The 54449-nt window shown below is 63.8% G+C and carries 50 protein-coding genes and 1 tRNA gene (1 of these 51 cut by a window edge); 23 read left to right on the forward strand and 28 right to left on the reverse strand.

Annotated features, from left to right (window positions below):
* Window positions 1-146, forward strand: partial view of a hypothetical protein gene (locus UP09_RS11000; protein ID WP_044538174.1) — the final stretch only. It extends 481 nt beyond the left edge of the window; only the last 146 of its 627 coding nucleotides appear in the window; its start codon lies beyond the left edge, outside the window; its stop codon occupies window positions 144-146.
* A 70-nt stretch (window positions 147-216) separates the two neighbouring features.
* Here UP09_RS11000 and UP09_RS11005 read toward each other — a convergent pair whose 3' ends face one another.
* From UP09_RS11005 to UP09_RS11025, 5 genes are all read right to left on the reverse strand, one after another.
* Window positions 217-1521: an NAD(P)H-dependent oxidoreductase gene (locus UP09_RS11005; RefSeq protein ID WP_044538175.1), complete on the reverse strand. Its 1305-nt coding sequence runs from the start codon at window positions 1519-1521 to the stop codon at window positions 217-219.
* Window positions 1522-1656: 135 nt separating this feature from the next.
* On the reverse strand, window positions 1657-2457 hold the full coding sequence (locus UP09_RS11010; RefSeq protein WP_044538176.1) for a phytanoyl-CoA dioxygenase family protein: 801 nt from the start codon (window positions 2455-2457) through the stop codon (window positions 1657-1659).
* Window positions 2458-2614: 157 nt separating this feature from the next.
* Window positions 2615-3289, reverse strand: a complete 675-nt coding sequence (locus UP09_RS11015; protein WP_044538177.1) for a GntR family transcriptional regulator — start codon at window positions 3287-3289, stop codon at window positions 2615-2617.
* Window positions 3290-3422: 133 nt separating this feature from the next.
* Entirely contained in the window at window positions 3423-4676 is a 1254-nt protein-coding gene (locus tag UP09_RS11020) for a M20/M25/M40 family metallo-hydrolase (protein ID WP_044538234.1), read from the reverse strand.
* A gap of 65 nt (window positions 4677-4741) precedes the next feature.
* Window positions 4742-5608: a sigma-70 family RNA polymerase sigma factor gene (locus tag UP09_RS11025; protein ID WP_044538178.1), complete on the reverse strand. Its 867-nt coding sequence runs from the start codon at window positions 5606-5608 to the stop codon at window positions 4742-4744.
* A gap of 110 nt (window positions 5609-5718) precedes the next feature.
* Between UP09_RS11025 and UP09_RS11030 the strand changes: the two genes are divergently transcribed.
* The gene (locus UP09_RS11030; protein ID WP_044538235.1) at window positions 5719-6174 is read left to right on the forward strand and encodes a carboxymuconolactone decarboxylase family protein; all 456 of its coding nucleotides are present in this window, start codon (window positions 5719-5721) and stop codon (window positions 6172-6174) included.
* Between the two features lie 205 nt (window positions 6175-6379).
* On the opposite strand, the gene UP09_RS11035 is transcribed toward UP09_RS11030, so the two are convergent.
* Entirely contained in the window at window positions 6380-7189 is an 810-nt protein-coding gene (locus UP09_RS11035) for an alpha/beta fold hydrolase (RefSeq protein WP_044538179.1), read from the reverse strand.
* 168 nt (window positions 7190-7357) lie between these two features.
* On the opposite strand from UP09_RS11035, the gene UP09_RS11040 reads away from it, so the two are divergent.
* The gene (locus tag UP09_RS11040; protein WP_044538180.1) at window positions 7358-7900 is read left to right on the forward strand and encodes a methylated-DNA--[protein]-cysteine S-methyltransferase; all 543 of its coding nucleotides are present in this window, start codon (window positions 7358-7360) and stop codon (window positions 7898-7900) included.
* Between the two features lie 167 nt (window positions 7901-8067).
* On the opposite strand, the gene UP09_RS11045 is transcribed toward UP09_RS11040, so the two are convergent.
* The 9 genes from UP09_RS11045 to UP09_RS11085 all read right to left on the reverse strand — a co-directional run bounded on the left by UP09_RS11045 (window position 8068) and on the right by UP09_RS11085 (window position 17611).
* Window positions 8068-8937, reverse strand: a complete 870-nt coding sequence (locus UP09_RS11045; RefSeq protein WP_044538181.1) for an MBL fold metallo-hydrolase — start codon at window positions 8935-8937, stop codon at window positions 8068-8070.
* Window positions 8938-9111: 174 nt separating this feature from the next.
* The gene (locus UP09_RS11050; protein WP_044538182.1) at window positions 9112-9723 is read right to left on the reverse strand and encodes a glutathione S-transferase family protein; all 612 of its coding nucleotides are present in this window, start codon (window positions 9721-9723) and stop codon (window positions 9112-9114) included.
* 143 nt (window positions 9724-9866) lie between these two features.
* Window positions 9867-10709 carry a fumarylacetoacetate hydrolase family protein gene (locus UP09_RS11055; RefSeq protein ID WP_044538184.1) on the reverse strand — a complete coding sequence of 281 codons (843 nt, stop codon included), beginning with the start codon at window positions 10707-10709 and terminating at the stop codon, window positions 9867-9869.
* Between the two features lie 257 nt (window positions 10710-10966).
* The gene (locus tag UP09_RS11060; RefSeq protein ID WP_044538185.1) at window positions 10967-11815 is read right to left on the reverse strand and encodes an MBL fold metallo-hydrolase; all 849 of its coding nucleotides are present in this window, start codon (window positions 11813-11815) and stop codon (window positions 10967-10969) included.
* 19 nt (window positions 11816-11834) lie between these two features.
* On the reverse strand, window positions 11835-12824 hold the full coding sequence (locus UP09_RS11065) for an NADPH:quinone reductase (protein ID WP_044538186.1): 990 nt from the start codon (window positions 12822-12824) through the stop codon (window positions 11835-11837).
* Window positions 12821-13603 carry an SDR family oxidoreductase gene (locus UP09_RS11070; RefSeq protein WP_044538187.1) on the reverse strand — a complete coding sequence of 261 codons (783 nt, stop codon included), beginning with the start codon at window positions 13601-13603 and terminating at the stop codon, window positions 12821-12823. The genes UP09_RS11065 and UP09_RS11070 overlap by 4 nt, the downstream gene beginning before the upstream one ends.
* Before the next feature lie 135 nt (window positions 13604-13738).
* Window positions 13739-14254, reverse strand: a complete 516-nt coding sequence (locus UP09_RS11075; RefSeq protein WP_044538188.1) for a CvpA family protein — start codon at window positions 14252-14254, stop codon at window positions 13739-13741.
* A 166-nt stretch (window positions 14255-14420) separates the two neighbouring features.
* Entirely contained in the window at window positions 14421-16028 is a 1608-nt protein-coding gene (locus tag UP09_RS11080) for a GMC family oxidoreductase (protein WP_044538189.1), read from the reverse strand.
* A gap of 149 nt (window positions 16029-16177) precedes the next feature.
* On the reverse strand, window positions 16178-17611 hold the full coding sequence (locus UP09_RS11085) for a coniferyl aldehyde dehydrogenase (protein WP_044538190.1): 1434 nt from the start codon (window positions 17609-17611) through the stop codon (window positions 16178-16180).
* 312 nt (window positions 17612-17923) lie between these two features.
* Between UP09_RS11085 and UP09_RS11090 the strand changes: the two genes are divergently transcribed.
* Together UP09_RS11090 and UP09_RS11095 are read left to right on the forward strand one after the other, a co-directional pair.
* Window positions 17924-18000, forward strand: a tRNA-Met gene (locus UP09_RS11090).
* 252 nt (window positions 18001-18252) lie between these two features.
* A complete protein-coding gene (locus tag UP09_RS11095; protein WP_052833053.1) occupies window positions 18253-19053 on the forward strand; it encodes a hypothetical protein in 801 nt (266 codons plus the stop codon).
* A gap of 55 nt (window positions 19054-19108) precedes the next feature.
* Here the strand turns inward: UP09_RS11095 and UP09_RS11100 are convergent, their stop codons facing one another.
* Together UP09_RS11100 and UP09_RS11105 are read right to left on the reverse strand one after the other, a co-directional pair.
* Complete coding sequence (locus tag UP09_RS11100; protein WP_082070088.1) at window positions 19109-19837, reverse strand: putative serine hydrolase; 729 nt, start codon at window positions 19835-19837, stop codon at window positions 19109-19111.
* Entirely contained in the window at window positions 19788-20207 is a 420-nt protein-coding gene (locus tag UP09_RS11105; RefSeq protein ID WP_082070089.1) for a winged helix-turn-helix transcriptional regulator, read from the reverse strand. Before UP09_RS11105 ends, UP09_RS11100 begins: the two co-directional genes overlap by 50 nt.
* Before the next feature lie 272 nt (window positions 20208-20479).
* Here UP09_RS11105 and UP09_RS11110 point away from each other — a divergent pair, with 272 nt between their 5' ends.
* The gene (locus UP09_RS11110) at window positions 20480-21601 is read left to right on the forward strand and encodes an L-dopachrome tautomerase-related protein (protein WP_052833054.1); all 1122 of its coding nucleotides are present in this window, start codon (window positions 20480-20482) and stop codon (window positions 21599-21601) included.
* A gap of 90 nt (window positions 21602-21691) precedes the next feature.
* On the opposite strand, the gene UP09_RS36305 is transcribed toward UP09_RS11110, so the two are convergent.
* Both UP09_RS36305 and UP09_RS11120 read right to left on the reverse strand, forming a co-directional pair.
* Entirely contained in the window at window positions 21692-22258 is a 567-nt protein-coding gene (locus UP09_RS36305) for a TetR/AcrR family transcriptional regulator (RefSeq protein WP_052833055.1), read from the reverse strand.
* Window position 22259: 1 nt separating this feature from the next.
* Window positions 22260-23078, reverse strand: coding sequence for an SDR family oxidoreductase (locus UP09_RS11120; RefSeq protein ID WP_197082656.1), 819 nt, complete (start codon window positions 23076-23078; stop codon window positions 22260-22262).
* A 203-nt stretch (window positions 23079-23281) separates the two neighbouring features.
* Between UP09_RS11120 and UP09_RS11125 the strand changes: the two genes are divergently transcribed.
* Window positions 23282-24547, forward strand: a complete 1266-nt coding sequence (locus UP09_RS11125) for an adenylate/guanylate cyclase domain-containing protein (protein ID WP_052833056.1) — start codon at window positions 23282-23284, stop codon at window positions 24545-24547.
* A gap of 86 nt (window positions 24548-24633) precedes the next feature.
* On the opposite strand, the gene UP09_RS11130 is transcribed toward UP09_RS11125, so the two are convergent.
* A complete protein-coding gene (locus UP09_RS11130) occupies window positions 24634-25065 on the reverse strand; it encodes a winged helix-turn-helix transcriptional regulator (protein ID WP_052833057.1) in 432 nt (143 codons plus the stop codon).
* A gap of 147 nt (window positions 25066-25212) precedes the next feature.
* Here UP09_RS11130 and UP09_RS11135 point away from each other — a divergent pair, with 147 nt between their 5' ends.
* The gene (locus UP09_RS11135) at window positions 25213-25611 is read left to right on the forward strand and encodes a hypothetical protein (RefSeq protein WP_044538193.1); all 399 of its coding nucleotides are present in this window, start codon (window positions 25213-25215) and stop codon (window positions 25609-25611) included.
* Window positions 25612-25623: 12 nt separating this feature from the next.
* Complete coding sequence (locus UP09_RS11140) at window positions 25624-27288, forward strand: amidohydrolase (protein ID WP_052833058.1); 1665 nt, start codon at window positions 25624-25626, stop codon at window positions 27286-27288.
* Between the two features lie 3 nt (window positions 27289-27291).
* On the opposite strand, the gene UP09_RS11145 is transcribed toward UP09_RS11140, so the two are convergent.
* Entirely contained in the window at window positions 27292-28446 is a 1155-nt protein-coding gene (locus tag UP09_RS11145; protein WP_044538195.1) for an OpgC domain-containing protein, read from the reverse strand.
* 324 nt (window positions 28447-28770) lie between these two features.
* Between UP09_RS11145 and UP09_RS11150 the strand changes: the two genes are divergently transcribed.
* Window positions 28771-29865, forward strand: a complete 1095-nt coding sequence (locus UP09_RS11150; RefSeq protein ID WP_245301891.1) for an asparaginase — start codon at window positions 28771-28773, stop codon at window positions 29863-29865.
* A gap of 55 nt (window positions 29866-29920) precedes the next feature.
* On the opposite strand, the gene UP09_RS11155 is transcribed toward UP09_RS11150, so the two are convergent.
* Window positions 29921-31171: an ROK family transcriptional regulator gene (locus UP09_RS11155; protein WP_044538242.1), complete on the reverse strand. Its 1251-nt coding sequence runs from the start codon at window positions 31169-31171 to the stop codon at window positions 29921-29923.
* Window positions 31172-31452: 281 nt separating this feature from the next.
* Here UP09_RS11155 and xylB point away from each other — a divergent pair, with 281 nt between their 5' ends.
* The 4 genes from xylB to UP09_RS11175 all read left to right on the forward strand — a co-directional run bounded on the left by xylB (window position 31453) and on the right by UP09_RS11175 (window position 36508).
* A complete protein-coding gene (gene xylB, locus UP09_RS11160; RefSeq protein ID WP_044538197.1) occupies window positions 31453-32931 on the forward strand; it encodes a xylulokinase in 1479 nt (492 codons plus the stop codon).
* The gene (locus UP09_RS11165; protein ID WP_044538198.1) at window positions 32928-34466 is read left to right on the forward strand and encodes a sugar ABC transporter ATP-binding protein; all 1539 of its coding nucleotides are present in this window, start codon (window positions 32928-32930) and stop codon (window positions 34464-34466) included. The genes xylB and UP09_RS11165 overlap by 4 nt, the downstream gene beginning before the upstream one ends.
* On the forward strand, window positions 34456-35493 hold the full coding sequence (locus tag UP09_RS11170) for an ABC transporter permease subunit (RefSeq protein WP_044538199.1): 1038 nt from the start codon (window positions 34456-34458) through the stop codon (window positions 35491-35493). The genes UP09_RS11165 and UP09_RS11170 overlap by 11 nt, the downstream gene beginning before the upstream one ends.
* Before the next feature lie 67 nt (window positions 35494-35560).
* Entirely contained in the window at window positions 35561-36508 is a 948-nt protein-coding gene (locus UP09_RS11175) for an ABC transporter substrate-binding protein (protein WP_044538201.1), read from the forward strand.
* Window positions 36509-36664: 156 nt separating this feature from the next.
* On the opposite strand, the gene UP09_RS11180 is transcribed toward UP09_RS11175, so the two are convergent.
* Complete coding sequence (locus tag UP09_RS11180) at window positions 36665-37633, reverse strand: SDR family NAD(P)-dependent oxidoreductase (RefSeq protein WP_044538203.1); 969 nt, start codon at window positions 37631-37633, stop codon at window positions 36665-36667.
* Window positions 37634-37769: 136 nt separating this feature from the next.
* Here UP09_RS11180 and UP09_RS11185 point away from each other — a divergent pair, with 136 nt between their 5' ends.
* The 4 genes from UP09_RS11185 (at window position 37770) to htpG (ending at window position 42110) form a co-directional block, all read left to right on the forward strand.
* The gene (locus tag UP09_RS11185; RefSeq protein ID WP_044538205.1) at window positions 37770-38369 is read left to right on the forward strand and encodes a TetR/AcrR family transcriptional regulator; all 600 of its coding nucleotides are present in this window, start codon (window positions 37770-37772) and stop codon (window positions 38367-38369) included.
* Between the two features lie 84 nt (window positions 38370-38453).
* Complete coding sequence (locus UP09_RS11190; protein ID WP_044538208.1) at window positions 38454-39266, forward strand: MBL fold metallo-hydrolase; 813 nt, start codon at window positions 38454-38456, stop codon at window positions 39264-39266.
* A gap of 124 nt (window positions 39267-39390) precedes the next feature.
* Complete coding sequence (locus UP09_RS11195) at window positions 39391-40128, forward strand: transglutaminase-like cysteine peptidase (RefSeq protein WP_245301892.1); 738 nt, start codon at window positions 39391-39393, stop codon at window positions 40126-40128.
* Window positions 40129-40250: 122 nt separating this feature from the next.
* The gene (gene htpG, locus UP09_RS11200) at window positions 40251-42110 is read left to right on the forward strand and encodes a molecular chaperone HtpG (protein ID WP_044538210.1); all 1860 of its coding nucleotides are present in this window, start codon (window positions 40251-40253) and stop codon (window positions 42108-42110) included.
* A 94-nt stretch (window positions 42111-42204) separates the two neighbouring features.
* Here htpG and UP09_RS11205 read toward each other — a convergent pair whose 3' ends face one another.
* Window positions 42205-42870, reverse strand: a complete 666-nt coding sequence (locus UP09_RS11205) for a DUF2278 family protein (RefSeq protein WP_044538212.1) — start codon at window positions 42868-42870, stop codon at window positions 42205-42207.
* 198 nt (window positions 42871-43068) lie between these two features.
* Here UP09_RS11205 and UP09_RS11210 point away from each other — a divergent pair, with 198 nt between their 5' ends.
* Window positions 43069-44220: a DUF3095 domain-containing protein gene (locus UP09_RS11210; RefSeq protein WP_044538214.1), complete on the forward strand. Its 1152-nt coding sequence runs from the start codon at window positions 43069-43071 to the stop codon at window positions 44218-44220.
* A 186-nt stretch (window positions 44221-44406) separates the two neighbouring features.
* Here the strand turns inward: UP09_RS11210 and UP09_RS11215 are convergent, their stop codons facing one another.
* Together UP09_RS11215 and UP09_RS11220 are read right to left on the reverse strand one after the other, a co-directional pair.
* Window positions 44407-44850 (reverse strand): DUF2147 domain-containing protein, encoded by a 444-nt coding sequence (locus UP09_RS11215; protein ID WP_044538216.1) that lies wholly within the window; start codon window positions 44848-44850, stop codon window positions 44407-44409.
* Between the two features lie 104 nt (window positions 44851-44954).
* Window positions 44955-45497, reverse strand: a complete 543-nt coding sequence (locus UP09_RS11220) for a GNAT family N-acetyltransferase (RefSeq protein WP_044538218.1) — start codon at window positions 45495-45497, stop codon at window positions 44955-44957.
* Between the two features lie 147 nt (window positions 45498-45644).
* On the opposite strand from UP09_RS11220, the gene UP09_RS11225 reads away from it, so the two are divergent.
* Window positions 45645-47354, forward strand: coding sequence for a caspase family protein (locus UP09_RS11225; protein WP_052833060.1), 1710 nt, complete (start codon window positions 45645-45647; stop codon window positions 47352-47354).
* A 10-nt stretch (window positions 47355-47364) separates the two neighbouring features.
* Here the strand turns inward: UP09_RS11225 and UP09_RS11230 are convergent, their stop codons facing one another.
* Window positions 47365-47946 (reverse strand): hypothetical protein, encoded by a 582-nt coding sequence (locus UP09_RS11230; RefSeq protein ID WP_156164552.1) that lies wholly within the window; start codon window positions 47944-47946, stop codon window positions 47365-47367.
* Between the two features lie 108 nt (window positions 47947-48054).
* Between UP09_RS11230 and UP09_RS11235 the strand changes: the two genes are divergently transcribed.
* Both UP09_RS11235 and crcB read left to right on the forward strand, forming a co-directional pair.
* Window positions 48055-48654: a superoxide dismutase gene (locus tag UP09_RS11235; RefSeq protein ID WP_044538222.1), complete on the forward strand. Its 600-nt coding sequence runs from the start codon at window positions 48055-48057 to the stop codon at window positions 48652-48654.
* Window positions 48655-48840: 186 nt separating this feature from the next.
* Complete coding sequence (gene crcB, locus UP09_RS11240) at window positions 48841-49227, forward strand: fluoride efflux transporter CrcB (RefSeq protein WP_044538223.1); 387 nt, start codon at window positions 48841-48843, stop codon at window positions 49225-49227.
* A 22-nt stretch (window positions 49228-49249) separates the two neighbouring features.
* Here the strand turns inward: crcB and pdxR are convergent, their stop codons facing one another.
* Window positions 49250-51865: a MocR-like pyridoxine biosynthesis transcription factor PdxR gene (gene pdxR / locus UP09_RS36310; RefSeq protein WP_052833061.1), complete on the reverse strand. Its 2616-nt coding sequence runs from the start codon at window positions 51863-51865 to the stop codon at window positions 49250-49252.
* A 440-nt stretch (window positions 51866-52305) separates the two neighbouring features.
* Between pdxR and urtA the strand changes: the two genes are divergently transcribed.
* Window positions 52306-53583 (forward strand): urea ABC transporter substrate-binding protein, encoded by a 1278-nt coding sequence (gene urtA / locus UP09_RS11250; RefSeq protein WP_044538246.1) that lies wholly within the window; start codon window positions 52306-52308, stop codon window positions 53581-53583.
* Window positions 53584-54449: the final 866 nt, after the last annotated feature.

Here is a 54449-nt window from a genome sequence, read left to right on the forward strand (position 1 = left end):
CCAAGGACAAGAAGGACGCGCTCGCCGATCTTAACGAGGCCCTGAAGTCGCCGCCGCCCGCGGTCGAGAACAAGGGCAACATCGATCTGGTCACCAAGAACTACGACAAGCTGATGGAAGCGTTCGGCGGCAGCGACGAAAACTGAGCCTCCATTCGAAGCAAAGAAGCCCCGGAGGATTTCCTCCGGGGCTTTTTTTCGTTACGCCGTGTTTGATCTACGAGAACGCCGCCTCCATCGCCTTCCGCGTCCTGATCGTGTCGTTGCCTTCATCGACCTCGACATCGCTCCAGCGCACCACCGCGCCATGGGCGACGTCGTTCTTCAGCTTGACGCGATGCGCGAGCCCGATCGGCAGCGCGCCGGCGGCGAGGCTGGCGGAGGCCGGCATCAGTCTGCCCCACACCGTGTAGCCGCCTTCGCCGTCGAGCATTTCGCCGGCGCGTAAGTTGCGCTTGGCGACGGACGCGACATCGCCGCGGAAACCGCGCGGCTGCCCGGTCGGCTCGTTGCGCAGCACAGCCGACAGAACGGAGATGTTCAGCTCGAGCCCGATCAAATGATAGGGCTTGTACATCGCAGCATAGCGGCCCGACGAATCGGTCTTGAGGCCGTACTGCTTGAAGCAGTCGGCGGCATAATCGTTCGGCGCCTCCAGCACCACATAAACGCCCCAGCGCAGGTCCCGGAACACCGGGCGGCCGTCGCGCTCCAGCGACGATACCACTTCGACGATGCCGGACTTCTCCAGCACGCCGCCCTTATCGCGCGGCCGCATCACATGCGGCAGGTCGTCGACGCCGCAAGGCGGGAACTTGAGACCTTCCGAGGGCACGTCGAGCCCGCAGGCATTGGCAATCGCCGCCATCTCGATCGCGGATTTGGTGCCGTCGAGGAAGGAGTTGAACATTTGCGGGTTCATGCCGGCGGATTGCGCCTCGCCTGCGGTGAGCCCGTAATGCTGCCAGACGCCCTCCGGCGTCACGTCGTGATAGGCCGGCAGATACTTCGTGCCCTTGCCGGCCGCGACGACGTGGAAACCCGTGGCGCGCGCCCAATCGACCATCTCCGCCGTCAGCGCCGGCTGGTCGCCATAGGCCAGCGAATAGACCACGCCGGCCTTGCGGGCTTCTTCGGCGAGCAGCGGCCCCGCGAGCACGTCGGCCTCGACATTGACCATCACGACATGCTTGCCGGCGGCGATTGCCGCACGGGCATGGCGGATGCCGACGGCGGGATTTCCGGTCGCTTCCACCACCACATCGAAAGCACCGCCGGCGATGGCGCGCGCGCCGTCGTCGGTGAAGGCGGTTGCCTTGATCCGCGCCTCGTCCCAGCCGACCGTGCGGCAGGCCTCGCGCGCGCGATCACGGTCGAGATCGATGATGATGGGGACCTCCAGCCCCGGCGTATGCGGCACCTGCGACAGGAACATCGAGCCGAATTTGCCGGCGCCGATCAGCGCGACGCGAACGGGATTGCCGGCGGCGGCGCGGGTTTTCAGGAGGTGATGCAGGTTCATTGATATCTTCCAATCCAAAGCTGTCATTCCGGGGCTCGCGAAGCGAGGACCTCAGATGCGCAATTGCGCATCGGGGAATCTCGAGGTTCCGGGTTCGACGCTGCCGCGTCGCCCCGGAATGACGGTTAGTGGCGGCTACTCCGCCGCCTGCCGCGGCGCACGGGCTAGCCGCAGCAGCGCGCCGTCTTCCACGGTTTCGATCGGCGTGAAATCGCGGTGCGCGATGTAGTCGGGCCGCGTCGGGCTGCGGATGTAGTTCGAGACCGCGTTCAGCGTCAGATAGACGATCTTGCGCGGATAGGGCGTGATGTTGCCGCTCGATCCATGCACCAGATTGCCGTGAAACATCAGCATGCCGCCGGGCTTGCCGGTCGGCGCGACGATGCCGCCCTGCTTCACCAGCCGCGTCACGGTCTCCTCGTCCAGCGTCCACAGCGGGTACGACGTCGTCGCGAGATCATGCGAGGCCTTGAGGTCGCCGGCGGTCTGGCTCTGCGGCACCAGCATCAAGGGACCGTTGATCGGCATCACCTCGTCGAGGAAGATCGCGATGTTCATCGCGCGCGGCTCCAGCATGCCGTCGTCGCGCTTCCAGGTGCCGTAATCCTGGTGCCATTGCCAGACGTCGCCGGTGAAGGCGGCCTTTGCGTTGATCTTGAACTGATGCATGTAGACCTTCTCGCCGAACAGCTGCTCGATCGGATCAATCATGCGCGGATGCGCGCCGAGCAGGCCGAACGCCTCGTTGTAGAGATGCGCGGCAAACGCGGTCCGCGGCGCGCCGCTCTTCTCGCGCCACACCTCGGGCCGGTTGGCGTCATAGATGCCAACAGCCTCACGGGCGAGGAAGTCGACCTCTTCCTGGCTGAACAGCTCGGGCAGGAACAGCCAGCCTTCGCGATTGAAATGCTCGATCTGCTGTGGGCTCAGTTTCATGGTGCTTCCTCCTTGCTTATTGTTGTTGTCATTCCGGTGCGCGCGAAGCGTGAACCATGATGTGCAATTGCACATCAGAGAATCTCGAGGTTCCCCGATGCGCAATTGCGCATCTGTGGTTCGGTGCTTCGCACCGCCCCGGAACGACGGCGTCGAATCACGCAGCCACGTCGATGGCCCTCAGTTTCTCCTCGGTCATCCGTCCGGCCGTCTGCGCATGCGCCAGCGCCGCGGCTTCGGCCGCGGCGGCGTTGCCGGAAAAAATACGCGCGGCGATGGTCTCGTGTTCGGTCCAGGCGCTGTCGCGATAATCGAGTTCGGCCAGCACGGTCGCCATCGAGCGGCGCATATGCGGCCATTGCGGAGCGATCATCTCCTCGATCGCGGAATTGCCGGCGAGGCGATAGATCGCGCTGTGAAAGTCGACGTCGCGCGCGATCAGGCGCGCCAGCGGCATGGTGCCGTCGATCGCGCGGCCGGCCTCGAGCGCGCGCTCGAGCTGTGCGCGCCCGGCGGCATCGATCTGTACGCGCTGGGCCGCAAGCCGCGCCGCCAGCGCGTCGATCGCGCCCCGGACCTCATAGAGCTGGCGGATACGCTGGGGATCGAGCTGCGTCACCTCGAAGCCACGCTTGCCGCTTTCGGCGACGAGGCCCTGCCGGTGCAACAGATGCAGCGCGTGCGACACCGGCTGGCGCGAGACGCCGAGCTTTTCGGCGAGTTCGTTCTGGGTAATGCGCTGACCCGGCGGCAGCGTGCGGTCGATGATCGCCTCTGATATCCGCGCATAGACCTGGTCGATCAGGTTCGGAAGCGGGTCCAACGGGATCATGCTGGTGGTCCAGATTCGGGATACGGAATTCCGTATTCCGACGAACGCTACTGCGGATGCTACGGTTCGTCAAGGCCGACTCCGGCAGCTCTATAAGCGCCGGAAAGTGTCCACGATGTCCGCCACGTCCCCGCTACTTCGCCTTGCCCAACTCCACTAGCATCCGTGTCATCAGATACAGCCGCGGCACGATCGAGTTGGTGTCGATATATTCGTCGCGTGCGTGGTAGCCCCAGCCGGCCAGGCCAAAACTCTCGACCACGGTCGCCTTGCCGCTGCGGCCGGCGTAGCCGGCGTCGGTCGCGCCGCCGGTCATCTCGGCGATGTCGAGCGTGCGCCCGAGTTCGGCGTAGATCGCCTGTCCCTCCTTGGCGAGCGCGCGGCCGCGATCATTGGCCACGAAGGGCGGGCGGCCCGCGACGATCTTCACCGTTACTTCGGCGTCCGGGATCAATTTGTCCTTGATCTTCTCGTCGAGCGCGGCCTGCAGCTTCTGCACGCCGTCCGGAATCGTCAGGCGGATGTCGGCGCCGGCTGTGGCCTGATCCGGGATCTGGTTGCGCACCGTGCCGGCCTTCGCGGTGGTCCAGTTCAACTGCGTGCCCGGAATCGATTTCGCGACGTCCTGGGTCTGCAGCAATTGATGCGCGAGTTCGAGCAGCGCGTTGCGGCCGAGCTGCGGCGCCGCGCCGGCATGCGAGGCCTTGCCTTTCACCTCCAGCGTACCCGCGGCGGTGCCGCTCGCGCCGAGCAACAGGCTCTCGTTCTCGGCCACCGGTAGCGCCACCGTGGGCTCGCAGGACAGCACCACGTCGTGCTGGTCGGCAAGCTCGGCGATGAACTCGCCGGAGCCGATCGAGCCGACCTCTTCATCCGGATTGAACGACACCGTGAGTTTAGCGTAATCGCGCCAGCCGGCGTCGTTCAGGATCTTCAACGAGTGCAGGATGACGGCGATGCCGCCCTTATCGTCGGCGATGCCGGGCCCGTAGATCCTGTTGCCGTCGACCCTGTAGGGCTGCGAGGCCAGAATGCCGTGTTCATAGACCGTATCCATATGCGCGATCAGCATCAGCTTCTTCGTGCCGGTGCCTTCGAAAGTGCCGATCACCATGTCGGCGCCGGCGCCGCGCGTGGTCTTGCGCCGTTCGGTTTTGGCGCCGAGCGCCTTCAGCCGCGCTTCGGTGTAGTCGGCCATCTTCGTCAGGCCCTCGACGTCGCCGGAACCTGATTCGATCAGCACCATGTCGTGCAGGCTCTCGATCACGGCCGGCTGGGCCTGCTCGGCGGCCGCGCGCAATTTCTCGTCGGCCGCAGCAAAGGCGGAGGAGGCGAGGGTGAACGAAAACAGGCTGACCGACGCAAGCCGTTTGACGGATCGTTTCATGTTTGTGTCCTCCCAGATGAGCGCCAAGAGACACTAGCATTGCGATCCGCGCGCCTCCAGCCGCGTCAGTTGCGATCGAGCACCTCGACATCGAACGTCTCGATCTGCTGGCTATCTGCGACCGCGTCGATCGTCGCGATCCTGCCGCCGGCAATCGTGATCCGCAGCACGATGCGCAATCGGCCGCCGAGGATGACGGCAACGCCCATCTCGCCATCGACCAGCGCAGGCCTCGCCGCTTGCGCGCGTCCCTTGTAGACTTCGGCAACCGCTGCGGACCCGCGGATCTCCGCGAGCGAGCCGAGCCGTTGTGCAGCCTGGTCGGCACGAAACACCACGTCGGGATCGAGCACTGCGAGCAGCCCCTCGAAATCGCCGTTGCGGGACGCTGCAAGGAACGCCTCGACAATCCCGCGCTGCCGGCTGACATCGGCATCCGGCGCGGGCGGCGCGCCCTGCACGCGGCGCCGGGCACGGCTTGCGAGCTGCCGCGCGGCCGCCGGGGTGCGGCCGACGATCGGCGCGATCTCCTCGAACGGCACGGCGAACATGTCGTGCAGCACGAAGGCCAGCCGCTCCGCCGGCGCCAATGTCTCCAACACCACGAGCAGCGCGGCACCGACGGAATCCGCCATCTCGGACTCCCGCTCGGTGTGACTGTCCGCGACCGGTTCCGGCACATGCGGGCCGATCGGTTCCTCGCGGCGCGATTTGCGTGAGCGCAGCATGTCGAGGCAGATCCGCGCGGTCACTGTGGTCAACCATCCCGCCAGATTGTCGACCGCAGCGGTGTCAGAGCGGCTCAGCCGCAGCCAGGTTTCCTGCACGGCGTCGTCGACCTCGGCGGTCGAGCCCAGCATGCGATAGGCCACAGCCCGCAAATGGCTCCGGTTGGCCTCGAACTGCTCGGCCAGAAATTTTTTCTCGTCCATCGGTCACATTCCCTTGGTCCGCTCCGTCATGACCATGACGACCGAAACCCGGCCGATGTGACAGCAGATCGGCCCGGCCGCGTCAAAAAGCAACTCAGGAGAGTGATATGATGCATGCCCGTATGAACCACCCGGTGATGGTACTTCCCGACGCCATGAAGGCGCTGCAGGCGCTCAGTGAAACCACCAAGAAGGGCCTACCCGAAAAGCTGCTCGAACTGGTCCATTTGCGCGCCAGCCAGATCAACGGTTGCAGTGTCTGCGTCGACATGCACCCGAAACTCGCAAAGCGCGCCGGCGAGACCGAAGAGCGCCTGTTCTGTGTCGCTGCCTGGCGCGATACGCCCTACTTCACCGAAGCCGAGCGTGCCGCGCTGGCGCTGACCGAGGCGGTGACCCGGCTCAGCGACCGCGATGATCCGGTACCGGATGCGGTCTGGAACGAGGCCGACAAGCATTTCGACGAACACGAACTCGCCGCCCTGGTGCTGGCGATCGCGGCGATCAACGTCTGGAACCGGCTGAACGTCGCGGTGCGCCAGCCGGTCGGTGCGTGGAAGGTGTGATGATCTCCCCCTCCCCCTTTCTTCACGGGGAAAGAGGACATGCCACTTGCTCGCTGCACCTCTCCCCTTGTGGGAGAGGTCGGATCGCATCGTCAGATGCGATCCGGGTGAGGGGTTTGTCTCCGCGGAGAGAACCCCTCACCCGGCGCGATGCCGCTGCGCTCTATCGCGCCACCCTCTCCCACAAGGGGAGAGGGTGCACCTTCTATGCGGCCAAAAACTCCAGCACGATCTCGCAATAGCGCCGCGGTGCCTGCTCGAACATCGGATGCGTGGTGCCCGGGATCATCTCGGTGCGTGAGCCCGTCACATTGGCGGCGAGCGCGTGCAGTACCTTGGGCAGCGTGCCCTTGGTGTTCGCGCCGCCGATGAAGAGCGTCGGCGTCTTGATCGCTTCCGCATCCGCTTTCGAGAAAGGCGGGCGCTTGTCGCGGGTCTGGCCGATCAGCGTCACGGCGTTGTCGAGCAGCAACTGCTTCGGCGCGGCCGGCAGGCGCTTCCAGGCGCCGGGGCCTTCCAGCGCATCGATGAATATCTGCATGCCGCCATCGACGTCGCCTTTGGCGATCGCCTCGGCGGATGCCGCGATCCGTGCCGCCAGCGGCGAGGGGCCGGGCTTAAAATCAGGATCGAGCGTGCCGTCGAGCTCGCCGCCGGGCTCGGCCAGAATCAGTTTGCGCAGCAGGTCCGGCCGCCGCTGCGCGACCCGGAACGAGATGTGGCCGCCGCGGGAATGCCCCATCAGATCGACCGGCCTGGTATCGAACTTTTCAATGAAGGCAATCACGTCATCGACATGCTGGGCGATCGAATAGGTATCGCCGACGCCGTCCCATTGCGCCGGGAAAAAGTGCCGCAGGCTGACCGTGATCACGCGGTGTCTGCGCGCCAGCGGCCCCAGCACGGCAGACCAGATCCGAAAGTCGCACAATGAGCCGTGCACGCAGACCAGCGGCGGGCCCTGGCCGACGTCGAGATAGGGCATGTCGAAACCGTTGACGTGGACGCTTTGCATGGACAGCTCGCGGTAGCGGGAGGGGAAACTGTTGATTCAGGCCAAGTTCCCACAGGATTCGGGTGGATAGCAACATTCTCCAAGCCTACATTTCGGGTCAGCAACAGGCTCCGAAGCGTGAGCCAAGAAACATCTCAAAGACTATCTGGAGCGAGCCAGGAGCTATTCATGACCGGCCAGCATTTTGCAATCTTCGAGACCGCGATCGGCGCCTGCGGCATCGTCTGGGGCGAGCACGGCGTCACCGCCGTGCAACTGCCGATGGGCACTGAGGAGAAAACCCGCAAGCGGATCTTTCAGCGCAATGGCGATGTCGCCGAGGCGTCGCCGCCGGCCGAGGTTCAGCATGCGATCGATGGTATGGTCGAGCTGTTGGTTGGCAAGCCGAACAACCTTGCCGATATCGTGCTCGATCTTGACGGCGTTCCGGAGTTCAACCGCGGCGTCTACGACATCGCGCGGAAGATCCCGCCGGGCCAGACCCTGACCTATGGCGATATCGCCAAGCAGCTCGGCGGCGTCGAGCTGTCGCGCGACGTTGGCCAGGCGCTCGGCCGCAACCCGTGCCCGATCGTCGTGCCCTGCCACCGCGTGCTGGCGGCGGGCAAGAAGCCGGGCGGCTTCTCCGCCAATGGCGGCGTGGTGACCAAGCTGAAGATGCTGCAGATCGAAGGCGCGGTGGTGAACCACACGCCAAGTTTGTTTGATTGAAGGACGGTCTTTCCCTCTCCCCGTTCTTCACGGGGAGAGGGCAGGGTGAGGGGCTCTATCTGCGGGGCGGTGTTGGTTGTGAGATCTGTACCCCCTCACCCGGATTGCATCAGGCGATGCAATCCGACCTCTCCCCGCAAGCGGGGCGAGGTGAAGTCAGCAAGCGGCTAAAGAGTCTCACACACAAACCCGTTCCCCTTGCGCCGGATCTTGCCGGTCGATGGCGAGGGGAAATGCGCGGTGCAGCACAGCGTGTCGGTGTCGCAATAGCGCTCCAGGAAGCTGCGGCGAGTCTTCGCCGCCACCGCCTGGTCGACGTCGAATTTCGCCGACAGCTCCGGATAGCGGGTCTGGATCGGCGAGTGCATCAAGTCGCCTGAAAACACCGCGTCGTCCTTGCCGCGGCCGAAGGTGAAGGCGACATGGCCCGGCGTGTGGCCTGGGGTCGGCAGGATGCGCGTGTGATCGCCGATCGCGAAATCGTGGTGCACGATCTCGGCCTTGTTGGCTTCGACCACCGGCAGCACGCTGTCGACGAACGGCGCGACCTCCGTCTTCGCGTTGGTTTCGGTCCAGTAGTCGAACTCGGCCTTGTCGAACACATAGCGCGCGTTCGGGAAGGTCGGCACCCAGCGGCCGTTCTCCAGCCGCGTGTTCCAGCCGACGTGATCGACATGCAGATGCGTGCACATCACGTAGTCGATATCGCCGACGGAAAAACCCGCGGCGGCAAGTCCGCGCAGATAGGTGTCATCGGTCTTCATGTTCCAGGCTGGCCGCAGCGGCCGCGGCTTGTGATTGCCGATGCAGCTGTCGATCAGGATGGTGTGATGCGGCGTCTTCACGACATAGGACTGGAAAGCCAGGATCAGCGTATCGCTGTCGTCGAGCGCGCCGGCGGCCTTCATCCAGGCGCGATTTTCGGCGAGCAGTTCGGGCGTCAGCCCGGGCAACATGTCGAGCGCCGGCAGGAACGTGGTCTCCTGCTCGACGATCCGATGGATGGTGAGGTCGCCGACGGTGAATTTCAGGCTCATGGCATTCCTTAAGGAGATCAGCGCGCGTCGCGCACGGCGGGAATGACAATTTTGGCAAGGATATCCATCGCCGCAAGGCCTTCCTTTGGTTGGCCGTATCGGGCTGCCGTCGTCATCATCACAAGAGCGAGATCGGGAAGCTGTCGCGCATGCTCAACCTCCCATGCCCCCGCGTTACGCCGGCGGCGGCGCCGAGATCTTCACCGACGGCCGCTCCAGCGCCTTCTGGTAGAAGGCATCGAGCTTCGGATAGGCCTTGCGCCAGCCGCAATCGGCGAAGCGGAAGTCGGCGTAGCCGAGCACGCAAACCAGCCCGATCTGCGCGATATCGAACGATCCGTTCAGCACCTCCGGCTGATTCTCGAACCGCGCCATGCCGCTCCACGCCCGATTCCAGTGATCGTCATGCCAGGCCTGCCACAACGAGCCCTGCGGCCGCACCATTTTCTCGTAGCGGCACAGCAGCATGGAATCGAGCATGCCGTTGATCAGCGAGTGATCGGTCTTCACCTTCCAGCGCCGCGGGCCATAGCCCGGGATCAGCGCACCGCCGCCGATCTCGTTGAGATATTCGACGATGACGTAGGAATCGAGAATCACATCGCCATTGTTGAGGATCAGCACCGGCAGTTTCTTCAGCGGTGTGATCTTTGAATATTCGTCATTGGCCTGGCCCGGTGCGACGCTGGCCGGCACGAACTCGATCTTGTCGATCAAGCCCAACTCGATCGCCGCGATGCGCACCTTGCGGGCGAACGGGGAGGCGGGAGAGAAGGTGAGTTTCATTTTAGAGCCTCAAATGATCGCAGAGGGTTACGTCATTGCGAGGAGCGAAGCCACGAAGCAATCCATCTTTCCCGCGTTGCGGCATGGATTGCTTCGCTTCGCTCGCAATGACGGAGGAGGCGAGAGCGGGTGGCTGTCTCACCTCACGCCGCGATGATCTCCTGGCGCTGTTCGCCGAGACCCTCGATGCCGAGCGATACGACGTCGCCGACATTGAGGAAGGTCGGCGGCTTCATGCCGAGGCCGACGCCGGGCGGCGTGCCCGTGGTGATGATGTCGCCGGGCAGCAGCGTCATGAACTGCGAGACGTAGGAAATGCACTTCGCCATCGTAAAGATCATGGTCTTGGTCGTGCCGGTCTGGCGGCGCTGGCCGTTGACGTCGAGCCACATCGACAGGCTCTGCACGTCGGCGATTTCGTCCCTGGTGACGAGCCAGGGGCCGACCGGGCCGAAGGTGTCGTGCGACTTGCCCTTGGTCCACTGCCCCAGGCGCTCGGTCTGGAAATTGCGCTCCGAGACGTCGTTGCAGACGCAATAGCCGGCGACGTGGTTCAGCGCGTCGGCTTCCGAGATGTACTTGGCACGGGTGCCGATGATCGCAGCGATTTCGACTTCCCAGTCGAGCTTGGTCGAGCCACGCGGCTTTTCGACTGCGTCGTTCGGGCCGCTCAGGGACGTGTTCGCCTTCATGAAGATGATCGGTTCGGTCGGGATCGCTGCGCCGGTCTCCTTGGCGTGGTCGGAATAATTCAGGCCGATCGCCACGAACTTGGAGATGCCGGTGACGGGCGCGCCGAAGCGCGGCTTGCCGGAGACGGCGGGCAGGGAGCCGGGATCGAGGGCGCCCAGCTTCTTCAGCACATCAGGCGCGTAGGTCTCGCCGGTGAGGTCCTTGACATGGGCCGAAAGGTCGCGGAGCTGGCCGGATTTATCGATCAGGCCGGGCTTTTCCGCACCCTTTTCGCCATAACGAACAAGCTTCATGTTGATCTCTCCCTACGGTTTCTGACGATCGTTAGCTGGTATACCTCGGCAAGCTTCATGGAACAGCGCGGCGGGAAATTCAATGGCCCTGAGCGCGCTGCATTGCAGCCAAGCCTTATTTCAAGGAAGCCTTATTTCAAGGCCGTTTTGGCCTAGAGCTTCAGTTCTGATTGAATCAGAACCGAAGCTCTAGATTCTTGTTTTTGACGCGTTTTCTTCACGCGAACCGGTGTCCACTTTGCTCGAAAACGCTCTAGTCACGCCAGCGCGATGAATTTGAAGGCATCCCCATCGCGCTTGATATGGCCGGCACCAAAGTGCCCGCCGATCACCAGCGTCGGCGTGTCGGCAAAGCGCGCAAACAGCTGGCGCCGGGTCGCGGCCGACTGCTTCGGGTCGGAATCGACGGTTGCCGACCAGTCGAGGTGATACATCTGGCACGGGTGATGCGCAGCATCGCCGGTCAGCAGGGCTTGCTGTCCGCCGGAGGCGATGTGGAAGCTCATATGGCCCGGGCTGTGGCCCGGCGTCGGGATCAGCGTGATCTCGTCGGTCAGCCTGATGTCGCTCGGCACCAGCTTGGCCTTGCCGGCGTCGGCAATCGGTTTTACGGAATCGGCGAACACCGCAGCGTGCGCGGGATCATCGCTGTTGTCGCGCCAATACTCGTACTCGGTCCTGCCGAACACGTAAGCCGCGTTGTCGAAGGTCGGCACCCATTGGCCGTCGACAAGCCTTGTGTTCCAGCCGACATGGTCGACATGCAGATGCGTGCACAGCACGGTGTCGATGGTCTCGGGCGCAAAGCCGGCCGCGGTGAGCTTCTCCAGGAATGGCTCGTTGCGGTTGTTCCAGGTCGGCACGTTGCGGCCCTGCTTGTCGTTGCCGAGCCCGGTGTCGACAATGATGCGGTGCTCCGGCGTTTCGACGAGCAACGAATGGATCGACATTTTCAGGCGGCCGTCCTCATTGGCGAAATGCGGGATCAGCCAGGGCAGGTTTTGGATCTCCTCGCGGCCTGCGAGCGGCAGGATGAAGCGCGTGCTGCCGACCGTCTCCAGCTCGACGACCATGGTGATCCTGACCTTGCCGACCGTCCAATGCATGCGGCGTTTCCTTTGTTTGTTATCTTGCACAATCGACGATTACGGTACCGATCTTGTCGCCCTTCTCGACCGCGAGATGGGCCAGCGCGGTCTCGGCCAGCGCGAATTGTCCGGCGATATTGTGCACGCGGGTGCCCGAGGCGAGCCATTTGGTGATGTCCTCCTGCGCGGCCGCGAGCAAGGGCGGCGGTAGTGCGAACAGCACTAGCGACCGCACCGTGATGCATTTCTCCATCAGCTCGCGCATCGGCACCGTGGGCGTGCGATTGCCGTTGGTGGCGTAGACCGCGATCGTCGAGTTGAACGCCATCAGCTTCAGCGTGGTCGCGAGGTTGCCGCCGAAATCGACGTCGACCACGCGGTCGACGCCGCGGTTCTCGGTGAAGGCCATCACTTTGGCCGCCACGTCATCGGTGCGGTAGTTGACGACGAAGTCGGCGCCGGCGAGCCGCGCCTCGATGTCCTTGACCTCTGAACTGACGGTCGTGATCACCCGCGCGCCGCCCCATTTGGCGAGTTGCACTGCGTAGTGGCCGACTGCACCGGCACCTCCAGTGACCAGCACGGTTTGTCCCGCGATCGGGCCGTCCGCGAACAGCGCGCACCACGCGGTCATGCCGGGAATGCCGAGTGTCGCGCCTGCCGCAAAGGAGACATCCTCGGGCAGCGGCGTCACCAGATAGTCGGCGAGCGTGATGTATTCGGCGGCGGTACCGAAGGCGCGGCCGTTGCGCTGGCCGTTGAACAGCCAGACGCGGTCGCCGATGGCAAAGCGCGTCACGCCTTCGCCGACCTGGTCGACGATCCCAGCGCCATCGCTGTTCGGAGTTATCAGCGGAAATTCCATCGCACGATAGTTGCCGCTGCGGCGGCCGACATCGGCCGGATTGACGCCTGATGCTTCGAGACGGACGCGGACCTCGCCAGGGCTAGCCTCGGGCGTCGGCATCTCGCCGACGGTAAGCACTGTCGGCGCCGCGCCGGTCTGTTCGTACCAGACGGCCCTCACAAGGTGCCCGGGAAGGCGCCGCCATCGAGCAGGATGTTCTGCCCGGTGATGAATCCCGCCTTGGCGCCGCACAGGAAGGCGCAGGCGTCGCCGAACTCGTCGGGCTGGCCGAAGCGGCCGGCTGGGTTCAGCTTGGCGCGCTCGGCCAGGATCTGCTCGATCGGAACGCCGCGCTTCTCGGCCTCGGCCTTGCCGGTGCTGCGCAGACGATCGGTCTCGAACGGGCCCGGCAACAGGCCGTTGATAGTGACATTGTTGATCACGGTCTTGCGCGACAGGCCGGCGACGAAGCCGGTGAGGCCGGCGCGGGCGCCATTCGACAGGCCGAGGATCTCGATCGGCGCCTTCACCGCGGCCGAGGTGATGTTGACGATGCGGCCGAACTTGCGCGCCATCATGCCGTCGACGGTGGCCTTGATCAGCTCGATCGGGGTCAGCATGTTGGCGTCGATCGCCTTGATCCAGTCGTCGCGGGTCCAGTTGCGGAAATCGCCGGGCGGCGGGCCGCCGGCATTGTTGATCAGGATGTCCGGATCGGGGCAGGCCTTCAGCACGTCCGCGCGTCCCGCCGGTGTCGTGATGTCGCCGACGATCTCGGTGACGGTGACGCCGGGATGGGCCTTTCGAATTTCATCGGCGGTCTGCTTCAGCGCCTCGGCGCCGCGCGCGGTCAGCGTGACATGGACACCCTCATTGGCGAGCGCGATCGCGCAGGCGCGCCCCAGTCCCTTGCTCGATGCGCAGACGATGGCACGGCGGCCCTTGATTCCGAGATCCACGATTTCACTCCCTATGATGTCGGGTAGGTTTGTAAAGGTTCGATGGCGCCAGTCTAGCCAGACCCGGCGCTGCCGATAAGGGATGTGCAATGCATAAGTGCATGCCGGGCCGGAACAGCCGGCCGATGGCGGCGGCTAGATGCGCCGCTCCCGCCTCAGCCGCTCGATCGCCATGGTGGCTTCGGGCGGCAGCGACCGGATCCCGGTCTGGCCGACCGCCGAAAACAGCGGCCGCAATCGCGATCCGTTGAGGAATTGCGGCTGGTTGGCCAGCGGTATCAGTTGGTCGAAAATCAGCACGAGGGTGGTCACGACGAGGCCGGTCCTGACGGCCCCGAGCAGCGCGCCGCCGAGCCGGTCGCCGATCCCGACCTCGGAACCGATTGTGTCGTTGAGCATCGTCCGCGCCAAATGTCCGAGCACGACGCCGATCACGAGGAAGAGGCCGAACAACAACACGCCGTTGGAAGGAAAGGGCGACGTCGGCAAATCAGCGATGCGGGGCCCGATCATCGACATCACGGCAACCGCAATCGGCATGGCGACAAGATAGGCCAGGATGGTGACCGCACTGCGCAACAGGCCGGTGCTGAAGCCGGTCACGACCGCGAACAGCAAACCGAGGGAAATGACAGCGTCGAAAGTGTTCATGGAAACCTGCCCGAACCGCCGCGGTACTCTGGTTCATGAATCCATATTACATCAGTCGTAGGGTGGGCAAAGGCGCGTCTTCGCGCCGTGCCCACCATCGGCAACGCTGCTCTTGATGGTGGGCACGCTCCGCTTTGCCCACCCTACGCATCCCGATCGTCTTCGCTCACCCCGCCCGCATCTCCGCCTTGATCATATCCGCCGCCTTCTCGCCGATCATGATGGTCGGCGCATTGGTGTTGCCGCCGATCAGGGTCGGCATGATCGAGGCGTCGACCACGCGCAGCGCCTCGAGGCCATGCACGCGCAGCTTCGGATCGACCACGGCGAGGGGATCATCATTGCCCATCTTGCAGGTGCCGACCGGGTGATAGACGGTATCGACGCGGGCGCGCAGGATGTTGCGGATGTCGTCATCGGTGCGCACGTCTGCGGTGAACATGTCCTTCTGCTGCAGGGCGCGCAGCGATGGGGTTTCCATCAGCCGCCGCGTGGTCTTGTAGCCGGCGACCATCGCCTCGAGATCGGCCTCCTCGCCGAGGAAATTCGGATCGATCAGCGGCGCCTGCATCGGATCGCCGCTCGCGAGCGCGACGCTGCCGCGGCTCTTCGGCCTGAGCAGGCAGACATGGCAGGAGAAGCCGGTACCGCTATGGCGCTTGCGGCCGTGGTCGTCGACCATGGCCATGCCGAAATGCAGCTGGATGTCGGGAATATCGAGGTCCGGCTGCGTCTTCAGGAAGCCGCCGCATTCGGCGAAGTTCGAGGTAAGGGGACCGCGGCGCTCCCGTCGATATTGCAGGATGGCGCGGATCAGCCGCGGCATGCCCTTCAGCGAGATACCGGCGAAGTTCGGATTGTCGGACGCGTAACCGAAGATGAAGTCCGGATGGTCCTGCAGATTCCGTCCGACGCCGGGCAGATGGTGCACGCTGGCAACGCCGTGCTTACGAAGCGCGGCTGCATCGCCGACGCCCGACAGCATCAGGAGTTGCGGCGACTGGAATGCGCCGGCGCCGAGAATCACCTCGCGCCGTGCGCGGAGCTGCTTCAGTTCCTTGCCCTGACGATACTCCACGCCGACCGCGCGCTTGCCTTCGAACAGGATGCGCGTCGCCTGCGCGCCCGTTTCGACGCGCAGATTGGCACGCTTGTCGATATGCGGATGCACATAGGCGCGCGCCGCGCTCCAGCGTTCGCCGTTCTTCTGCGTCACCTGGTAGATGCCGAGGCCCTCATGGTCCTCGGCATTGAAATCCTCGCGGATGCGGAATTGCGCTTCCTGGGCGGCCTGCAGGAAGGTCTGCTGGATCGGATTGCCGGAGCGCAATTTGTTGACCGCGAGCGGGCCGCCCTTGCCGTGATACTCGCCGTCGAAATCGGCATTGTTCTCCGAGCGCTTGAAATAGGGCAGCACGTCGTCGAACGACCAGCCGGTGTTGCCGAGCGCGGCCCAATGGTCGTAGTCCCAGCGATGGCCGCGGATGTAGACCATGGCGTTGATTGCCGAGGAACCGCCGAGCCCCTTGCCGCGCGGCTGGTAACCGACGCGGCCGTTGAGGCCCTTCTGCGGCACGGTGTTGAAGGCCCAGTTGTTGACGGTGCCCGCGACCATCAGCACCAGCGCGCCCGGCGTGGTGACGACCCAATTGTCGTTCCTGCCGCCGGCATCGAGCAACGCGACCGACGTCGCCGCATCCTCCGACAATCGCCCCGCCACGGCGCAGCCGCCCGAGCCTGCGCCTACGACCACGAAATCGAATGTATCAGTCACGTTTCCCCCTGCTTATTATTGTTCGTCATTCCGGGGCGCGCGTAGCGCGAGCCCGGAATCCATTTATCCGCATCATCGTGGCGAAATGGATTCTCAGATGCGCAATTGCGCATCATAGCTCGATGCTACGCATCGCCCCGGAATGACGATTACGACAACAACCGCATCAGTTTCTCCAGCCGCGCGATCTTCTTACCGTATGGCGGATAAAGATCGGCCAGCCGGTTGAAGCGCGAGCGATAGAACACCGGCTTCAGCTTGGTCAGCGTCCGAAAGCCCCATTCGCCGTGATAGGCGCCGGTGCCGGAGGCGCCGACGCCGCCCATCGGCTGGTGGGCCTGCGCGAAGTGGAACAGGCAGTCGTTGACGGTGACGCCGCCCGACACCGTGCGCGCCAGCACCTCGTCGCGCGCGGCGTTGTCGGTGCCGAACCAGTACAGCGCGAGCGGGCGGTCGTGCCTGTTGATGTAGGCGATCGCATCAGGCGCATCGCGGTAGCCCATGATCGGCAACAGCGGTCCGAAGATCTCCTCCTGCATGACAGTCATGTCAGGCGTCGCATCGACGATGATGGTCGGCGGAAACTTGCGCTTGCTCTTCCATTCGGGATCGTTCGGCGCGGCCGGCTGCAGGATGGTCGCGCCCTTGGCGGCGGCGTCGGCCACCAGACCCTCAAGTCGCGCGTAATGGCGGTCCGAGACGACAGAAGTGTAGTCGGGATTGGCCGGATCAGTGCCGAACATGTGCTGGATGTGGCCATTCAGCCGCATCGCGAAGGGCTGCACGGAGGCTTCCGGCACCAGCGCGTAGTCGGGCGCGATGCAGGTCTGGCCGGCATTGAGCAGCTTGCCGTAGGCGATGCGTTGGGCCGCCTCGTCGATGTCGGCGGAGCGGTCGATGATCGCCGGTGACTTGCCGCCGAGTTCGAGCGTCACCGGCGTCAAATTGCGCCCGGCGGCTTCCGCGACCAGCCGGCCGACGCGGGTCGAGCCGGTGAAGATCAGATGATCGAACGGCAGCGCGGCAAACGCCTTGGCGATGTCGTCGTCGATGTCGGTCACCATCAGCTCGGTGGCGTCGAACTTCCTGGAGATCGCCTCGGCCAGCAGCTCGGAGAACCGCGGCACCAGCTCGCTCGGCTTGATGATCGCGCGGTTGCCGGCCGCGATCGCGGCCACCGCGGGCGCCAGCGTGAGCTGCAGCGGATAGTTCCAGGGGGCGATGATCCCGACCACCCCGAGCGGCTGCGGGATCAGGCGATTCCGCCCGGGTGCGAATTGCACCGTGGTCGCAATCTTCTGCGGGGTCATCCAGCGCTTGAGGTGCTTGGCGGCGTGCTTGATCTCGCCGAGCACCAGCATGGTCTCGGCGATCACGGTCTCGACGGTGCAGCGGTGGCCGAAATCGGCCGAGATCGCGGCCTCGAACCGCGTCTCGTTCTCGGTAACCGCGGCCCGCAGCCTTCTCAGCCGGTCGAGCCGCGCCTGCAATGTCGGCGCAGGCTCGCTTCGCGACAGCTCGATCTGGCGTTGGAAGGTATCTTCGAGCGCGTGCAGCCCGGGACTCTTCAATGGCCGGTCCATGGCATCTCCCCTCGGATCGCGTTTCTTGGGCGTTTTGTTGCGGCCAAGCTCCGCTTTTGCGCGGTTTCTGGCAAGGCCCGGTTCCCGGCGGCAATTATGACAGGAAAAGCGGAGATTTCCGCGTCACAAAAACCTCAAAAAGGCGCTCGCGGGGCTTTCCAAACCGACCTCGCGTTGGTACATACCCCTCGCACCCGATGGCTTCGGCCCGGGTCGCCTTCTCAGGAAGCCCTCCGGACGGATCGATCGGCGCAATTAGGCGCGTTGGCCGACCGCCTCAGGCCCTCTTCTGCAAGGCACGCAACGGTTTAACGCGGGGTGGAGCAGCCCGGTAGCTCGTCAGGCTCATAACCTGAAGGTCATAGGTTCAAATCCTATCCCCGCAACCAAGCTCGGACCTTACCGGTTCCGATGAGAAAATGGCCCGCCTCACGCGGGCCATTTTTCGTTTGGGGTGCGAGTCCCGACGTCACCGCGAGCCAGGCGGGCATGCCAATTGAATGCATCGTCATCGCAATTCGAAAATTTGTCTTGAGCGACGCTCATTTTCGGTCTATTCATATTTGAGCAACGCTCAAAATACGGAGCTGAAAATGCAACCCTCCTCCTGCCCGGACGTTTCGATCCGCCCCGGGCCTCCCATGAAGCCGTTGATCAAATATGTTCCGATGATCGTGACTGTCGGTGTCGCCGTGATACTGGCGGTGCACGGACGGATCGCGCAGCCGCTCCACTACAACGAATTCGCTGACGGGTCGGCCGTCTTCGGCATCCACCACGCAGCTGATGTCATTTCCAACACTGGCTTCGCTCTGGTCGCGATCTGGGGCTGGCTGACCCTCCGGCCGAGACGCGACAGCGATCAATTGCGCGCCGGATGGCCAGGCTACAGGCTGTTTCTGATCGGACTGTTCCTGACCGCGTTCGGATCCGGCTTCTACCACCTCGCTCCCGACAATGCCCGCCTGATCTGGGACCGCCTGCCGATCGCCCTGGCTTGCGCCGGCCTGCTCGTCGGCGTCCGCGGCGACACGCGGCCCGGATTGAAGACCGAAATCGAAGCGACCGTTCTCGGGCTTTTCGCCGTCGCTGGTGTCGCGTGGTGGGCCTACACCGCGAGAGGCGGCGCGGACGACCTGCGACCATACCTCTTGTTGCAAGGACTCCCGCTCGTCCTCATCCCGTTGTGGCAGGCGATCTATCGCGCGCCGCGCGCCGATCGCATCGCCTTCGCCGGCGCGATGGTGCTCTACGTCGTGGCCAAGGTCTGCGAGGTGTTTGACCACGGGATCGCTGATGCGCTCGGCTTCGTCAGCGGGCACACGTTGAAACATCTGATCGCCACGATGGCCACAGCCGCCGTCGTCTGGGGTTTGACCCGGCGATTCTCCGAACGCAGGGCTTGCATCGCGGTGTGTCCGGTGAAACTGGACCTGGGATAAGCTTGCGCAAGATGCCCGGTTCTGGGATTGAGCAAAGGCTGAAGCAAAGCGCGGATCATATCGCTCGTCCTGGGTTTCGATCCGCCAGGCCCGCCTCGCGCGCCCTTTCTTGCAGGAAAGCAATGAAGCCGCTTCGCACCTGCGGGTTGCCGGGGATGATGTGCCCGCCCGAATGGCGCAAGAACAGGGGAGTTTTGAAGACGCTCGCAAGCCGGTCGGAGCTGCTGCTTGGAACTATGACATCCGACTCGCCGATGATATGAGCCGAGGGCAAACCGTATTCTGGTTCCCGTCGATATAGGTTCGCATGGCTGCCGTCGTTGCTGACAAATCCGCTCACCATCACGGCAAAATCGAACGAGATGCGGTCTTCCGCTTCACCATGATTTCGCAAGCCGACCAGCAGGGATGTGAGCGCTGCTCCCTGGCTGAAGCCGAACACACCGTCGAACGGCGGACTTTGCTGGAACAGCGAAATCAGCCACGTCTTCGTTTCCGGCCAGCCTTTGTATCGCATCGCAGGGTGTTCCGGGTCGTCGACGTCGCTTGAAACGGCATGCCACCAGCCGAAGTCTCCCGTTGCCAGTGATGGCGCGTCGACGCATACGAACTCCGCAAGCTGCTCCAAACCTTGCGTCAATGGCCGCATTTGCCGCTGGAGTGCTTTTGCACTTCCGCGATATCCGTGGAGGCAGAGAATCCGAAGCTTGCGCATTTGCGTCCAGGGACGTCGGTTATCGTGCCGCCCGAACGGCGACAACAGGCCGATGCTGCGGTTCGACATCCTTGACGACACCTGGATTTGTGAACCCCTGGGTTCGCTGAGCGAGATGGGCGTCACCCCAAACCCACAGAGCGCGGATCACCGGCTCCAATGATTGTCCGTGGGGCGTCAGCGTGTATTCGACGCGGGGCGGGACTTCCGCAAAGATAGTTCGGCTGACGAGACCGACCTCTTCGAGCTCACGGAGCTGCCGGGTCAACATGCGCTGCGTGATTCTCGACAGGCGGCGTCTCAACTCATTGAAGCGCAGTGTCCCCTTCAGGAGATGATAGAGAATGATGGCTTTCCATTTGCCGTCGATCAGATCCAGGGTTGCTTCCACGGGACAGCCCGCTGCGCAGTCGTACTTCTTCGCGAACAGGTCTTGCATGGTTCACTCCGTGATACCTAGTGCCAACGCTGTGCGTACTTGCTTGATCTAACTCTAGCGCGCTATCTCAGTCATGCAAAGCAGACACTCTTTGCTGCGGCCTCGATCGGCATCACTCGCGCGCGGTCGACGATGTGTGAAATGCCCAGCGTTCGATAATCAGGCTCTCTGCCTTCTCGCTTATTAAAACCAAGCCCCCGACGGAGCGACGACCGCGGCGGGCATAAAATCAACTCGTCGAACGTGGAAACCCTTCAACGAGGAAAACCGTAATGCGTATCAACGTGCCCGCACTTATTGTCGCGCTGGCGGCGGCGACCCCCGCTTTTTCGCAGCAACAACCCAGCACCGTGACTGCCGAGATATTTGCCAGGTTACCGCAATCCGTCGGCAACGTCGCATTCACGCCCGACAATCAGGTGATTTTCAGTCATCACCCCTTTTACAGTCCCGACGTGCGCGTGGCGCGGCTGACGTCGGGAACGACCTTCGAGCCGTTCCCAAATGCGGATTGGAATACGCCACGAGAAGGCAATGATCAGTATCTGGACAACGTTTTGGGGTTGCGGTCCGACGAGAATGGCGTCGTCTGGATCATCGATATGGGCTTCCGCACCCACATCACGCCGAAACTCGTCGGTTGGAATACGCATGCGAACAGGCTTGAGCGCATTTACTATATGCCTCAGCCTGTGACGCTGTCCGGATCGCAGCCGCAAGACATCGTCATCGACCACAAGAACCACAAGTTCTACATCGCCGACGAAGATATCGGACCAGGCGGTGACGGTTCACAGGCCGCGATCATCGTGATCGACATGGACACCGGACGCGCCCGGCGCGTTCTCCAGGGCGACAAGTCGACTATTCCAGAGAACGTTCCGATCACCGTCGACGGCAGCGACCTGACGGTTCCCGGCAAGGACGGAAAGCCAGTGATCATCAAGGTCGGTTGTGACGGAATCACCATGGATGCAAAGGCCGAATGGCTTTACTACGCGCCGCTGAGCGGCCGCAGTCTCTATCGGATCCGGGTCGCCGATTTGAACGATGAAAGCCTTTCGAATACCCAACTGAGCGCAAAAGTGGAGCGTTACTCGGACAAGCCGAACAACGGAGGGCTGTCGATCGACTTCGCCGGAAATATCTATCTGACGGCGGTCGAGACCAAATCGATCGGTGTGATCACGCCGGATCGCAAATATCGCACGCTCACCAGCGACCCCGAAATGGTGTGGCCCGACGGCATTTCATATTCGCCGGACGGCTACATGTACGTATCGGCATCGCAGGTTTCCGCTGCCGCAATGTTCCACCGCGGAAAGGCCGAGAACAAGACGCCGTATTTGATCTATCGATTCAAACCATTGGCGGCGGGGATCGTCTCTCGCTGACGCCGACAGCATGTCGGGCGCGGCACGCATGGTTCTATCCTGCTGCCGCGCTGGAAACTTGCGTTGTGGAACAACGACGGCTGCGGCCAGTCAGCCTTTTGTGCCGCGGGTGAGGCCCGCCAGAACCGTGTCGACCATCATCGTGAGGCGTGCGCGATACGGCTGCTCCGCATCATCTCCGGTATAAAGCGTGCCCTTGCCGGCAGCGAGAAACATGTCGGCAGCCTCGTCCCGGGCTATTCCCGCCTCGCCGAGCAGGACGCCGAGCAATGAGCGGATGCGCAGGTCGAGCGCATCGAACGCGGCTGCGGAGAGGGCTTCCTTCGATGCCGTCAATTCGGCGATATGCGGCGATTGCGCGACGAGCCGATGGGTTGCTCCGATATAGCGATCGAGTATTCCAACCAGCCGGGTGGTCAGCGACGTCGTTTCAAGCGCGATGCGTTGGACATCCGCGAGCGTGCTTGCGCACAGCCGGTCGGCGATCGCCGCAAACAGCTCGGCCTTGGATTTGAAGGAAAGATAGACGGTCCCTTTGGCGATACCGGCCTCTCGCGCCACCTCATCGATGGAGGTTCGCTTGACGCCATAGCGCACGAACAGGCTTTGCGCGGCATCGAGAATCCGGTCGCGCTTGTCGGTCCCGTCGATCGCCACGTCAGGCTGCGGTTGGGAATGATTTGCGGGGACCGACGAGAATTTCGGAGACGCTGACATCATGGGGTTGTGTTACCGCGTAGAGAACCGCTCGGGCAATATCCATTGGCGAGGCGAAAATGGCCGACGCACGCGCTCTCAACTCCTCGAGTACGTCGTCCGCCAGGACGTCGCCGGCTTGGAACGCCGTGGAGATGCCGACCGATTTGAGCATGCCGCTGACGAATTCGGGCGAATGGTGCCGCCCGAAATTGGTAGCGACTGCTCCCGGCATGATGGTCACCGCGCGTATCGGCTCGTTCTCGAGTTCGGCGCGCAGGACCTTGCAGATGGAGTTGACGGCGGCCTTGGTCGCTCCGTAGACGTGATGGCCTTCACCCTGGCCGGCATAAGACGAGATCGTGACAACATGGCCGGTGCCTCCGGTTTCGCGCATGATGCGGATGGCGGCCTGACTGCCGACCAGTACGGCAATGACGTTGGTCTCGAACATGGCCCGCCAGTCCGCCAGTTTGCCATCGGCGATGGTGCCCGGATGGTGGACCCCCGCGGCGTTGACGATGATATCGAGCCGTCCGGTCTGTTGGGCTGCTTCTGCAACGAAGGTTTGCAGCGCGTCGTAGTCGTGCAGGTCGAATGCGCCAACGGTTGCCCGTCCGCCCCCGTCTTCGATAGACCGCGCCACTTCCTTGAGCCGCTCGATACTGCGTCCCGCGATGAAGACGTGGCTTCCTTCGTCGGCAAGGAGGCGCGCCGTTGCCTTGCCGATACCGGAAGAAGCGCCTGTAACGACGGCAGTTTTGCCTTGAAGCGCAGCCATGTAGGACTCCGTCATATCATAGAAATGACCAATACACCAATCCGGTCATTTGGTCAAATTATTCTCAAGCGTCCTTTCGCGGCATTTCCCTGTTTGGCGATGTCGGGGAAGCGTACGAGGTTATTTTGGGTCGATGCCCCGCAAATTCGACCATGCCGGCTGGCTTGCATAAGTTTTGATGTGTGGACCCCGAGGAGCGATATTTGAGCGAGGCCGTATCTTCTGCGCTGATCGTCGAGGGCCAGAATGTCGTGGTCGCCGAGATCGTCGAGTGCGCGATCGAGCAGCGGCCCGCTCACGACACGATCGGATCGATCCTCGAATGGCTCACTGGCGGCGCCCGGCGGAGCAGCTCTTTCGCAAGGACGATCGATGAATTGTCATGGCGGCTTGTAGCAGCGGGAATCCCCTTACTGCGCGTCAATCTGCGTGGCGGCACGTTGCATCCGCAATTTCTCGGCTCCGTCTACGTCTGGTGGCGTACCAGCGCGCAGACCCAGGAGATCATGATTACGCATGAGGTCGCCGACCTGATACCGCCTGCGCAGAACCCGGTCATGCGCGTGCGAAACGGCGAAATCCTACGGCGCCGGCTGGAGGGGCCGGAAGCGCGACTAGACTTTTCCATCCTGCACGATCTGAAGGCGCGCGGCGCCACTGATTATTTTGCGCTTCCCGTCGGCGGTGCGTTTGGACCACAAGCCTATATGGCGGTCTATGTCACCGACCGGCCCGGGGGATTCGTGGAGCAGGAAATCGCAGACCTGTCGGCGGTGTCGGACCGGCTGTCGATCGCAGCCGACATGAACAGCCAGAGGCAGATCGCGGAAAATGTCCTCAAGGCCTATCTGGGTCCGCAGACCGGACGGAAGGTACTGGCCGGTCAAATCCGGCGCGGCAGTGGGGAAGCAATCGCGGCCGTGCTTTGGTCGTCGGACCTGCGCCGCTTCACGCAGATGTCCGATCAACTCTCCGGCGAGAGCGTCATCGGCATGCTCAACGATCTCTTCGACTTGCAGGCGAAGGCGATCGTGCGGCATGGCGGAGAGATCCTGAAATTCATCGGCGACGGACTGCTTGCGATCTTTCCGGTGGTCAACCCGGGAGAAGCCGCCCGTACCGCCCGTAACGCGCTCGCGGCGGCGCAGGAGGCCCAGGCTGCGCTCGGCGTCCTGCGGTCGCAGGCGTCCGAGCGCGCTGAATCGCCGCTCGAAATCGTCATCGCGCTTCACTATGGCACCGTCATCTACGGCAATATCGGAGCGGCCGATCGCCTCGACTTCACGGTGATCGGCCCAGCCGTCAATCTGGTCAGCCGCATCGAAGCCATCGCCAAGTCGCTCGATCTGCCGCTGATCGTCAGCGATGATTTCGCAAGCGTCTATGGCGGAACACTAACGTCGCTCGGGTTTCATCAGCTGCGCGGCCTCGATCGGCAGCACGAACTCTTCGCACCGCCAGGCGCTTAGTTACGAACCAGCCCGCGCGCGCTCCGCTGATCGGCGTCGTCATGATCGACGTCAGTGCGTCCGATGATCAAACCCGTCCGACGCGATCAGCGCTGGACGGTCTGCGCGGACGGACGCCCCGTTGGCCGGTAGGCCTCGCCACCGCCGCCATTCCGGGCGCTTCGCTGCGGCTCCGGCGGCCGCCACGTCACGCCCTGTTCGGCGAGCAGATGGTTGCCCCATTCGGCCAGCGGCGTCAGCAGCACAACCAGCTCGCGCCCTTTGTCCGTCAGTGCGTAGATCGATCGCTCGGCCGACATCTTGCGGTATTGGACGGCGCCGTCGGCGATCAGGTCTCGCAGCAGGCTGGACAACACCTGTTGACGAACGCCGGCAATTGAATTGCGCAACTCGCCGAAGCTGAACTCGTCCAGCGACAGGAGATGGAGCACCCGAACCTTCCACTTGCCCGAGACGATCTTGAGCACCGTCTCGACCGGGCACGGATCCGGGGCAGGGCGCTTGCGCTGGTAGGCCATGGTTTTCCTCGGTCAGAAATTAATGTGTCTGGCTGGTCCACACTTGATGTGGGACCATGAAATATCAGGCGCGGCGGCAACAGCCCGCCAATGCTGATACGTGTGTCTTGCAAGGTCTTTCATGCAACGTCTGTCTTGGGTGCCTCGATGAGCGGTCGGATTCTCAACCTGCTTCTTTGGGCCGGCGTGGCCTATTTCTGCTGCATGGCCATCGCGCATTTCTTCGGAATCAAGCTGCCGATCCTCTTCGTCTATTACGATACACCCTATTACGCCTATCAGGACAAGATCATCGCGTTCGCGGTCGTGGCCTATATCTGCCTGTTTGCCTCTGCCGCGCGTTCGCCCGAGGCCGTGTTCGCCGCATTGGTCGCGATCTGGGTCACGGTCGCGGGCCTCTGCGCGGTCAATGTCTCGGATGCGCTGCAGGGCGTGCTCTCCGGCAAGTCGACGCTGGTCTATTGGCTGCAGACGGCCGCAATCGCGATCTATGCGCTGTGCCTGACTGTTTTCTGGCGGCAGTCGCGGTATTCTGTGTCGCACTGAGGACTGACAGCGATGACGCGACCGGAGCGTATCTTCCATAACGGAAACGTATTCACCGCGGATGCTGACCGCAGCCGAGCCCAGGCGATGGCGGTGGCCGATGGCACCTTCGTTGCCGTCGGTAGCGATCTCGACGTCAAGGCTCTCGCCGGTCCCGGCACCGAGTTGGTGGATCTGCGCGGCCGCATGCTGTTGCCCGGCATCGTCGACGTGCACAACCACCATCTCCGCGGCGGGCAGGCCGATCTCTACGAACTGAAGATATTGCCGACGATGTCGCTCGACGCGGTGCTCGATGCCGTTCGCGCGCGATGCGCGACGACGAAACCGGGCGAGTGGGTCTTTGGCGGCATTTGGGGAAGCCATCTGGTCGAGGCGATCGGCCAGGCAAGCGCCCTGGCTGCGCTCGATGCCGTCTCCGGCGCGCATCCGGTGATGCTGCGGGACGACAGCCAGCACAACCGCTGGGTCAATTCCCGCGCGCTGGAGCTGATCGGGATCAACGCCAACACGCGCGATCCGCAGGACGGTGAAATCCAGCGTGATGGCGCGACCAAGGCCGCGACCGGCCTGTTGCTGGAGCGGGCCTCGGGGCTCGCCGAACAGGCGGTCGAGCGATCCATTCCGGACCTTGCGGCGCGCAACAAGGCGTCGTGCCGCCGCGCGGTCGAAATTCTCAATGGCTACGGCGTCACCGCCTTTCAGGATGCGACCACGGTGCTTCCGTTCCTGGAGGCGCTGGCCGCGCTCGATCGCGCCAACGAACTCAATGGCTGGTGCGTCACCTCGCTGCCTGGACAGCGGACGCTGTCGGGCGCCGATCTCGTCGGTGACGAGTTGATCGCGCGTCGCGAGGCCTATCGCACGCGCCACGTCCGCCCCGATTTCATCAAGCTGTTCATGGACGGGGTGCCGACGACGCGCACTGCCGCCATGCTCACGCCCTACCGGGCCACGCGCCTGCAAGGCTGCTGCTTTTGCGGCGATCCTCTGATCTCGATCCCCGCTTTGGTGCGGTGGATCGCAAAGGCCGAGAAACATGGCATGCGGCTCAAGGTGCATTGCACCGGTGATGCCGCGGTTCGGGATACGCTCGACGCGATCGACGTGGTGCGCAGCTTCAACGGACCCGGCAACGGACCAGGACCGGTCCATCATATCGCGCATGCCGGCTTCGTCGCAGCAGCCGATATTCCCCGTTTTCGCGCGCTCAACGTTGCGGCGGACCTGTCGCCGATCATCTGGTATCCCGGTCCGATCCAGCAAGCGATCCGCGCGGCGTTGCCGGAGGATCGCGCCGACTTCTATTGGCCGCTTCGCGATCTTCACGAGGCCGGTGCGTTGATGGCGGCCGGATCGGACTGGCCGGTCGTCGCCAACCCCGATCCCTGGCTCGGCATCGAGGGCATGATCACCCGCCGTAACCCGCGCGGCGGATATGACGGCGCGCTGTGGCCTGAGCAGGCTCTCGATCTCGAAACGGTGCTGCGCATCTACACCGTCAACGCCGCGCTTGCGATGGGCCTCTCTGATCTCACCGGATCGGTCGAGGCTGGCAAGTCGGCAGATTTCATCGTGGTCGATCGCGACCTCTTTGCGACCGCGCCGGAGCAGCTGTCGCAGACCAAGGTGCTTTCGACATGGTTCGAGGGCCGGCAGGTTCACGAGGCGGCATGAGAGCTATCCCGCCGGCGCCGTACTCGCCGCCACTTTCGCGGGCGCCTTGTCGACCTTCTTCGACCATGAGCGGTAGTAGGCGAGCACGGTCATCAGCACGATGCCGACGGCGCTGACCAGGATCTGCATCCAGATGCTGTTGGAGACCTCGACGAGGACCAGATGCGCGATCACGGCGAGGAAGATGCCCGAGCAGAACACCTCGAGCGATTGCTGGCCGCACTTGATCACGGGGCGGAAGATCGGCCATTGCAGGCCGGCCCAGTCCTTCGGCAGGAAGCGCGTGACGAAAAAGGCGAGGACCACGAAGTGCAGGACGCGATAGGGTGCGAGGTTGGTCTTGTCGTTCGGATTGAACGCATCGTAGAGCCAGGGCGGCATCGCCTGGGCGAGTTCGGGGAATCGGCCCGCCAGCGTCATCACCATCGCGAACAACAGATAGGCCACGCCGAGCACCAGGAACGGACGCGAGCGGATCAGCGACATCGATTCGCCGGCGCCGCCGAGTGCAAACCAGCCGCCGAACACGAACAGGAACTGCCAGCAGAACGGATTGAAGTACCACGAGCCGCCCGGATAGGCCGGCAGGTTCCAGCCGAAATGCCGTGCCGCCAGATAAAGCAGGAATGATGCCGCCAGCGTCAGATTGAGCCGCCGCAACATCACCCAGAGCACGATCGGGTACACCAGCATCAGCGCGATATAGAGCGGCAGCACGTCCATGTTGACCGGCTTGAACGCCAGGATCAGGCCCTGATAAAGCGTCTCGGCCGGGTTCTGCATGAAGCCCGCGACATTGAACTCGTTCTGCAGGTTCGGGTCGTGATAGCGCTGGGAGAGATAGCCGATCTCGGCGATATAGATCACGAACAGCATGACGTGCGCGACATAGATCTGCCAGGAGCGTTTGATCAGCCGGGTGGCGCCGATCACGGTGCCGCGTTCGAGCATGATCCGCGCATAGACGAATGACGCCGTGTAGCCGGAAATGAAGATGAACAGGTCGGCGGCATCGCTGAAGCCATAATTCTTCTGCGTGATCCAGTTCACCGCATTGTTCGGGATGTGATCGAGATAGATCGCCCAGTTGGCGAACCCGCGCAGCAGATCCAGTCGATAGTCGCGCCCGCGCGGCGGAAGCACAGCCCTGACGTCCATCGGTTCGCTCCCTCGTCCCGACTCCCGGCGAAATCTCGGTTCGCAGGGAACACCCGACATCATACTAGAACATGATCCGGAAAACCGCGTAGCGGTTTTCTGAGAACGATCCTGCTCAAACGAGAAGCTATGTGACGAGATGATGATGCGTCCTTGGTGCAGACGTCCGGCATTTGGCTCCAAATGAAATCAAAACCGACGTCGTGCTGCTTCCCGGCAGCGGCTTCGGGGTTCGGCTTCTTTCCGGTCGCGCTTCGCTGGCCAATCTGAACGAATGCCAGTACGCTGCGATCGGGTCCGACGCAGACGAAAGGAAGACAGATGATGCCGCATTCGCTTCAATCGAACCGTTCTCTGCTGGCCACGATAGGCTTCGCCTTCGTCCTCATGATCGGGCTGCTTGCGCCGCCCGCCGCCGCGCAAAAGAGTGGGGATGCCTTGCCGCGCGTGCTTGTGCTCGGCACCGGCGGCACCATCGCCGGCCAGGCCAGCGCCCGTGCAGGCAACGCCTATGACTCGGCCAAGGTGAGTTCGGCTGATCTCATCGCCGCCGTTCCGGGCATGGACAAGCTCGCCCAGATCTCGGTCGAGCAGATCTCGTCGATCGGCTCCCAGGACATGAACGACAAGGTCTGGTTCGCGCTGGCCAAGCGCATCCGCACCGCGATCGACAATAAAGAGGTCGACGGCGTCGTGATCACGCACGGCACCGACACGATGGAGGAGACGGCGTTCTTCCTCCAGAACGTGTTCGATACCGACATTCCGATCGTGCTGGTTGGGTCGATGCGTCCCTCGACCGGGATCGGCGCCGATGGTCCGGCCAATTTGTACGAGGCGATGCGGGTCGCGTCAGCGCCGGAATCGCGCAGCCGCGGCGTGCTCGTGGTACTCAACGATACCATCCACGGCGCGCGTTGGGCGCAGAAGACCAACACCACGAGCGTCGACACATTCCGATCGCCCAATGCGGGGCCGGTCGGCTATGTCGATACGGGCTCGCTCCGCTATCTCGAGCCGGCCATTGCCGCCAAGGGGTCGAAGCTGAAGCTGCCGGACGCGGCGCCACTGCCGCGCGTCGACATCATCTACTCGCATGCCAACATGGACGGCGCGGAGATCGAGGATGCGGTCAAGCGCGGCGCGAAGGGCCTCGTGCTGGCGGGCGTCGGCGACGGCAATTCGTCCAAGGGCGCGATCGATGCGCTCGCGGCCGCGGCGAAGCAGGGCGTCGTCGTCGTGCGCTCGAGCCGTGTCGGGACAGGCATCGTCAACCGCAATGTCGAGGTCGAGGACGATACGCTCGGCTTCGCCGTCGCGCTGGACCTTAATCCGCAGAAGGCGCGCGTCCTGCTTGAGCTCCTGATCGCCGACGGCATCACCGACCCCAAGGCGGTGCAGCAGGCGTTCGCCTGGTAGTGATCGAGAGACGTGAGGTGAGCACGCAGGTCGGGCGTCGTGCGAGGGATTCTGCTCAGCTCTGGCCGGCCAGCGCTGAAAGCTTGCCCAACAGCTTTGTCCTGTCCTTGCCGATCATCAACACGCTGCTATCAGGTGCAAACAGCGCCGAGAACGGCAGCATGGCGGCCCCGATCGGCGAGGCGTCGGGGCCAAACTGGCCGGGCACGATCTCCGGCGCGACGATGCCGGTGGCGGTCACACGGCTGAATTGACTTTGCACCTTCGCCAATAGCTCCAGATGAATTGACCGCGGCAAGATGCTGTCGAGCACGATCGCTTCGATGTCGATGACCGAGGCGACGGCGATGATCGCCTCGACCAGCGCGTTGGCGCAATCCTCGATCCATTCGAGCAGCGGCTCCCGCGCACCTGAAGGTATCGGGTCGAGCTCCCGGACCCGCGTGATCTCGATGCCGCGCGACTTCAAATGATTGACCAGCACATAGATCGAGGCCCGGTGCAGCAGGCTCTGGTAGCGCCCCGGTCTGGCCGCCACCGAATCGAGGCTTGACGGGGAGACCGGTATCGGGCCGAGCGCGGCGCTGTTGCCGTGCGGGCCTGGCTGCACCTTGCCGTTTTGCACCAGGCCGCCGCCGACGAAGGTGTCGATCGAGATGTGCATGAAATCGCGGAAGCGCGCGCCGGCACCGTGTATGAGCTCGGCCAGCGCCGCAGATGTGGCGTCGTTCTCGATGAACACCGGCGCCTTCGCTGGTGTCGCGAACAGCGTCATGAGCTCGATCGCTTCCCAACGGTCGCCAAGGTCGGCTGGAAAGCCGAGTTCCTCGATCCAGCCGCCGAGGAAGAACGGCGAGGCGATGCCGACGCCGACGATGGAGGCGCCGTCGAGGCCGTTCACCAGCGCGTCGAAACTGGCGAGGGAGGCGTTGCCCGCCTTGCGTACCAGCTCCGGGTCCGGATAGCGGTATTCGTGCGACTCGCGAGCGCGTAGCTCGCCGGCAAAGTCGACCAGCACCGCCTCCAGCGCGCGACGGCCGATCTTGATGCCGACGCTGTAAATGCGGTCCGGCATCAGCCGGTAGAGCACGGACGGCGATCCGCGCTGCCCAAATCTTTTTCCGACTTGTTTTACGAATCCTGCCTGTTCGAGTCCGTCGACGATGCCGGCCACCGCGGCCGGCGTGAGGTGCGCTGCGCGCGCAAGGTCGGACTTGGACGCCTCCTTGAGACGGCGGATGGCGTCGAGCACGAAGCGTTCATTGTAGTGGCGAAGCTTGACTGAATTGCTGCCCTTTCCCGACAAGCGGTCATCTCCAATCAAGCCATCATCTTCAATCAAGCAATGGCGGCTGCTTCCGGCTCCTGTTGCGATGGCTTCCCGATCGCGATGGAACTCGGCACGGCATTTGGCGTCGCTCTTGTGGAAGCCAATTTTCCCGTTGCAGCAGGACTATAATATAGTAAATTAAAAAAATAAATGTCCGTTGAGGGAAAAAGGCGGGCAAGGGGAGGCAATTCCGGTCCTGTTGGCCACCAACGGCCTCGGCACGTGCGTGCCGAAATTGACAACCGGCAGGGAGCATCATGTTTCTCGGCATCGATCTCGGCACCTCGGCGGTCAAAACCGTCCTCGTCGATGACATGCAGCACGTCATCGCCAGCCGGAGCCACGCGCTGTCGACGGCCTCGCCGCGCCCGGGCTTCTCCGAGCAGGATCCGCGCCTTTGGATCGAGGCGACGTTCGCGACGCTGGACGCGCTGAAGGCGGATCACCCCCGTGAGCTGGCCGACGTCGCGGGCATCGGCCTCTCCGGCCAGATGCACGGTGCGACACTCCTCGACGCCGACCTCAGGCCTTTGCGCCCCTGCGTTCTCTGGAACGACGGTCGCTCCGCCGCCGAGTGTCGTGTGCTCGAACAGCGCTGGCCCGCCTTGCGTGCGACGACGGGCAACAAGGCGATGCCCGGCTTCACCGCGCCGAAGCTGCTTTGGGTCGCAAAGCACGAGCCGGAGATCTTTGCAGCGACAAAGCTCGTCCTGCTGCCAAAAGCCTATCTGCGCCTGATCCTGTCGGGCGAGGCGATCGAGGATGTCTCCGACGCCTCGGGATCGCTGTGGCTCGATGTTGTCAAGCGCGACTGGTCGGATGACGGCCTTGCCGCAACCGGCCTTTCGCGCACCCAGATGCCACGGCTCGTCGAGGGCTGTGCGCCCGCGGCGCGGTTGACACGCGAGCTCGCGCAGCGCTGGGGCATGGCCAAACAGCCGATGATCGCGGGTGGCGCGGGCGACAATCCGGCCGGTGCCATCGGCATCGGCGCGATCCGACCGGGAACCGCGTTCATTTCACTCGGCACGTCAGGCGCATTGTTCACTCCGACCGAGAAGATTGCAGCCAATCCCGATCGCGCCGTCCACATCTTCGCGCACGCAATCCCGGCGATGTGGCTTCAGGGCGGCGCGATCCTCTCGGCCGCGTCCTGCCTTGCCTGGATCGCGAGGCTGCTTGGCGCTCCGGAAGCTGAGTTGCTGGCGCCGCTTGGCGCGCGTCCGCATGCGCCATCGCCCGTCAGCTTCCTGCCGTATCTTGCCGGCGAGCGCACGCCGCATGACGACTCGGATGTGCGCGGCATGCTCGATGGCCTGAGCCATGGCACGGATCGCGCTGCGGTCGTGCAGGCCGTGCTCGAAGGCGTCGCCTTCGCACTTGCGGATTGCCGCGACGCGCTCGCGAGCGCCGGTGTTGTCGTGACTGAGGCCGATGTAATTGGCGGTGGGGCGCGATCAGGCTTCTGGCTCTCGGTGCTGGCGAACGTCCTCGACATTCCGATCAGCCGCCTTGCCGATAGCGACGTTGGTGCGGCATTCGGTGCGGCGAGATTGGGGCGCCTTGCTGTCACCGGCGAGCCGGTCGCGGCAGTCTGCACGCAGCCGCCGCGCGTCGAGACCTTCGAACCCGAGCGTGGTCTTGCCGATGCCTATGCCGCGCGGCTTCCGGCATGGCGCGAGCTGTATCGGCCGCGCCGCGGATCGGAAACGCCTCATGCGAGGGAGGCAAGATGAGCGCCCCGATCCTCGAGATGCGCCGGGTCTCCAAGTCGTTCTTCAGCATCAAGGCGCTGCGCGACGTCGACCTCACCGTCTATCCCGGCGAGATCCACGCCTTGATGGGCGAGAACGGCGCCGGCAAATCGACGCTGATGAAGATCTTGTCGGGCGCCTACCGGCCCGATCCGGGCGGCGAAATCCGCATCGAGGGCAAGCCCGTGAACATCAACGGCCCGGAGGGCGGCCGCGCGGCCGGCATCGCGATCATCTATCAGGAACTGTCGCTCGCCCCCAATCTCAGCGTCGCGCAGAACATCTATCTCGGCCGCGAAGTCTCGCGCTTTGGGATGTTGGCGCGCGAGGCGATGGAGACCCGCGTCGGCCCGATCCTCGCGCGGCTCGGTGCGGATTTCACGCCGTCGACGCTGGTGGCCGGCTTGTCGATGGGGCAGCGCCAGCTGGTCGAGATCGCCCGCGCGCTGCACGCCCGCTCGAAAATCCTGATCATGGACGAACCGACCACGGCGCTGTCGGCCGGCGAGAGCGAGCGGTTGTTCGTCCTGATCCGCCAGCTCCGCGCCGAAGGCCTCGCCATCATCTACATCTCGCATCGCATGGATGAGGTTTACGCGCTCGGCGACCGCGTCACGGTGCTGCGCGACGGCACGCTGGTTGGCTCGCTCGACAAGCCCGAGATCCGCGCCGACACCATCGTCCGCCTGATGGTGGGGCGCGACGTCTCGTCCTTCTACAAGAAGGATCACGATCCCACGGACGATGCCAAGGTGCGGCATGGCGGCCCCGTGCTCGCGGCCGTCGACATCGCCGACTCCAGGCGCGTCAAGGGTTGCTCCCTGACCGTGCATGCGGGCGAGGTCGTCGGCCTCGCCGGACTGGTTGGTGCCGGCCGCACCGAGCTCGCGCATCTGATCATCGGCGCCGCGCCGAAAACCTCAGGCCATGTCGAACTCGAAGGACGCAGGGTCGAGATCCGTAACCCCGGCCAGGCGCTCGAGGCGGGCATCGCCTATTTGACCGAGGACAGGAAGGCGCTCGGCCTGTTCCTCGACATGTCCTGCCTCGACAACATCAACCTCGCGGTGCTGGGCCGCGATGCCAGGCTAGGCGGCATCCTTGACCGGGACAAGGCGCGCGACCGGGCCAAAAAGGCATTCGCGGCATTGGGCATCCGCGCCGCGGATGTCGGCGTTGCGGCAGGTGGCCTCTCCGGTGGTAACCAGCAAAAGGTGCTGCTGTCGCGGCTCCTCGCGACGACACCGAAAGTCCTGATCCTCGACGAGCCGACGCGCGGCGTCGATGTCGGCGCCAAGTCCGAGATCTATTCGATCATCGACAACCTCGCGAAGTCGGGCACGGCGGTGCTGGTGATCTCGTCCGACCTGCCCGAGATCATCGGCATCTGCGACCGCGTCATCGTGATGCGCGCGGGACAGATTGCCGGCGAGGTCAAGCGAACGGCGACCGCGCCGCTCGGCCAGGAGGAGATCATGGCGCTCGCAACCGGAATGGAGCAGATCGATGCCCGATGAGGTTGTTTCCGCGAAAGCCGCAGCCGCGCCCGGCCTCGCAACCGCGCAAGAGAGCAGGCGCCAGCGCACGCGGCTTGTGATTCGCTCGGTCGGCATGCTGCCGGTGCTGGCGCTGTTGTGCGTCGGCTTTCATCTGTTCTCGGACGGCCGCTTCTTCACTGCGCAGAATCTCGGCATCGTGGTGCAGCAGTCCGCCGTCAACACCGTGCTGGCGGCCGGGATGACCTTTGTCATCCTCACCGGCGGCATTGATCTCTCGGTCGGCTCCATTCTGGCGGCATCGGCGATGGCCGGGCTGATCGTCTCCAAATTTCCCGATCTCGGAGCGTTGTGGTTGCCGGCCGCGGTGTTCACGGGCGCAGTCTTCGGCATCCTCAATGGCGGCTTGATTGCGCTGCTGCGCCTGCCGCCCTTCATCGTCACGCTGGGGTCGCTCACCGCCGTGCGCGGCGTGGCGCGCTTGCTGGGTGCCGACACCACGGTGTTCAATCCGTCGATGCCCTATGCTTTCATCGGCAACGGCTCACTGACGCTTATTCCCGGCGTGCTGTCGATGCCCTGGCTCTGGGTGATCGCGTTGCTCGTGATCCTCGCCTCCTGGCTGCTGCTGCGTCGTACCGTGCTCGGCGTGCATATCTACGCGGTCGGCGGCAATGAGAGCGCAGCCCGGCTCGCCGGCATCAAGGTCTGGGCGGTGCTTATCTTTGTCTATGGCGCGTCGGGCCTGCTCGCTGGTCTCGGCGGCGCCATGCAGGCGGCGCGGCTCTACGCCGCCAACGGCCTGCAGCTCGGCCAGTCCTACGAGCTCGACGCGATCACCGCCGTGATCCTCGGCGGCACCTCCTTCGTCGGCGGCATCGGCTCGATCTGGGGAACGCTGGTCGGCGCGCTGATCATCGCCGTGCTGTCGAACGGCCTGATCCTCACCGGCGTATCCGACGTCTGGCAATATGTGATCAAGGGCCTCGTCATCATCGGCGCGGTCGCGCTCGACCGCTACCGGTTGCAGGGCTCGGCCCGCACCTGAACCATAAAAGTCCGTCGCGATCACTGGTCGCCGTGCCGGAGTTTTGAACAGACCAGGGAGGAAGCCAATGTTGAAGACGATCTCGTTTGCTGGCGCCGCTATGGTGCTCGTCCTGAGCTCCGCCCCGTCCTTTGCCAAGGAGCTCAAGTCGATCGGTATCTCACTGGGCTCGCTAGGCAACCCTTTCTTCGTCGCTCTGTCGAAGGGCGCCGAGTTCGAGGCGAAGAAATCCAACCCCAGCGTCAAGATCACGACGGTCGGCTTCGAATACGACCTCGGCAAGCAGGTGACCCAGATCGACAATTTCATCGCCGCTGGCGTCGATTTGATCCTGCTCAACCCCGGCGATCCCAAGGCCATTGGGCCGGCGATCAAGAAGGCGCAGGCCGCCGGCATCATCGTCGTTGCCGTCGACACCGCAGCTGATGGCGCCGATGCCACGGTGACCACCAACAACGTCCAGGCCGGCGAGGTCTCCTGCCAGTACATCGTCGACAAATTGGGCGGCAAAGGCGACGTGATCATCGAGAACGGGCCGCAGGTCTCGGCGGTGATCGACCGCGTGGTCGGCTGCAAGAACGTGTTCGGCAAGAACCCCGGCATCAAGGTGCTGTCCAACGACCAGGACGCCAAGGGCTCGCGCGAAGGTGGCCTCACCGTGACGCAGGGCTATCTGACCCGCTTCGCCAAGATCGATGCCATTTTCGCCATCAATGACCCGCAGGCGATCGGGACCGACCTCGCAGCGCGCCAGCAGAGCCGCACTGGTATCGTCATCACCGCAGTCGACGGCGCGCCCGACATTGAGGCCGCACTCAAGGATCCTGGCGCGCTGCAAATCCAGGCCTCCGCCTCGCAGGATCCGTTCTTCATGGCGCGCCGCGCCGTGCAGCTCGGCGTCGGCCTGCTCAACGGCGAGAAGCCTGCCTCGACCGTCGAGCTGTTGCCGTCAAAACTCGTGACGCGCGACAATGTCGCCGAGTACAAGGGCTGGACGTCGGACCGGTCGCAATAGCGGCCTCTCTTATTTCCTTCGTTCGTTTCGGAGGAAGTTTCGGCGTGGCACCTGCCAAGATGCAGATGGAGTTTGGGTGCAAGCATTGAAGAGCTCTCGCCCGGGGGCTTCTACGGCCGATGAAGAGCACCGCTCTTCATCGGCCGGAGCGTGCGATCAGAAGCGTTCGCCGACCATCTCCTCGCTCTTGGTCCACAGCGCCTTGGCGCGTGCGGGATCGAGCGCGTACGACCTGACGCCGGGGCTGACCGGGCTGGTCGGCCCTTCGATGATCTCAGACACCTGGCAATTCTCGCCATAGCGCCCGCCGACATCCTCGACCGGAGCGACGAAGGCCGCCCAGACCGATGTTGCGGCCCCTTGCGGAATTGTCTTCCACCGGAAGGGTGGTCGGCCCTCGGCAGCAAGCTGCGCATTGATCTGCGCCACCAGATTGTCGAGCTCGTCGGGCGCCATATGGCGGCCGAGTTCGGTCCTGATCCCGCCCGGATGCACCGCCGTTGCTCGCACGCCGCGCGCCTTGTGGCGCCGGTCGAATTCCACGGCGAACAGGATGTTGGCGGTCTTGGACCGGCCATAGGAGATCATCGGGTCATACGGCGTGCGCGCGAAACCGGGATCGTCGAGGTCGACGTCCGAATAGCGGTGACCCGACGAGGCGACGTTGACCAGCCGTCCACCCGGGGCGATCAGATCGGCGATCCCGTTCACCAGCACGAAATGGCCGAGATGGTTGGTGCCGAATTGCGTTTCGAAACCATCGGCGGTGTGCCCGAACGGCGTTCTCATCACGCCGGCATTGGCGATCACGGCGTCGAAACGCCGCCCGTCGGCCACCAGCGCATCCGCGCAGGCGCGCACGCTTTTGAGCGAGGCGAGGTCGAGCTCCACCAGTGTGAGACTGCCGCCATTTGCGGCCTGCGCGCGGACTTCGCTCGTCGCCTGCTTCGCCTTGGCCAGATCGCGCGCCGCGCCGACCACTTGGGCGCCGTGCGCTACCAGCACACGCGCCGTCTCCACGCCGAGCCCGGCCGATACGCCGGTCACCAGCACGCGTTTCCCGCTGAGATTGGTCCCCGCCAGCACCTCGTCAGTGGTGGACGTCGCCCCGAAACTATCGCTCATAGCCAACTCCTTTGTCTCTGGCACAGCTCTCCCTTTGGCGGCAAACCCTTGTCTGCCAACCATTTTTCACGTAAGAGGAGACTGTCTCCGTTTTAAATACGGAGACACTCTCCGTTTATCAAGGGGTATCTTCACCGTGGGCGATGAGAAGGCCGCTGCCGCACGCAAGCCGCGCGCCGATGCGCAGCGCAATCGCATCCGCCTGCTCGAAACCGCAAAGGCCGCCTTCGCCGAAAAAGGGCCGGGGGCCAGCCTCGATGAGATCGCGCGGACTGCGGGTGTCGGGGCCGGGACGCTCTATCGTCACTTTCCGACCCGCGACACGTTGATCGAGGCGGTCTACCGCAACGAGACCGACCAGCTTGTCACCGCCGCGACACGGCTGGCGGAGACGCAGTCTCCGGTTGGCGCCTTGCGCGAATGGCTGCTGGTGTTCGTGGATTACATGGCCGCCAAGCAGGGGATGTATGCGGCGCTCAATTCGCTGGTCGGCGGCACGTCCGAACTGTACTCGGCATCGTCTGACCAAATGAAGCGCGCACTCGCAATGCTGTTCGATCGCGCTGTGGCGAGCGGCGACATCCGTCCGGATATTGAGCCGTTCGACCTGCTGCGCGCATTGGCTGGCGTGGCGAACATCGGCGCGGGAGCGGATGCCAAGCAGGCCGCCAAGCGCATGGTCGACATCCTGGTCGCGGGGATGCAGATCCGGAAAGCAACGTCTTCGATCGATTGAATCGGTGTTTCACCCGACATGACGCGCCCGCGATTTGGCGGGCCTTTTGTTTTGCGTTATCCCGTCATCGTGGAGGACCGTCCAATGCCCCTGTGGAGCTGCGAACAATGCGGCGCGCAATTTCCTGAAACTGCCGCGCCGCCGCCAGCCTGCCCGATCTGCGAGGACGAGCGGCAATATGTCAATTGGAAGGGGCAGGCCTGGCTGACGCGCGAGGAACTCATGCTGCGGCATCGTCTGGTGTGTCGCGATGATCTCGGCCTCGTTGGCATCGGCCTTGAGCCGTCGTTTGCGATCGGGCAGCGCGCCCTGCTGGTGCCCGATCGTGGCGGCTGCGTGATGTGGGATTGCGTGCCGCTGGCGACGCCAGAGGCGATCGCGCATGTCAGATCGCTCGGCGGGCTGACGGCGATCGCGATCTCGCATCCGCATTATTATGGCGCGGTCGCCGACTGGAGCGCGGCATTCGATAACGCGCCGGTCTATCTGCACGGCGACGACGCGCAATGGGTGACGCGGCAGCACTCCTCGATCGTGCCGTGGCGGGGCGACAGCCATCGCATCTCCGACGATATTCTGCTGGTGCGTCCCGGCGGGCATTTCACTGGGGCCACCGTGTTGCATTGGCGTGCTGGCGCGGAGGGCCGCGGCGCGCTCCTCACCGGCGATGTCGCAATGGTCGCGATGGACCGCCGCTCGGTGAGTTTTATGTACAGCTATCCGAACTACATTCCGCTGAACGCCGCCGCGGTCCGCACCATCGCGCGCGCCGTCGAGCCGCTCGCCTTCGATCGCATCTACGGCGCCTGGTGGGGCAAGAACATCGCCTCGGATGCGAAGGCGGCGTTCGATCGTTCGGTGCAGCGCTACATCGCCGCCATTTCCGAACGAAAATAAGGCGCGGACGGAGCCGCGCCACCGCTGAATCGCGGTGCAGATTGCGCGGCCTCGCGCCATAGCTCACGATGTGACGGACTCCCCGAACAATCGTTGCGCATCCTGCGCGTTTATTGTGTGTAAGTTGCTCGCCGACGCGCCACCTTCATTGCCGCGTCACCGCAGCGCCATCGAGGCTGCACGTTTTCGACGCGCGCAGCTGATTCATATTTGTGCTGCGCTGCCGCAACGTTTTCTTCGCTTTGCAACCTTGTGCGCGTATCGTCGTGTCGTGCAAGAGACGAGATCGGCGGTCATGCAGTTCGCTGTGCGATATGCCGTGCTGGGCATCCTGTGCGGCGTGTTCGCCCAGCCGGCTCGCTCGGAACCAACCATCCAGAACATTCTGCCGCCGTTCGGCCATACGGTGTTCTGCACGCGCTATCCGCAGGATTGTGCGTCCACGCCCGAGCGAAGCCTGTCGAGTGTGGAGGTGTCGATGCGATGGCGCGAACTGACCGTCGTTCAGGCCTGGGTCAACGCGGCGATCTCACCCAGGAACGTGCGGCCGGGCCAGTTCGATGCCTGGTTGCTGTTCCCGCCTGAGGGCAACTGCAACGACTACGCCGTCACCAAACGTCATCTGCTTCTCGATGCCGGTTGGCCGGCATCCGCGCTGCTGCTCGCGGAAGTTCAGCTCGTTGCGACCGGAGAACATCATCTCGTGCTGGTCGTGCGCAGCGGCACCGGCGATTGGGTGCTCGACAATCTCAGGCCGCTGGTGGTCCGGCTCGAGGAGACGCGCAACTATTACCGGCTGCAACGGATCGAATCTGCCGAGAACCCGATGTCCTGGACCAGGATTCTGGCGCGGCGAGACTAAGCGGCGCGGTGGGCGAGTGTTTCTTGTCTTGAGGACGGGCTCGCCGTCCCCGAAAATCTTGCCACTTGCCGCGGCTTCGCTATATCAGGGCTTTCCCGCCACTCTGGATTGCCCGAGTTCCCATGACCACCACTGTTTCAGCCGAATCCCAGCCGTTCCAGGCCGAGGTTGCCCAACTGCTGCACCTGATGGTGCATTCGGTCTATTCCGAGACCGACATCTTCCTGCGCGAACTGATCTCGAACGCCTCCGACGCCTGCGACAAGCTGCGTTACGAGGCGATCGCCAACCCCGATCTGATCGCCGACGGCGCGCCGCCGGAGATCAGGATCGCGCCGGACAAGAAGGCCAACACGCTTTCCGTGGTCGATACCGGCATCGGCATGGACCGCCAGGAGCTGATCGACAATCTCGGCACCATCGCGCGCTCGGGAACAAAATCGTTCCTCTCGAAGCTGACTGAAGCCAAGGACGGCGCCAACCTGATCGGCCAGTTCGGCGTCGGCTTCTATGCCGCCTTCATGGTCGCCGAGAAGATCGTCGTCACCAGCCGCCGCGCCGGCTCCGACGAAGTGTGGGTGTGGACGTCGGAAGGCGGCAGCGGGTTTGAGATCGCGCCGGGCGGCGAGGACGATGCCAGGCGGGTCGCGCGCGGCACCGAGATCGTGCTGCACCTGAAGCAGGACGCGGCGAAATATCTCGAAGCTTACGAGATCGAGCGCATCGTCCGCGCATATTCCGACAACATCCAGTTCCCGATTCTCTTGGTGCCGGAGGAGGGCGAGCCGCGCCAGATCAATTCGGCGAGCGCGCTGTGGCAACGCTCGAAATCCGAGCTGACGGCGGACGATTACAAGCAGGCCTATCAGCAGATCGCCGGCGCCTTCGACGAGCCGGCGATGACGCTGCATTACCGCGCCGAGGGCCGGCAATCCTACGCCGTGCTGCTGTTTGCACCGTCGACCAAGCCGTTCGACCTGTTCCAGGCCGAGCGCAAGGGCAAGGTCAAGCTCTACGTCCGCCGCGTCTTCATCGCCGATGACGCCGAGCTGTTGCCGGCCTATTTGCGCTTCATCCAGGGCGTGATCGACAGCGAGGATCTGCCGCTCAATATCTCGCGCGAGATGCTGCAGAACAATCCGCAGCTGGCGCAGATCCGCAAGGCCGTCACGACCCGCGTCGTCGGCGAGCTGGAGACGCTCGGCGAGAAGGAGCCGGAGGCGTTCACAAAAATCTGGGACGCCTTCGGCCCGGTGATCAAGGAAGGCCTGTATGAGGATTTCGAGCGCCGCGACAAGCTGCTGGCGCTGGCGCGCTTCACCACGACAGCAGGCGAGACGCGCTCGCTGAAGCAATATGTCGACGATCTCAAACCGAACCAGACCGAGATCTATTATCTGGTCGGCGACAGCCTCGATCGGCTGAAGGCGAACCCGAAGCTGGAATCGGCGCGCGCCCGCGGCATCGAGGTGCTGCTGCTCACCGACCCCGTCGATGCGTTCTGGACCTCGGCGCCGCTCGAATTCGGCGGCAAGCCGCTGAAGTCGCTGAGCCAGGGCGACATCGATTTCGGCCTGATTCCGCTTCTCGACGACAAGGCCGTGCCCAAGGCGGAGGAAGCCGACGCGGCGACGACGATTGCCGTGATCAAGGATGCGCTCGGCGAGCGCGTCTCCGACGTCCGCGCCTCGCAGCGGCTGACCTCGAGCGCGTCCTGCCTGGTCGCCGGCGGCGATGCGCGCGACCGCGCGCTGGAGCGCATGCTCGCGCAGCAGAACCGCGGCGAGATCACAAAACCGATCCTCGAGATCAATCTGCGTCACCCGCTGGTCGCAGCGCTTGCGACCGACACGGCGCAGGCCAAGGACCTGTCCTTCCTGTTGTTCGAACAGGCGCAGATCCTCGACGGTGAAATGCCCGATGATCCCGCCGCCTTCGCCGCCAGGCTCAACCAACTCGTGCTGCGCGGAGTGGTGAAGTAGGGATTCGTAGCCCGGATGGAGCGAAGCGAAATCCGGGGACTTCCTCGGAGGATGGAGCGTCCCGGATTGCGCTTCGCTTCATCCGGGCTACCGGCTACGAAATCGTCGCCGCGTCGGGCAGCGGATTGCCGAGGTCGTCGGTCGGCACCAGCTGCTGGTTGAAGGCCGAGACATAGGCCGCCCATTCCGGCTCGCCGAGATCGACCATCACGGCGCCGTCCTGCCAGACATCATTGTGGTCGTTGGAATCATCGCCCGGGCGATGGATGAAGCCCTTGCTCGAGCCCTGGTTGAGATGGACGTCGTGCAGGCCGTCGCCCTGTTCGAAAAAGCGGCCGAAGATGTAGACGTCGCGGCTCTCCTGGTGCGCGCGCGACAACAGCCGCTTCAGCGACGCCGCCGGCTCGACGTCATCGGAGCCGTCCATCACATCGCTGTCGCGCCACTTGCCGGTGTTGGCGAGCAGATCGCTGCGCAGGAAATCGAGCGCGGGCAGCGCCTTCTGTCCGGTCAGCGCCTGCGAGCCGCTATTGGCCGCCGCAAGCGTCTGGATGATCGGATGGCGGAAGTCGAAGACCAGCTTGTATTTCAGCAGATCGTCCGCGTCATTGGTGCCGACATTGATGGCGACGTCCCACTTCGCGCCATCGACGTCGAGATTGCAGTGCAGGTGAAACTGCGTCTCGTGTCCGCGATGCGACGGCTTCATCTTGGGCTCGGAGGTCACCTTGGTCTTGACGAATCCGTAGACGAGGGTCACGGCGCGATCCTTTCGGGTTCCGGCGGGTGTCTGTCGGACCATACAACCTGAGATGAGACGCGCGTGTGAAACAGGACACAGTTTTGCCTGCTCTGAAGACGGCAGGTAGCCGTATTCGCGCTAGGCTTCAAAACCGGATTCCAAACCGCCGCGTATCTGCTAATGAGTTTCTCAGGGGCGGAACGGCGCGGCGGTGCGATGGACGGCGGCAGCGAGATCTTCTACGGCGGCATTCCGGTGTTTCGCAGCTTCGCGCGCCTGATGGATCCCGCGATGTATTCGCCGCTGCCCGACGACTGGTCGGTCGGCGTCGCCGACATCGTGGAATCGACCAAGGCGATCGCAGCGCAGCGCTATAAGGCGGTCAACACCGCCGGCGCCGCTGTCATCGCCGCCGTCACCAATGCGCTTGACGGTCGCGAATTTCCCTTCGTGTTCGGCGGCGATGGCGCGAGCTTTGCGGTCGCGCCCGCCGATCTCGACAAGGCGCGCGAGGCGTTGGCGGCGACCGCGAGCTGGGTGCGCGACGATCTCGACCTCGTGCTGCGGGTCGCGCTGGTGCCGGTCGCGGCGATCCGCGCTGTTGGTGCCGACGTCCGGGTCGCGCGGTTCGGGCCGTCGGCCAATCTGTCCTATGCGATGTTCTCCGGCGGCGGGCTCGCTTTTGCCGATGCCGCGATGAAGCGCGGCGAATTCGCCCTCGATCCCGCCCCGCCGGGCACGCAGCCCGATCTGTCGGGCCTGTCCTGCCGCTTCGAGGAGATGCCGTCGATGCGCGGCGTCATCCTGTCGGTGCTGGTGATGCCGATGCAAGGCGTCGATCCGGCGTCGTTCCGCAAGGTGATCGAGGATATCATCGCCCGCGTCGAGACCAGCCCCGATGCCGGACGGCCGGTGCCGTCTGCCGGTCCGCCGCTACGCTGGCCGCCGCAGGGCATCGACTACGAGGCGCGCGCCACGCGCCGCGGCGGCTCGCTGGCAAAGCAGCGCGTCGTCGTGCTGGGCTTCACGCTGTGGGCCTATCTCTTGATGCGCTTCGGCATCACGGTCGGCAATTTCGTGCCGAAGACCTATGTGCGGCAGCTCGTGGAGAATTCCGACTTCCGCAAATATGACGACGGCCTGCGCATGATCCTGGACTGCACGCCGGCGCTTGCGGCCGAACTCGAGCAGCGGCTTGCGGCGGCGGCTGCACAGGGCATCGTGCGCTACGGCCTGCATCGGCAGGATGCCGCGATGATGACCTGCTTCACACCGTCGGTGATGCGCCCCGACCACGTCCATTTCATCGACGGCGCCCGCGGCGGCTACGCTTCGGCGGCGTCTGCGCTGAAGGCGAGTGCGGCGTAGTGGCGGGCGCTTTCTTACCTCGCCCCGCTCGCGGGGAGAGGTCGCATTCAAGCGCAGCTTGAATGCGGGTGAGGGGGTACAGGTCTCAACGATCGGCTCGCTCGCGGATAGAGCCCCTCACCCCAACCCTCTAAGAGCGAGCTTCGCTCGTCTCGACCCCGCAAGAGCGGGGCGAGGGAGAAGATCCTACCGTCCCACCCGGGTCCAGGTCTCGCCGCCGCACAGCGCGCCGACGCAGCCTTCGACCCGCAGCGTGCTGTCGCCCGTTACCGTGATGCTGCTGGCATAGGTGCCGCCGTCGTCGGCATTGTAGATCTGGCCGGACCATTTGCCCTCGGCGGATGGGCGCATGCCGGAAAACAGCGGCATCCCGATGATCGGCCGGTTGGCCAGCGACGGGTTGGGATTCTTGTTGTCCACCTGCGGCTTGCCGGTCATCGGATCGATCGGGTCGCGCAGGCTCACGACCACGCCGCAGATGCCGCCGCCGCATTTGCTGACCTTGACCCGGGCATCGCCGGCCTGGGTCTGCCAGACGCCGACCGGCTCAGGCGCGCTTTGCGCATACGCGGCAGGCGCGGCGAGCATCGCCACAATGATTGCGGCAACATGTCCAAATCTGCAGGCCATGATTCATTCCCCAAAGGCGGGCCTGCATAACAAGTCGGAAGATTTCTGCAATGTAATATTTGCGCGATCACCGAAGCATGATGGCCACCCCTGCCGGTGCATGATCACCACGGCAGGCCGCACAGGTCGATCTTGCCGTCGCGCGGGGCGCGGACGATGTCGTAGACGAACGGCGCCATCGCCTCGAAGCGGATTTGGCCCGAGGGCTGCGCGCAGTAAACCTCGCCGGTGAAAGGATGCCAGCCGCGCGCCTGGTAGAAGGCGAAATTATGCGGCTCACAGACCAGCAGCGCGAATTTCACTGCTTCATTGGCGCGGATAGTGTGCACGGCGGCATCGATCGCAAGGCTCGCATAGCCGCGCCGCCGGCAGTCTTCGCGGGTCGCGACCCCGCCGATGCCGCCGATATGCACCTTGTGGCGATTCCAGGTCACGGTCCGGAAGGTGATACCGACATGGCAGGCAAGCCCGCTGTCGTCGGGCGCGTCGATCAGCACGCGCAAATCCGCATTGGCCCACTCGATATCCGCCCAGGGCAACCTTTTGGAAGGCGGTGCCGTGACATGGCGGCCCCACACCGCGCGGTGCAAGGGCTCGGCCCGCTGCCACGACGCATCGCCGTTGAGGATGTCGATTTCGATGCCCATGACGATGGTCCCATGCAGCTTGGCGGGGTTGACCGCCTTCGGTCGGAAATCCGCGGAATTTAGTGATCGGGATCACAAACCCGCGGCGCTGCTTGCTGTCATATCGTCAAATGATATGATTCAAAGAGCGAAAATGCAGGATTAGCGATGCGCTGGGTGCGGGCCATGATCGTTGCCGTGCTGGCCATATGCGCCAGCGCACCGGCATTTGCCGACAAGCGCGTCGCGCTCGTGATCGGCAACTCGAACTATCAGAGCGTCGCAGCGCTGCCAAATCCGTCGAATGACGCAGCGGCGGTCACCGAGATGTTTCGCAAGGCTGCCTTTGAAGTCGTCGAATCGCGCCGTGACCTGAAATATCTGGAGATGCGCCGCGCCCTGCGTGACTTCACCGACAAGGCGCGTGGCGCCGATATCGCAGTGATCTATTTCGCCGGTCATGGCCTCGAGGTCGATGGCACCAATTATCTCGTGCCCGTGGATGCCGCCCTCGAGCGGGATATCGACGTCGACGACGAGGCGGTTTCGCTGAATCGCATCTTGCTTGCCGCCGAGCCCGCCACGAAGTTGCGCCTCGTCATCCTCGATGCCTGCCGTGACAATCCGTTTGCCAAGAAGATGAAGCGGGCCATCGCATCGCGCGGAGTCGCGCGCGGTCTGGTTGGGATCGAGGCCAGCAAACCGAATACGTTCATCGCATTCGCGGCCAAGGAAGGTTCGACGGCGTCCGACGGCGACGGAACAAACAGTCCGTTCTCGGCGGCACTGATCAAATATCTGACGCGGCCCGGTCTCGATATTCGCAAGGCGTTCGGATTCGTCCGCGACGATGTCCTGAATGCGACCGGCAATCAGCAGGAGCCGTACACGACGAACTCTCTCGGCGGCAACGACGTGTCGCTGGTCCCGGCGCTGGCAGCGCCGCCGGTCGACCCCAGTGCCGAAATCCGGCGGGATTACGAACTCGCCGAACGCGTCGGCACCAGGGAGGCGTGGGATTCCTTCGTTGCCACTCATCCGTCTGGCTTCTATGCCGATCTGGCCAGGGCTCAGCGCAACAAGCTCGCGGCCGAGGCGACCAGGATCGCGGCAACCGAGCAGGCGCGGGCGGCAGTGGACGAGAAGGCAAGGCTTGCAGCCGAAGGTGCCAAGGCGGCCGAGCAGGCCAAGGCGGCCGAAAAGGCCCGCGTTGCGGAAGAGGGCCGCCTGGCTGCCGAGAGGCAGAAGCTGGCCGAGGAGGCCAAGGTCGCTGCGGCCGACCAGGCTCGCCGCGACGCAGACAGGAAGAAGCAGGAGGCGGCCGAGCGTCAGAAGCCGGCTGCGGATATTCCGCAAAGGTCTGATACGTCCCAGGTCGCGCTTGCGGCCCCGTCGAAGGACGATCAGCCGGCGCCGGCAAAGCCGGCCGATGCGGCGGTCGCGGCGATTCCACCGGCGGAAAAGGCCGACCGCCCGTCGCCGGCGGATCTGCCGCGGCTGCTGCAGGCCGAGCTCAAACGAGTCGGTTGCAAGAGCGGCGAGGTCGGCGGCGCGTGGGATGCAACCGCCCAGCGGGCGCTGTCATCATTCAATGACAAGGCCGGGACGAAGTTCGACACCCGGCTCGCCAGCATCGACGCGCTGGATGCCGTGCGCGCCAAATCCGATCGCGTCTGTCCACTGGAATGCGAGCGCGGCTCTCACCCCAGCGGCGACCGGTGCATCAAGATCACCTGCGACGACGGCTACGTGCTGAGGGCGGGCGGCAGCTGCCAGAAGCGTCCCGAAATTCGTGCCCAGCGGGAGCGCCGCGCGCCGGTATCGGGACGGCGCGGCGGCAAATGCTTCGTCTACAATGGTTCTTCGTTCTGCGAGTAAACGATCGCTCTCAATAGCCCTCGCACGACGTGCGCGTGATGGTGGGCCTGGAGCAATAGGACAGGCCCGAGCCGTTATAGAAGGTGTATTGCCGCTTTCCCGGCTTGAGCCGCTGGTCGATCGTCATGCTGCAGCGGCTGCCGACGACGGTCAGATTGATAATGATCAGATTGTTGGGATACTCTCGGGTCGCGCGCAGGGTATGCCGGCCGGCGACCCGAAGCGAAGCCGATCCTTCGGGTGCCGCCATCGGTGCGCCTCCCAGTTTCGCGGTGTACTGGACCCGTCCTTCGACGGTGCTGGTCATATCAAGTGTCGCGCTACGGTCGGCGGACAGCACGCCTGTCCCTTCACCGTGGATCGGGAAATTCTGCACCGGCGGATTCTGGCATGTCGCGATCCCGTCGAAGCTGAACTTCGCGCGCAACGAGGCCCCCGCGGCGGTCGCCTGCCCGCCTGAGATCGATGCTGTGCAGAGCGCAAGGGCGGCGGCAAAGACGAAATTTCTGATTGTCATGGACTTCGTTCCTAATCGTTTCATTCCGAGCAAATATTTGGGATTTAATGCCATGCGACGACGTTTTGCAATCAACGCCCTGTCGCATGCGGCCGGTCGGAAAATGCGGTGTCTCTCCGCGATGGAACCTTCTATAAGGGGTCTCGTTAAGTGTAGTCTCCCACCACTGTTGGACATTCCCCCATGACCTTCACGCTTCCCGATCTGCCCTACGCCCATGACGCCCTTGCGCCCTACATGTCCAAGGAAACGCTGGAATTTCACCACGACAAGCATCATCAGGCTTACGTCACCAACGGCAACAACGCGATCAAGGGGACCGAATACGAAGGCAAGTCCCTCGAGGAGATCGTCAAGACCTCGTTCGGCAAGAACGCCCCGGTCTTCAACAATGCCGGCCAGCACTACAATCACCTCCATTTCTGGAAGTGGATGAAGCCGAATGGCGGCGGCAGCAAGCTGCCTGGCCGTTTGGAAAAGAAGATCAACGAGGATCTCGGCGGCTTCGAGAAGTTCAAGACCGATTTCGCCGCCGCCGGCGTCGGCCAGTTCGGTTCCGGCTGGGCCTGGCTGCAGGTCAAGGGCGGCAAGCTCGAGATCGCCAAGACGCCGAATGGCGAGAACCCGCTGGTCCATGGCGCGACCCCGATCCTCGGCGTCGACGTCTGGGAGCACTCCTACTACATCGACTATCGCAACCGCCGTCCGGATTATTTGAAGGCGTTCGTCGACAACCTGGTCAACTGGGACTATGTCGACGAGCTGTTCGGCAAGGCCGGCTGATCGCGGATACAAATGTCATTCCGGGATGGTGCGAAGCACCAGACCCGGAATCTCGAGATTCCGGGTTCAGCCCTGCGGGCTGCCCCGGAATAACGACGGTGAGATTTGGAAGGGCGACAGCTTCGGCTGCCGCCCTTTTCATTTGTGGTCCTTGCGAGAGCTGCGGTCTTGCGGCACAAAACCCGTATGGGACAGGCAACAAGCTTTCTTCTCGTCTTCTTCGGCGGCGGGCTCGGCGCATCGCTGCGCCATCTGATCAACCTCACTTGCGCCCGCTGCATCGGCACCGCATTTCCCTGGGGCACCTTCATCATCAACATCACAGGCTCGACCGTGATGGGCCTGATCGCGGGTTATCTCGCCTTCAAGGGCGAGGCCTCGCAGCCCTGGCGGCTGTTCCTGATGACGGGGATCCTCGGCGGCTACACCACCTTCTCCGCCTTCTCGCTGGATAGCGCACTGCTTTACGAGCGCGGTGAACTCGCGCTCGCAGCCTTCTACGTGTTAGGCTCGGTGACCCTGTCGATCGCCGGCCTGTTCGCAGGACTCGCGATTGTCAGGCATCTGACGTAACGCCCTAGCCGGCTACTGTTGATCAGCTCACATAGGGACGAAGCTTGCCCTTGTCGGTGCCGCAATCCGGGCAACGCCAGCTCTCCGGCAATTGCTGGCAGGGGGTGCCGGGTGCGATGCCGTCGGCCGGGAGTCCGGCGTCCTCGGAATAGATGTAGTAGCAGCCGCGGCAGATGAAGCGCCGGCCGGCGACGCCGTTCAGCTTCGCGGCGAGACCAGGCGTCGCCGCCGCGGCGAAAGGCCGCGTCAGGCGGTTGTCGACCGCGATCGTTCCGCCCGTCTCGACCGTCAGATAGACGCCGAGATCCTTGTGGCCGAAGCTCGCGCGCAGCGAGCCCGGAATGTCCATGTCGCGCACGCCGGAGGCCGGGTTGACATTGGTGGCGCCGCAGCGGCCGTTACGGCGATCGACACGGAAGACGACATCGCCGAGCCGGATCTGCTGGTCGACCCAGTCGAACTCCTCCCAGGCGCGCTCCGTATCGACATAGAGATTGGCGCGGAAGCGTAGTGGATCGATCTCGGTGCCCCACTGCTGTTCGAGACTGCGCAGGGTCGCCAGGTTGATCAGCGAGATCACGTTGTCCGGCTTGTCCATGAAGTGGCCGTCGTTCGAGCGGACCAGGGTGGGCGGCGCCGGCAGCGACGGCACCAACTGGTGGAAATAGTCCTCGATCGCGGCTCTGGCGCCATCGTCGTGCAGATTGATCGAGAGGATGGTCTGGTTGCCCGATCGGATGTCGAACTGCAGCGTCTCGGGGTCGAGATGGGTCTTCACCTTGGCCAGGGCCTCTTCGAGCATCAGCATCACGAACAGGCCCTTTTTGGCCCAGCGCGGATTGTCGGCCTGGAGCGGAACGCCGGGATGCGCAAGCGCGAACTGGCGGTCGTGCGGGAACGGCTTGCCCCTGGTCAGGGTGACACTGGTGAGCGGTTGGCCGCTCAGTCCCTTGATCGGATAGTGGTAGATGTTCTTCAGCAGCGGCATAACAGACCCGAGTTCGAATCCCGCGATGGCGGTGTAGTCTGGTCTGCTCTCGCGCCGCGCCGTTAGGGCCGGTTGATGTTTTTTTGCTGAGGCCGCCATGCCGCGGATTCGTGCGGTTGGGATCGGCGGCCGGTCGGGCGGCAGGTCGACGAGAAGCTGGTCGATCTCGGTCACATGATCGTCGAGCGCGTCGTCGACGATATCGGACAGTTTGGCGATGCCCTTCTCGATCTGGCGTTCGCTGAGCGCGCCGAAGCCGAGCAGGATGCAGCGCGTCGCCATGGTGCTGCTCTCGTGCACGTGAACCGGCGCGGCCTCCAGGCTGTAGACCCCGATTCGCCCGCGCCGTGCCTGATGCTCGAAGATCCGCGCCTGCGGCACGCCCGGCGGCAATTGCCAGAACAATTGCAGCCCCGCATTGCCGCCGCCGAGCGTCACGTCACCGAAGGAGTGCTTCAGCGCGGAGACCAGTGTGTTGCGGGCCGCACGATAGTGCGCGCGAACCCGTAGCAAATGGGACGCGTACTTGCCATCAGACAGAAACTCCGCCAGCACCGACTGCTCGAGCCAGGACGGACCTCCGTTCAGCATCGCCTTGGTCAGCCGCGCCGTCTCGGCATAGCGTTGCGGCACGATGAGATAGCCGAGCCGCAGGCCGCTTCCGAGCGATGAGGCGAAGTCGCCGAGATGGAGCGTGCTGTCTGGCGACAGCAGCGAGAGCGGCTGAAGCTGGGTGCCTTCATCGTGAAACTCGTCGCCGAAACCATCCTCGACGATCAGGCTTCCGTTGCGCCGCGCCCATGCCACCAGCGACAGGCGGCGCTGTGCGGACGTCAGCGCGCCGGTGGGATACTGATGCGCGGGCGTGACGTGGACCATCGCGCAGCCACGTTCGGGCAGCAGCTCGGTCATCAGTCCGTTCTCGTCGACCGGACAGGCGATAATGCGTGCGCCCGTCGATCTGAACGACAGATAGGCGCCAAGATAGCAGGGGTCCTCCATCACCACGCGGGCGTCGTAGGACAGAAACATCCGCGCGATCAGGTTCAGGCTCTCGGTGCGGCCGCTGGTGATGATGATCTGTGCCGCGTCCACCGCGAGGCCACGCGCGGCGCCATGGTGGTGGGCGATTGCGGCGCGCAATTCCGCCGAGCCGGCAGGATCGCTCGCGATCGCGAATTGCGATGTCGCGCCATGCGACAGATGGTTCTGCACGAGCCGGCGCCAGGTCTTGAGCGGAAACACCGCCGGGCTGGTCTGATCGAGCGCAAAGTCGACCGCCATCCGGCGCTCGCGTCGCACTGCGAGGCGCTTCAGATCGAGATCGACGGTCGGCGAGGCCGGTGCCGCCGACGGCCGTTCGGGCGCAGGACCTGGTGGTGCGCCGAGGTCTGCAGGCATCTGGGTCTGCCCGGCCACGAAAATTCCGGAGGCGGGCCGCGCCTCGACGTGGCCCTCGAGGATCAGGGTTTCATAGGCGCGGACCACGGTGTTGCGGGATATCCCGAGCTGGTCGGCGAGATTGCGCGACGAAGGCAGCCGCGCGCCGCGCGCGATGCGGCCCCTGGCGATCGCCTGACGGATCTGCTCGACGACCTGGTCGGTGAGGGACTCACGTCTGGTCCGGTCCAGCAGGATGAGAAGCTGCATCGAAGTCGCCGCGATGGTTGGCAGAGGTTGGCCTGTGGCATCCAATGCAAGGCGAAGGCCACACCTCCGGTGGGTCCAGTTTCAGTCGATTTGACCGATCCTATCCGAATTTCGCCGTGGGGCGCCCGGCTGGATGGGTCCAGCCTGCAACTGGACCTCTACCGACCGGAAAATCTGGACCCATCCCGCAGTGTGTTTCCCAACCATGCCTGAAGGGTACGCAAATCCCTGCCGCGGAATCGGCCGTTCGCTGTTCCCGTGTCCAGTTTCTGTTCAGTCCCGGCGTCTGGACCTCGCCGGAAATGGCGCTACGGCAATTTCAGGGCGCGGCTCTCAGGGCCGGGCCGCCTACGTGCGAGCCTTGGGGCAGACGATCGATGTGCGACTGCATGTGGCAGCTCGCCGGAATCGACCGTGTCCTCGAACAGGAGATTCATGCAATGTCCATTGCGCGCTACCTCAGGATTTGTGCGGTCCCACTTCTGATAGCCCTTGGTGCGCCGGCGCAGGCCGAAGAAGGCACCATCAAGATCGGCATCCTGCATTCGCTGTCGGGCACCATGGCCATCAGCGAGACGATCCTGAAGGATATGATGTTGATGGAGGTCGCCGACATCAACGCGCATGGCGGGCTGCTCGGCAAGAAGATCGAGCCCGTGGTGGTCGATCCGGCCTCCAACTGGCCGCTGTTTGCGGAGAAGGCGCGCGAGCTGATCACCAAGGACAAGGTGGCGGCTGTGTTCGGCTGCTGGACCTCGGTGTCGCGCAAATCGGTGCTGCCGGTGTTCGAGGAGTTGAACGGCCTGCTGTTCTATCCGCTCGAATATGAGGGCGAGGAAGCCTCCTACAACATCTTCTACGGCAGCTCCGTGCCTGACAACAAGGCGATCCCCGCCGTGCAGTACCTGATGTCGAAGGAGGGCGGCGAGGTGAAGCGGTTCGTGCTCGAAGGCACCGACTATGTCTATCCGCGCACCAGCAACAAGATCATCCACGCCTTCCTCAACAGTAAGGGCGTCAAGGATGAAGACATCATGGAGAACTATACGCCGTTCGGCTTCTCCGACTGGCAGACCGAAGTTGCCGCGATCAAGAAGTTCGGCACGACGGGCAAGAAGACGGCGGTGGTTTCGACCGTTAACGGCGATGCCAACATTCCCTTCTACAAGGAGCTCGGCAACCAGGGCATCAAGGCGACCGACATTCCGGTCATCGCCTTCTCCGTGGGCGAGGAAGAGCTGGCCGGCGTCGACACCAAGCCGCTGGTCGGGCACCTTGCGGCCTGGAGCTATTTCCAGTCGGTCAACACGCCGGAGAACAAGGCGTTCATCGCCAAATGGCGCGCCTACACCAAGAACCCCAAGCGCGTCACCAACGACCCGATGGAATCGGCCTACATCCTGTTCCACATGTGGGTGCAGGCGGTGCAGCAGGCCGGCAGCACCAATGTCGATGCGGTGCGTCAGGCCATGATCGGCCAGAAGGTGAAGTCGCCGTCCGGCTTCGAAGTGGTGATGGGGGCGAACCACCACATGGCCAAGCCGGTGATGATCGGTGAGATCCAGGCCGATGGCCAGTTCAGCATCGTCTACCAGAGCAAGGCGCTGCCGCCAAAAGCCTGGAGCCCTTATGTGGAAGCCAACAAGGGCAAGGTCGCTGACTGGTCGTGGCCCTGGGTGTGCGGCGGCTGTTCGACGCCGCGGTTCGCTGCGAACTGATCCCTGACGCAGAGCCCCGCGGTCCGAGCCCCGGCGACCGATCAGTCGCCGGGGTTCACGATTATCAGGAAAGCACGAGAGGTGAGGTGAGCACGCTATCCCGGCTCCCGCTCCCCTTGCGGGCGCAGGGGGAGAGGGAATCCATCCGCCGGTATGTCCCTCACGCGCCAATCACTGAGTTGCCCGACATGGCAAGCCCTCCGTGTAAAAATATTTCGCTTTATCCGAAGCGCAACTCAGTGTATAGATATGCCCGTCCCACCCGATTGAGGGGCGAGCGCACGTCACGAACGCGCGGTGGGATGCGGTGGACGCCGATTGCGCAACTGACGAGTGCGCATGAGGCGGACGGTGAAATCGTGTGGTCCTGACGCTGCAATGCAGGCGGAAAGTTTTTGAGAAGCTGACGCTTCCCAGAGACAACGGTGGCAACAAAGCGCTCACCGGGGAGAGCACGTATAAGCCGTAACCCATCGCGCAGGGAAAGCCGGAGTGCCTCCGCTGGACCTGTATGCTCGTGTGCGGTTCTCTTTCTACTCTTGCACACGGGACCGCGGGTGCAGCGTGCACCCGGCTTTCCCTGCGCCCTCTGTTTCGAGAGAGGGCGGAACGACACGCAAAGCTCGGACAAATCGTGTCGCGAGAATACTGAAGTGTGACTCTCAGGCCGCGCCACAAATTCAGTGTCGTCCCGGCGCAGGCCGGGACCCATAACCACCAATCTAAATTGTTGCATGCCGCCGGAACGACGAGTCCCACCCACAACATCCGCCGCGGAGTATGGGTCCCGGCTTTCGCCCATAGGCGCTAAGATAGTTTGATCATGGCCTGATAGCGGCGTTTACGTCTGGGAGGCTCGCGCAGAT

This window comes from Bradyrhizobium sp. LTSP885 (genome assembly GCF_000938305.1).
Lineage (GTDB): Bacteria > Pseudomonadota > Alphaproteobacteria > Rhizobiales > Xanthobacteraceae > Bradyrhizobium.

Bases quoted from the DNA above. Each gene is read 5' to 3' on its own strand.
- UP09_RS11005 (WP_044538175.1), bottom strand. From the start codon at position 1,521: ATGAACCTGCATCACCTCCTGAAAACCCGCGCCGCCGCCGGCAATCCC.
- UP09_RS11010 (WP_044538176.1), bottom strand. From the start codon at position 2,457: ATGAAACTGAGCCCACAGCAGATCGAGCATTTCAATCGCGAAGGCTGG.
- UP09_RS11015 (WP_044538177.1), bottom strand. From the start codon at position 3,289: ATGATCCCGTTGGACCCGCTTCCGAACCTGATCGACCAGGTCTATGCG.
- UP09_RS11020 (WP_044538234.1), bottom strand. From the start codon at position 4,676: ATGAAACGATCCGTCAAACGGCTTGCGTCGGTCAGCCTGTTTTCGTTC.
- UP09_RS11025 (WP_044538178.1), bottom strand. From the start codon at position 5,608: ATGGACGAGAAAAAATTTCTGGCCGAGCAGTTCGAGGCCAACCGGAGC.
- UP09_RS11030 (WP_044538235.1), top strand. From the start codon at position 5,719: ATGCATGCCCGTATGAACCACCCGGTGATGGTACTTCCCGACGCCATG.
- UP09_RS11035 (WP_044538179.1), bottom strand. From the start codon at position 7,189: ATGCAAAGCGTCCACGTCAACGGTTTCGACATGCCCTATCTCGACGTC.
- UP09_RS11040 (WP_044538180.1), top strand. From the start codon at position 7,358: ATGACCGGCCAGCATTTTGCAATCTTCGAGACCGCGATCGGCGCCTGC.
- UP09_RS11045 (WP_044538181.1), bottom strand. From the start codon at position 8,937: ATGAGCCTGAAATTCACCGTCGGCGACCTCACCATCCATCGGATCGTC.
- UP09_RS11050 (WP_044538182.1), bottom strand. From the start codon at position 9,723: ATGAAACTCACCTTCTCTCCCGCCTCCCCGTTCGCCCGCAAGGTGCGC.
- UP09_RS11055 (WP_044538184.1), bottom strand. From the start codon at position 10,709: ATGAAGCTTGTTCGTTATGGCGAAAAGGGTGCGGAAAAGCCCGGCCTG.
- UP09_RS11060 (WP_044538185.1), bottom strand. From the start codon at position 11,815: ATGCATTGGACGGTCGGCAAGGTCAGGATCACCATGGTCGTCGAGCTG.
- UP09_RS11075 (WP_044538188.1), bottom strand. From the start codon at position 14,254: ATGAACACTTTCGACGCTGTCATTTCCCTCGGTTTGCTGTTCGCGGTC.
- UP09_RS11085 (WP_044538190.1), bottom strand. From the start codon at position 17,611: ATGGACCGGCCATTGAAGAGTCCCGGGCTGCACGCGCTCGAAGATACC.
- UP09_RS11095 (WP_052833053.1), top strand. From the start codon at position 18,253: ATGAAGCCGTTGATCAAATATGTTCCGATGATCGTGACTGTCGGTGTC.
- UP09_RS11100 (WP_082070088.1), bottom strand. From the start codon at position 19,837: ATGTCGAACCGCAGCATCGGCCTGTTGTCGCCGTTCGGGCGGCACGAT.
- UP09_RS11105 (WP_082070089.1), bottom strand. From the start codon at position 20,207: ATGCAAGACCTGTTCGCGAAGAAGTACGACTGCGCAGCGGGCTGTCCC.
- UP09_RS11110 (WP_052833054.1), top strand. From the start codon at position 20,480: ATGCGTATCAACGTGCCCGCACTTATTGTCGCGCTGGCGGCGGCGACC.
- UP09_RS11120 (WP_197082656.1), bottom strand. From the start codon at position 23,078: ATGGCTGCGCTTCAAGGCAAAACTGCCGTCGTTACAGGCGCTTCTTCC.
- UP09_RS11130 (WP_052833057.1), bottom strand. From the start codon at position 25,065: ATGGCCTACCAGCGCAAGCGCCCTGCCCCGGATCCGTGCCCGGTCGAG.
- UP09_RS11135 (WP_044538193.1), top strand. From the start codon at position 25,213: ATGAGCGGTCGGATTCTCAACCTGCTTCTTTGGGCCGGCGTGGCCTAT.
- UP09_RS11140 (WP_052833058.1), top strand. From the start codon at position 25,624: ATGACGCGACCGGAGCGTATCTTCCATAACGGAAACGTATTCACCGCG.
- UP09_RS11145 (WP_044538195.1), bottom strand. From the start codon at position 28,446: ATGGACGTCAGGGCTGTGCTTCCGCCGCGCGGGCGCGACTATCGACTG.
- UP09_RS11150 (WP_245301891.1), top strand. From the start codon at position 28,771: ATGCCGCATTCGCTTCAATCGAACCGTTCTCTGCTGGCCACGATAGGC.
- xylB (WP_044538197.1), top strand. From the start codon at position 31,453: ATGTTTCTCGGCATCGATCTCGGCACCTCGGCGGTCAAAACCGTCCTC.
- UP09_RS11165 (WP_044538198.1), top strand. From the start codon at position 32,928: ATGAGCGCCCCGATCCTCGAGATGCGCCGGGTCTCCAAGTCGTTCTTC.
- UP09_RS11170 (WP_044538199.1), top strand. From the start codon at position 34,456: ATGCCCGATGAGGTTGTTTCCGCGAAAGCCGCAGCCGCGCCCGGCCTC.
- UP09_RS11175 (WP_044538201.1), top strand. From the start codon at position 35,561: ATGTTGAAGACGATCTCGTTTGCTGGCGCCGCTATGGTGCTCGTCCTG.
- UP09_RS11180 (WP_044538203.1), bottom strand. From the start codon at position 37,633: ATGAGCGATAGTTTCGGGGCGACGTCCACCACTGACGAGGTGCTGGCG.
- UP09_RS11190 (WP_044538208.1), top strand. From the start codon at position 38,454: ATGCCCCTGTGGAGCTGCGAACAATGCGGCGCGCAATTTCCTGAAACT.
- htpG (WP_044538210.1), top strand. From the start codon at position 40,251: ATGACCACCACTGTTTCAGCCGAATCCCAGCCGTTCCAGGCCGAGGTT.
- UP09_RS11210 (WP_044538214.1), top strand. From the start codon at position 43,069: ATGGACGGCGGCAGCGAGATCTTCTACGGCGGCATTCCGGTGTTTCGC.
- UP09_RS11215 (WP_044538216.1), bottom strand. From the start codon at position 44,850: ATGGCCTGCAGATTTGGACATGTTGCCGCAATCATTGTGGCGATGCTC.
- UP09_RS11220 (WP_044538218.1), bottom strand. From the start codon at position 45,497: ATGGGCATCGAAATCGACATCCTCAACGGCGATGCGTCGTGGCAGCGG.
- UP09_RS11225 (WP_052833060.1), top strand. From the start codon at position 45,645: ATGCGCTGGGTGCGGGCCATGATCGTTGCCGTGCTGGCCATATGCGCC.
- UP09_RS11235 (WP_044538222.1), top strand. From the start codon at position 48,055: ATGACCTTCACGCTTCCCGATCTGCCCTACGCCCATGACGCCCTTGCG.
- crcB (WP_044538223.1), top strand. From the start codon at position 48,841: ATGGGACAGGCAACAAGCTTTCTTCTCGTCTTCTTCGGCGGCGGGCTC.
- pdxR (WP_052833061.1), bottom strand. From the start codon at position 51,865: ATGCAGCTTCTCATCCTGCTGGACCGGACCAGACGTGAGTCCCTCACC.
- urtA (WP_044538246.1), top strand. From the start codon at position 52,306: ATGTCCATTGCGCGCTACCTCAGGATTTGTGCGGTCCCACTTCTGATA.